This window comes from Lentzea sp. NPDC058450 (assembly GCF_042721395.1).
GTDB lineage: Bacteria > Actinomycetota > Actinomycetes > Mycobacteriales > Pseudonocardiaceae > Lentzea.
Window position 1 is genome coordinate 111571 of sequence record NZ_JBHXLO010000018.1, and the last position, 55536, is coordinate 167106.

The 55536-nt window shown below is 71.4% G+C and carries 58 protein-coding genes and 1 tRNA gene (2 of these 59 cut by a window edge); 17 read left to right on the forward strand and 42 right to left on the reverse strand.

Features of this window, described 5'->3' with window-relative positions; all coding sequences use genetic code 11:
- From ACFWNN_RS26700 to ACFWNN_RS26715, 4 genes are all read right to left on the reverse strand, one after another.
- A protein-coding gene (locus ACFWNN_RS26700; RefSeq protein ID WP_382442663.1) for a HEAT repeat domain-containing protein crosses the window boundary here: on the reverse strand, positions 1-184 show its beginning. Its footprint begins 1034 nt before the window's first position; only the first 184 of its 1218 coding nucleotides appear in the window; its start codon is at positions 182-184; its stop codon lies beyond the left edge, outside the window.
- Between the two features lie 254 nt (positions 185-438).
- Entirely contained in the window at positions 439-2217 is a 1779-nt protein-coding gene (locus ACFWNN_RS26705) for a SelB C-terminal domain-containing protein (protein ID WP_382442664.1), read from the reverse strand.
- On the reverse strand, positions 2208-3476 hold the full coding sequence (selA, locus tag ACFWNN_RS26710) for an L-seryl-tRNA(Sec) selenium transferase (RefSeq protein WP_382442665.1): 1269 nt from the start codon (positions 3474-3476) through the stop codon (positions 2208-2210). Before selA ends, ACFWNN_RS26705 begins: the two co-directional genes overlap by 10 nt.
- A 22-nt stretch (positions 3477-3498) precedes the next feature.
- A tRNA-Sec gene (locus ACFWNN_RS26715) sits at positions 3499-3593 on the reverse strand.
- Positions 3594-3658: 65 nt separating this feature from the next.
- Between ACFWNN_RS26715 and selD the strand changes: the two genes are divergently transcribed.
- The 4 genes from selD to ACFWNN_RS26735 all read left to right on the forward strand — a co-directional run bounded on the left by selD (position 3659) and on the right by ACFWNN_RS26735 (position 6423).
- Positions 3659-4624: a selenide, water dikinase SelD gene (selD, locus tag ACFWNN_RS26720; protein ID WP_382442666.1), complete on the forward strand. Its 966-nt coding sequence runs from the start codon at positions 3659-3661 to the stop codon at positions 4622-4624.
- Positions 4625-4699: 75 nt separating this feature from the next.
- On the forward strand, positions 4700-5308 hold the full coding sequence (locus ACFWNN_RS26725) for a helix-turn-helix domain-containing protein (RefSeq protein WP_382442667.1): 609 nt from the start codon (positions 4700-4702) through the stop codon (positions 5306-5308).
- Entirely contained in the window at positions 5305-6021 is a 717-nt protein-coding gene (locus ACFWNN_RS26730; RefSeq protein WP_382442668.1) for an SRPBCC domain-containing protein, read from the forward strand. Before ACFWNN_RS26725 ends, ACFWNN_RS26730 begins: the two co-directional genes overlap by 4 nt.
- Positions 6022-6036: 15 nt before the next feature.
- The gene (locus ACFWNN_RS26735) at positions 6037-6423 is read left to right on the forward strand and encodes a VOC family protein (protein WP_382442669.1); all 387 of its coding nucleotides are present in this window, start codon (positions 6037-6039) and stop codon (positions 6421-6423) included.
- A 35-nt stretch (positions 6424-6458) separates the two neighbouring features.
- Here ACFWNN_RS26735 and ACFWNN_RS26740 read toward each other — a convergent pair whose 3' ends face one another.
- The 11 genes from ACFWNN_RS26740 to ACFWNN_RS26790 all read right to left on the reverse strand — a co-directional run bounded on the left by ACFWNN_RS26740 (position 6459) and on the right by ACFWNN_RS26790 (position 18388).
- On the reverse strand, positions 6459-7571 hold the full coding sequence (locus ACFWNN_RS26740; RefSeq protein WP_382442670.1) for an acyl-CoA dehydrogenase family protein: 1113 nt from the start codon (positions 7569-7571) through the stop codon (positions 6459-6461).
- A complete protein-coding gene (locus ACFWNN_RS26745; protein WP_382442671.1) occupies positions 7568-8245 on the reverse strand; it encodes a dTMP kinase in 678 nt (225 codons plus the stop codon). Before ACFWNN_RS26745 ends, ACFWNN_RS26740 begins: the two co-directional genes overlap by 4 nt.
- Positions 8246-8248: 3 nt before the next feature.
- Positions 8249-9961, reverse strand: a complete 1713-nt coding sequence (locus tag ACFWNN_RS26750; protein WP_382442672.1) for a hypothetical protein — start codon at positions 9959-9961, stop codon at positions 8249-8251.
- A complete protein-coding gene (locus ACFWNN_RS26755) occupies positions 9958-12588 on the reverse strand; it encodes a phosphoenolpyruvate synthase (RefSeq protein WP_382442673.1) in 2631 nt (876 codons plus the stop codon). The genes ACFWNN_RS26750 and ACFWNN_RS26755 overlap by 4 nt, the downstream gene beginning before the upstream one ends.
- 40 nt (positions 12589-12628) lie before the next feature.
- Entirely contained in the window at positions 12629-13393 is a 765-nt protein-coding gene (locus tag ACFWNN_RS26760) for a hypothetical protein (RefSeq protein WP_382442674.1), read from the reverse strand.
- Positions 13390-14484 (reverse strand): SDR family oxidoreductase, encoded by a 1095-nt coding sequence (locus ACFWNN_RS26765; protein ID WP_382442675.1) that lies wholly within the window; start codon positions 14482-14484, stop codon positions 13390-13392. The genes ACFWNN_RS26760 and ACFWNN_RS26765 overlap by 4 nt, the downstream gene beginning before the upstream one ends.
- Positions 14481-14738 (reverse strand): acyl carrier protein, encoded by a 258-nt coding sequence (locus ACFWNN_RS26770; RefSeq protein WP_382442676.1) that lies wholly within the window; start codon positions 14736-14738, stop codon positions 14481-14483. The genes ACFWNN_RS26765 and ACFWNN_RS26770 overlap by 4 nt, the downstream gene beginning before the upstream one ends.
- A 20-nt stretch (positions 14739-14758) precedes the next feature.
- Positions 14759-15529 (reverse strand): hypothetical protein, encoded by a 771-nt coding sequence (locus ACFWNN_RS26775; protein ID WP_382442677.1) that lies wholly within the window; start codon positions 15527-15529, stop codon positions 14759-14761.
- A 96-nt stretch (positions 15530-15625) separates the two neighbouring features.
- Positions 15626-16447 (reverse strand): SAM-dependent methyltransferase, encoded by an 822-nt coding sequence (locus ACFWNN_RS26780; protein WP_382442678.1) that lies wholly within the window; start codon positions 16445-16447, stop codon positions 15626-15628.
- 29 nt (positions 16448-16476) lie between these two features.
- Positions 16477-17688, reverse strand: coding sequence for a cytochrome P450 (locus ACFWNN_RS26785; RefSeq protein ID WP_382442679.1), 1212 nt, complete (start codon positions 17686-17688; stop codon positions 16477-16479).
- A gap of 103 nt (positions 17689-17791) precedes the next feature.
- On the reverse strand, positions 17792-18388 hold the full coding sequence (locus ACFWNN_RS26790; protein WP_382442680.1) for a TetR/AcrR family transcriptional regulator: 597 nt from the start codon (positions 18386-18388) through the stop codon (positions 17792-17794).
- 66 nt (positions 18389-18454) lie between these two features.
- On the opposite strand from ACFWNN_RS26790, the gene ACFWNN_RS26795 reads away from it, so the two are divergent.
- Positions 18455-19870: an aldehyde dehydrogenase family protein gene (locus ACFWNN_RS26795; RefSeq protein WP_382442681.1), complete on the forward strand. Its 1416-nt coding sequence runs from the start codon at positions 18455-18457 to the stop codon at positions 19868-19870.
- 117 nt (positions 19871-19987) lie between these two features.
- On the opposite strand, the gene ACFWNN_RS26800 is transcribed toward ACFWNN_RS26795, so the two are convergent.
- Positions 19988-20542 (reverse strand): CGNR zinc finger domain-containing protein, encoded by a 555-nt coding sequence (locus ACFWNN_RS26800; RefSeq protein ID WP_382442682.1) that lies wholly within the window; start codon positions 20540-20542, stop codon positions 19988-19990.
- 89 nt (positions 20543-20631) lie between these two features.
- Between ACFWNN_RS26800 and ACFWNN_RS26805 the strand changes: the two genes are divergently transcribed.
- Positions 20632-21564 carry a DMT family transporter gene (locus ACFWNN_RS26805; RefSeq protein ID WP_382442727.1) on the forward strand — a complete coding sequence of 311 codons (933 nt, stop codon included), beginning with the start codon at positions 20632-20634 and terminating at the stop codon, positions 21562-21564.
- A 4-nt stretch (positions 21565-21568) separates the two neighbouring features.
- Here the strand turns inward: ACFWNN_RS26805 and ACFWNN_RS26810 are convergent, their stop codons facing one another.
- Entirely contained in the window at positions 21569-22162 is a 594-nt protein-coding gene (locus tag ACFWNN_RS26810) for a DedA family protein (RefSeq protein ID WP_382442683.1), read from the reverse strand.
- A gap of 93 nt (positions 22163-22255) precedes the next feature.
- Between ACFWNN_RS26810 and ACFWNN_RS26815 the strand changes: the two genes are divergently transcribed.
- A complete protein-coding gene (locus ACFWNN_RS26815; protein WP_382442684.1) occupies positions 22256-22936 on the forward strand; it encodes an epimerase in 681 nt (226 codons plus the stop codon).
- Here ACFWNN_RS26815 and ACFWNN_RS26820 read toward each other — a convergent pair.
- Positions 22933-23412: an RrF2 family transcriptional regulator gene (locus ACFWNN_RS26820; protein ID WP_382442728.1), complete on the reverse strand. Its 480-nt coding sequence runs from the start codon at positions 23410-23412 to the stop codon at positions 22933-22935. The genes ACFWNN_RS26815 and ACFWNN_RS26820 overlap by 4 nt on opposite strands.
- A gap of 153 nt (positions 23413-23565) precedes the next feature.
- Here ACFWNN_RS26820 and ACFWNN_RS26825 point away from each other — a divergent pair, with 153 nt between their 5' ends.
- Both ACFWNN_RS26825 and ACFWNN_RS26830 read left to right on the forward strand, forming a co-directional pair.
- A complete protein-coding gene (locus ACFWNN_RS26825) occupies positions 23566-24738 on the forward strand; it encodes an oxygenase MpaB family protein (RefSeq protein WP_382442685.1) in 1173 nt (390 codons plus the stop codon).
- Between the two features lie 17 nt (positions 24739-24755).
- Positions 24756-25391 carry a TetR/AcrR family transcriptional regulator gene (locus ACFWNN_RS26830; RefSeq protein ID WP_382442686.1) on the forward strand — a complete coding sequence of 212 codons (636 nt, stop codon included), beginning with the start codon at positions 24756-24758 and terminating at the stop codon, positions 25389-25391.
- On the opposite strand, the gene ACFWNN_RS26835 is transcribed toward ACFWNN_RS26830, so the two are convergent.
- The 4 genes from ACFWNN_RS26835 to ACFWNN_RS26850 form a co-directional block, all read right to left on the reverse strand.
- Positions 25327-26217 (reverse strand): TetR family transcriptional regulator C-terminal domain-containing protein, encoded by an 891-nt coding sequence (locus ACFWNN_RS26835; protein ID WP_382442687.1) that lies wholly within the window; start codon positions 26215-26217, stop codon positions 25327-25329. The two genes, ACFWNN_RS26830 and ACFWNN_RS26835, sit on opposite strands and share 65 nt — an antisense overlap.
- 28 nt (positions 26218-26245) lie before the next feature.
- Positions 26246-27634, reverse strand: coding sequence for a flavin monoamine oxidase family protein (locus ACFWNN_RS26840; protein ID WP_382442688.1), 1389 nt, complete (start codon positions 27632-27634; stop codon positions 26246-26248).
- Positions 27635-27701: 67 nt separating this feature from the next.
- Entirely contained in the window at positions 27702-28547 is an 846-nt protein-coding gene (locus tag ACFWNN_RS26845; protein WP_382442689.1) for a hypothetical protein, read from the reverse strand.
- Entirely contained in the window at positions 28547-28939 is a 393-nt protein-coding gene (locus tag ACFWNN_RS26850) for a hypothetical protein (protein WP_382442690.1), read from the reverse strand. Before ACFWNN_RS26850 ends, ACFWNN_RS26845 begins: the two co-directional genes overlap by 1 nt.
- A gap of 125 nt (positions 28940-29064) precedes the next feature.
- Here ACFWNN_RS26850 and ACFWNN_RS26855 point away from each other — a divergent pair, with 125 nt between their 5' ends.
- On the forward strand, positions 29065-29826 hold the full coding sequence (locus ACFWNN_RS26855; RefSeq protein WP_382442691.1) for an NYN domain-containing protein: 762 nt from the start codon (positions 29065-29067) through the stop codon (positions 29824-29826).
- Positions 29827-29860: 34 nt separating this feature from the next.
- On the opposite strand, the gene ACFWNN_RS26860 is transcribed toward ACFWNN_RS26855, so the two are convergent.
- From ACFWNN_RS26860 to ACFWNN_RS26910, 11 genes are all read right to left on the reverse strand, one after another.
- Positions 29861-30820: a hypothetical protein gene (locus ACFWNN_RS26860; protein ID WP_382442692.1), complete on the reverse strand. Its 960-nt coding sequence runs from the start codon at positions 30818-30820 to the stop codon at positions 29861-29863.
- 92 nt (positions 30821-30912) lie between these two features.
- Positions 30913-31935: an LLM class flavin-dependent oxidoreductase gene (locus ACFWNN_RS26865; RefSeq protein WP_382442693.1), complete on the reverse strand. Its 1023-nt coding sequence runs from the start codon at positions 31933-31935 to the stop codon at positions 30913-30915.
- A gap of 46 nt (positions 31936-31981) precedes the next feature.
- Positions 31982-32755, reverse strand: coding sequence for a three-helix bundle dimerization domain-containing protein (locus tag ACFWNN_RS26870; protein ID WP_382442694.1), 774 nt, complete (start codon positions 32753-32755; stop codon positions 31982-31984).
- Positions 32756-32772: 17 nt separating this feature from the next.
- The gene (locus ACFWNN_RS26875) at positions 32773-35652 is read right to left on the reverse strand and encodes a tetratricopeptide repeat protein (RefSeq protein ID WP_382442695.1); all 2880 of its coding nucleotides are present in this window, start codon (positions 35650-35652) and stop codon (positions 32773-32775) included.
- Positions 35653-35693: 41 nt separating this feature from the next.
- Entirely contained in the window at positions 35694-36860 is a 1167-nt protein-coding gene (locus tag ACFWNN_RS26880; protein WP_382442696.1) for a PrsW family intramembrane metalloprotease, read from the reverse strand.
- Positions 36857-37483: a hypothetical protein gene (locus tag ACFWNN_RS26885; RefSeq protein WP_382442697.1), complete on the reverse strand. Its 627-nt coding sequence runs from the start codon at positions 37481-37483 to the stop codon at positions 36857-36859. Before ACFWNN_RS26885 ends, ACFWNN_RS26880 begins: the two co-directional genes overlap by 4 nt.
- Before the next feature lie 86 nt (positions 37484-37569).
- Positions 37570-37779, reverse strand: a complete 210-nt coding sequence (locus tag ACFWNN_RS26890; RefSeq protein WP_382442698.1) for a molybdopterin-binding protein — start codon at positions 37777-37779, stop codon at positions 37570-37572.
- A gap of 190 nt (positions 37780-37969) precedes the next feature.
- Positions 37970-39016 (reverse strand): ABC transporter ATP-binding protein, encoded by a 1047-nt coding sequence (locus ACFWNN_RS26895; protein ID WP_382442699.1) that lies wholly within the window; start codon positions 39014-39016, stop codon positions 37970-37972.
- Entirely contained in the window at positions 39013-39813 is an 801-nt protein-coding gene (gene modB, locus ACFWNN_RS26900) for a molybdate ABC transporter permease subunit (protein WP_382442700.1), read from the reverse strand. The genes ACFWNN_RS26895 and modB overlap by 4 nt, the downstream gene beginning before the upstream one ends.
- On the reverse strand, positions 39810-40604 hold the full coding sequence (gene modA / locus ACFWNN_RS26905) for a molybdate ABC transporter substrate-binding protein (protein WP_382442701.1): 795 nt from the start codon (positions 40602-40604) through the stop codon (positions 39810-39812). The genes modB and modA overlap by 4 nt, the downstream gene beginning before the upstream one ends.
- 5 nt (positions 40605-40609) lie before the next feature.
- Positions 40610-41008, reverse strand: coding sequence for a molybdopterin-binding protein (locus ACFWNN_RS26910; protein WP_382442702.1), 399 nt, complete (start codon positions 41006-41008; stop codon positions 40610-40612).
- 132 nt (positions 41009-41140) lie between these two features.
- Here ACFWNN_RS26910 and ACFWNN_RS26915 point away from each other — a divergent pair, with 132 nt between their 5' ends.
- Together ACFWNN_RS26915 and ACFWNN_RS26920 are read left to right on the forward strand one after the other, a co-directional pair.
- The gene (locus ACFWNN_RS26915) at positions 41141-41614 is read left to right on the forward strand and encodes a molybdopterin-binding protein (protein WP_382442703.1); all 474 of its coding nucleotides are present in this window, start codon (positions 41141-41143) and stop codon (positions 41612-41614) included.
- Between the two features lie 9 nt (positions 41615-41623).
- A complete protein-coding gene (locus tag ACFWNN_RS26920) occupies positions 41624-42577 on the forward strand; it encodes a threonine/serine dehydratase (RefSeq protein WP_382442704.1) in 954 nt (317 codons plus the stop codon).
- On the opposite strand, the gene ACFWNN_RS26925 is transcribed toward ACFWNN_RS26920, so the two are convergent.
- The gene (locus ACFWNN_RS26925; RefSeq protein ID WP_382442705.1) at positions 42574-43161 is read right to left on the reverse strand and encodes a TetR/AcrR family transcriptional regulator; all 588 of its coding nucleotides are present in this window, start codon (positions 43159-43161) and stop codon (positions 42574-42576) included. The two genes, ACFWNN_RS26920 and ACFWNN_RS26925, sit on opposite strands and share 4 nt — an antisense overlap.
- A gap of 120 nt (positions 43162-43281) precedes the next feature.
- Between ACFWNN_RS26925 and ACFWNN_RS26930 the strand changes: the two genes are divergently transcribed.
- Positions 43282-44670, forward strand: a complete 1389-nt coding sequence (locus ACFWNN_RS26930; protein WP_382442706.1) for a carotenoid oxygenase family protein — start codon at positions 43282-43284, stop codon at positions 44668-44670.
- Between the two features lie 9 nt (positions 44671-44679).
- Positions 44680-45300, forward strand: coding sequence for an ankyrin repeat domain-containing protein (locus tag ACFWNN_RS26935; RefSeq protein ID WP_382442707.1), 621 nt, complete (start codon positions 44680-44682; stop codon positions 45298-45300).
- A gap of 9 nt (positions 45301-45309) precedes the next feature.
- Here ACFWNN_RS26935 and ACFWNN_RS26940 read toward each other — a convergent pair whose 3' ends face one another.
- Together ACFWNN_RS26940 and ACFWNN_RS26945 are read right to left on the reverse strand one after the other, a co-directional pair.
- Positions 45310-45816: an SMI1/KNR4 family protein gene (locus ACFWNN_RS26940; protein ID WP_382442708.1), complete on the reverse strand. Its 507-nt coding sequence runs from the start codon at positions 45814-45816 to the stop codon at positions 45310-45312.
- 34 nt (positions 45817-45850) lie between these two features.
- Positions 45851-46486 carry a LysE family translocator gene (locus tag ACFWNN_RS26945; RefSeq protein ID WP_382442709.1) on the reverse strand — a complete coding sequence of 212 codons (636 nt, stop codon included), beginning with the start codon at positions 46484-46486 and terminating at the stop codon, positions 45851-45853.
- Between the two features lie 82 nt (positions 46487-46568).
- Between ACFWNN_RS26945 and ACFWNN_RS26950 the strand changes: the two genes are divergently transcribed.
- Positions 46569-47459 carry a LysR family transcriptional regulator gene (locus ACFWNN_RS26950; RefSeq protein WP_382442729.1) on the forward strand — a complete coding sequence of 297 codons (891 nt, stop codon included), beginning with the start codon at positions 46569-46571 and terminating at the stop codon, positions 47457-47459.
- On the opposite strand, the gene ACFWNN_RS26955 is transcribed toward ACFWNN_RS26950, so the two are convergent.
- Entirely contained in the window at positions 47449-48537 is a 1089-nt protein-coding gene (locus tag ACFWNN_RS26955; RefSeq protein WP_382442710.1) for a YeiH family protein, read from the reverse strand. The two genes, ACFWNN_RS26950 and ACFWNN_RS26955, sit on opposite strands and share 11 nt — an antisense overlap.
- Complete coding sequence (locus ACFWNN_RS26960; protein ID WP_382442711.1) at positions 48537-48764, reverse strand: hypothetical protein; 228 nt, start codon at positions 48762-48764, stop codon at positions 48537-48539. The genes ACFWNN_RS26955 and ACFWNN_RS26960 overlap by 1 nt, the downstream gene beginning before the upstream one ends.
- Before the next feature lie 115 nt (positions 48765-48879).
- On the opposite strand from ACFWNN_RS26960, the gene ACFWNN_RS26965 reads away from it, so the two are divergent.
- A complete protein-coding gene (locus ACFWNN_RS26965; protein ID WP_382442712.1) occupies positions 48880-49665 on the forward strand; it encodes an endonuclease/exonuclease/phosphatase family protein in 786 nt (261 codons plus the stop codon).
- On the opposite strand, the gene ACFWNN_RS26970 is transcribed toward ACFWNN_RS26965, so the two are convergent.
- Positions 49666-50826, reverse strand: coding sequence for a beta-ketoacyl synthase N-terminal-like domain-containing protein (locus tag ACFWNN_RS26970; RefSeq protein WP_382442713.1), 1161 nt, complete (start codon positions 50824-50826; stop codon positions 49666-49668).
- 211 nt (positions 50827-51037) lie between these two features.
- Between ACFWNN_RS26970 and ACFWNN_RS26975 the strand changes: the two genes are divergently transcribed.
- Positions 51038-53746, forward strand: a complete 2709-nt coding sequence (locus ACFWNN_RS26975) for an EAL domain-containing protein (protein ID WP_382442714.1) — start codon at positions 51038-51040, stop codon at positions 53744-53746.
- A gap of 1 nt (position 53747) precedes the next feature.
- Here ACFWNN_RS26975 and ACFWNN_RS26980 read toward each other — a convergent pair whose 3' ends face one another.
- The 3 genes in view from ACFWNN_RS26980 to ACFWNN_RS26990 are tightly spaced (at most 34 nt apart) and all read right to left on the reverse strand, a layout consistent with a single transcriptional unit that may run on beyond the window.
- The gene (locus tag ACFWNN_RS26980; protein WP_382442715.1) at positions 53748-54515 is read right to left on the reverse strand and encodes an SDR family NAD(P)-dependent oxidoreductase; all 768 of its coding nucleotides are present in this window, start codon (positions 54513-54515) and stop codon (positions 53748-53750) included.
- A complete protein-coding gene (locus ACFWNN_RS26985; protein WP_382442716.1) occupies positions 54430-55260 on the reverse strand; it encodes a hypothetical protein in 831 nt (276 codons plus the stop codon). Before ACFWNN_RS26985 ends, ACFWNN_RS26980 begins: the two co-directional genes overlap by 86 nt.
- Positions 55261-55294: 34 nt before the next feature.
- On the reverse strand, positions 55295-55536 hold the 3' portion of the coding sequence (locus ACFWNN_RS26990; RefSeq protein WP_382442717.1) for a hypothetical protein. The gene runs 154 nt beyond the window's last position; only the last 242 of its 396 coding nucleotides appear in the window; its start codon lies off the right edge, out of view; its stop codon occupies positions 55295-55297.

Consider the following 55536-nt stretch of genomic DNA (forward strand, 5'->3'; position numbering starts at 1 on the left):
GGTTCAGCGCCTCCTGCGCGACCTGCTCGTCCGTGCGGACGTCGAGCCGGATCGCGGTCCGCTTGAGGAACTCGCCGAAATCACTGTTGAGACGTGCGGGGTCACCCTGGAGGTAGTGATCCCAGACAGGAGCCTGTGCCTCTACACCGCTTACCTGTCCCAGATCGACAGACTCAAGTGCCATGCCGGTCATCCTTTCCGAACCGCTCAGCAACATTGGCTCTAACTGCGGACGCAAGTAAGCCCTGACCAGCAGGGACTGCGCGCTGGCCAGCTACTCGACAATCCGCTTGTCGCGTTGAGGACTTTTATCCCGGGCGAGCGAATCGATTTCCAGGACCGCTCTCCAACGCTGACTCCACTAAAGCCGGGTTGACGGTGCCAGTCAACGGAGTGCGCCAATCGAGCAATCGAGCGTAAAAACGTCCGAAAATGCCCTTATACCAAGTCCCTGGCGCCGTCCTGACGCCGTCTGGTGACCCCTGCTCGGTCCAGCAGCCCGAGCAGCGGGACGGCCGTGCGACGGGTCGTGTCCCACGCCTCGCGGGCCTGGCTGACGGTGAACGGGCCGGTGAGGCCTCGCAGGACCTCGGCGGCGCGGTGGTCCGCTCCGGGCAGCAGGACCACGCCCGGGGCGAGCTGGAGAAGCCTGCCTGCCCGGACGGCGGCGGCGAGTTCCGGTGGGCGCAGGCCGGCCGCGGCGAGCTGCCGGGACTCCGGGGCGCGGAATGGGTTCCGGCGCAGGGATTTCGTCAGCTCGGCGAGTGCTGTTTCGACTTTCTCCGGCAAGTTCCGGCGGATTGCTGCGTTGTCCTCTGTGGACGGGGTGGCGCGGAGGAGTTCGCGGGTGATTTCGGGGGACGGGAGGTTCAGACGATCGGTGAGGACGGGGAGGGGGATGTCGGGGGTCAGGGGCCGTTCGGTGCGCCAGCGGTCCAGTTCGGCCGGGACGCGGGCGACGAGGTCGGCCCAGGCGGCCGGATCCGCGAGCCAACCGGGGGTGGGCGAGTAGCCCGTGGGTGTGGTGGCGAGGCTGCCGGTCACGGGGTGGCCGGTGACTGGCAGGCCGATCGCACGGAAGTCGCCTGGCCGCAGGAATCGCTTCCTCCGCACCAGATCCGCCGCCAGTTCCGTCGGCTCCGCCGAGGCGAGCGCGACGAGTTCCGCTCCCCGGCGCTCGGCCGCTCCCCTCCTGGCGAGCTCCTCCGGCACCACGTCGACCACGACCGCCCCGACCGGCGGCCCGCTCCCGCCCGGATCCCGCAGCAGCAGCCGATCTCCCGGCCGCACCGGCAACTCGCACTCGGCGCGCAACCGGGCCGCCCCCTCCCCCAACGCGCGCACCCGCACCGGCACCGCCGCCGTCCCGATGTGCAGCGTCAGGGCGGGACTGCGCGGACGCTCGCGCACCAGCACGTCGAACTCCGCCACCGGCCGCCACACCTCGGCCACCAGGGCGTCTCCCCTGCGCACGTCCACGCGGGTGCCGGCCAGGTTCACCGCCACCCTGCGAACCGGACGGGCGACCGCGACCGGCCGTTCGCACACCTGCAGGCCCCGCACCCGCAGCGGCCGGCCGGTGCGGACGCACCTCAGGCGGTCCCCCAGGCGCAGCGTGCCGCCGGTCAGGGTCGCGGTGACCACGGTGCCCGCGCCGGCCACCGTGAACGACCGGTCGACCCAGAGGCGCACGTCGGCGGCGTCGTCCGCCTCCTCGTCCTGGTGCGCGACGAGGGTGTCCAGGGCGTGCCGCAGAGAAGGCAGGCCTTCGCCGGTCAGTGCGCTCACCGCGCACGCCGGGGCGGACGCCAGGGACGTGCCTGCCAGCTCGTGGCGGGCGGCGGCGAGGGCCGGGGCCGGGTCGGCCCGGTCGGATTTCGTGACGACGAGCAGGCCCGCGGTGGTGCCGAGGGCGTCGAGGCCCGCCAGGTGTTCGGCCGACTGGGCTTGCCAGCCCTCGTCGGCGGCCACCACGAACAGGACGGCCGGGGCCGGGGCGGCGCCCGCCAGCATCGTGGACACGAGGCGGCGGTGGCCAGGTGCGTCTACGAAGGACACCTCGGTGTCGCTGGGGAGGCGGGTCCAGACGAAGCCGAGTCCGATGCTCATGCCCCTGGCGCGTTCCTCACGCCAGCGGTCGGGTTCGCTGCCGGTGAGGGCTTTGACCAGCGCCGACTTGCCGTGGTCCACGTGGCCCGCCGTCACGATCACCGGCACGGCGCGGCCACGGCGAGGACGGCGCGGGCGAGGGCGTGGTCGTCGGCCGGGTCGACGGTGCGCAGGTCCAGCAGGCAGCGGCCGGACTCGATCCGGCCCACCACCCGGTGCGCGCGCAGAGGAGCGGCGAAGCGTTCCGGCAACGAGACCGCGCGGCTGGGCACGCGGACGCCGGGAGCCGCGCCACCGCCGACCACCGCGATCGACTCGACCACCTCGGCATCGCTCATCCCCGCTGCCAGAGCGACAGCGCGCCGTTCCAGCGAAGTCACGTCCGCGGACAGCATGGCGAGCACCGGAGATGGCGCGCGCAGAGTGGCTTCCAGGGCGGCCAGCACCAGCTTTCCGGCTCTCAGGGCGCGGGCCGCCGGATGGCGCCGCAGCGTGCCGATCAGGTCGGCGGAACCCAGCAGCAGACCGGCTTGCGGGCCTCCCAGCAGCTTGTCCCCGCTCGCCGTCACCAGGGCGGCGCCGGCGCGCAACGCCGTGGTGGCATCGGGTTCGTCCGGCAGCAGCGGGTCCGGCGTCAGCAGGCCCGACCCGATGTCGACGACCACGGGAACCCCGCAGCCCGCGAGCGAGGCGACGGACGCGGCGGACGTGAAGCCCTCCACGCGGAAGTTCGACGGGTGCACCTTCAGCACGAAGGCGGTGTCCGGGCCGATGGCGGAGAGGTAGTCGCGGGCCGTGGTGCGGTTGGTCGTGCCGACCTCGCGCAGCCGGGCGCCGCCGGACTCCAGCAGTGCGGGGATGCGGAAGCCGTCGCCGATCTCCACCAGCTCGCCCCGGCTGATCACGATCTCGCGGCCGGGAGCCAGCGCGAGCGCGCACAGCAGCAGGGCGGCGGCGTTGTTGTTCACGACGTGGACCGCGCCCGCGTCCGGCACCAGGGCACCCAACGCCGCCAGCGCTCCCCTGCCGCGCGGTGCCCTGCGTCCCGTCGCGAGGTCGAACTCCACGTCCGTCCAGCCGGAGGCGGCCAGCAGCGCCGCGCGGGCGGGCGCCGGGAGCGGGGCCCGGCCCAGGTTGGTGTGGATCAGCACGCCGGTCGCGTTCAGCACCGGTTGGGCGCCGAGGCGTTCCAGTGCCGCGAGAACCGCGCCGGGCACCTCGGCGCCGCTCACCAGGCCCGCCCGCGCGTCCGCCTGGGCCGTGTGGATGGCCGCCTTCACCGCCGCACGGCCGTGCACCGCGACGGCCTCCCGCAACGGGGACGCCGACAGCAGAGCGCCGGTGCTCGGGATCGTGCGCCGCGCCATGCGAGCCTCCACCGTCGGGATGTGGCGGAGGCGGACGGGAATCGAACCCGCCGGCGGCAGGTCCTGCCGCCCGTCGGTGTTGAAGACCGCGCCGGTCACCAGACCGGTGACGCCTCCCCGCGCGTCCCAGGATCGGCAAGACAGCGGAACATCGACTTCTCCTGCCTTGCCAAGGTCGGATCATGACGAGGCTGACCCAGACCGCCGCGGGCGGCGGATGTGCGTGCAAGATCCCCCCTGGCGAGCTGGAAAGCCTGCTGGCCAAGGCATTGCCGGCGTTCCCCGGCCTGCTCGTGGGCGCCGGCGACGACGCGGCGGCCATCCGGATCGACGGCGACCGGGCGGTGCTGTCGACGATCGACTTCTTCACGCCTGTGGTCGACGACCCGCGCGACTGGGGACGCATCGCCGCCGCCAACGCGCTGTCGGACGTCTACGCGATGGGCGGTGACCCGGTGCTCGCCGTCAACCTCCTGTGCTGGCCCAGGACGACGCTGCCGCTGGAGATCGCGGCCGAGGTCCTCGGCGGTGGCGCGGAGATCGCGGCACAGGCCCGGTGCCCGGTCGCGGGCGGGCACAGCATCGACGACCCCGAACCCAAGTACGGCATGGCCGTCACCGGCATCGCGCACCCGGACCGCCTGCTGCGCAACGACTCCGGCACGCCCGGCACGCCGCTCTCGCTCACGAAGCCGCTCGGCGTCGGCGTCCTCAACACCCGGCACAAGGCGACCGGCGAGGTGTTCCCGCACGCCGTCGCGGCCATGGTCACCCTGAACGCGCGGGCGTCGAAGGCCGCGATCGACGCGGGAATCCGTTGTGGCACCGACGTCACCGGCTTCGGGCTGCTCGGCCACGCCCTGGAGATCGCGAGGGCGAGCGACCTCACCGCCGTGATCGACTCCGCCGCGATCCCGTTCCTCGACGGCGCGCGGGAGGCGGTCAGGGACGGCTACGTCAGCGGCGGCACGAGGCGGAACCTCGACTGGGTCCGTCCCCACGCCGACCTGAGCACCGACGAGACCACGACCCTTCTGCTGGCCGACGCCCAGACGTCGGGCGGCCTGCTGCTGGCGGGCGAGATCCCCGGAGCACCGGTGATCGGCGAGCTCGTCGCCCGCCGCGAGCACCTGGTCGAGGTCCGCTGATCTGTCCGGTTTGCCGGTTCCTCCGATCGGGCTACCTCATTTGACAAATGAAATTGTCAATTGAACGATGGCTCCATGAGCAGCGGCATCAACTACCTCGGCGAGCCGGACGCGGTGGCGGTCGTGTTGGCGCCGCTGCGCAGGAAACTCCTGGCCAGGCTGCGTGAGCCCGCTTCGGCGACCCAGCTCGCGGCGGCGCTCGACCTGCCCAGGCAGAAGGTCAACTACCACCTGCGCGCGCTGGAGACGGCGGGCCTGGTGGAGCTGGTCGAGGAACGGCAGCGGCGTGGCTGCGTCGAGCGCATCGTGCGGGCCAAACCGGGCGCGTTCGTGGTCGATCCGACGGTGCTCAGTCACGAGGACGACACCGCCCAGCGCGACCGCGTCCAGGACCAGTACGCGGCCGAGCACCTCGTCGACGTCGCGGCGGCCACCGTCCGCGACGTCGCACGGATGCAGGTGAAGGCGGACGAGGCCGGCAAGCGCCTGCTCACGTTCACCGCCGAGACCGAGGTGCGGTTCGCGAGCCCCGCCGCCGTGCACAGGTTCACCGACGAGCTGACCGAGGCCGTGCGCGAGATCGCGGCCCGGTACGACACGCCGGACGGACGCCCGTACCGGGTCGTCGCCGGCGGCCACCCCAGGCCATCAGAGAAGCCGAACGAACAGGGAGAGAGCGAATGAACGACGTCCAGGCCACCGACACCCCGCGGCTGGAGATCCGGGTGGCGACCACGGTCGGCGCCGCCTGGCGCGCGCTGCGGGACAAGGACGTGATCAGGCAGTGGCACGCGTGGCAGTCCGGTGAGCTCGAGGCCGAGCTCGACTCGATCTACTTCACCGACGTCGTCGAGGACGAGGCGAACCACACGCTCGTCCCCAACGGCGGCGACAAGTTCGAGATCAAGGAGGACGGCGACGGCGTGCGCATCATCCTCACCCGCGCGCCGTTGAGCGGTGACGCCGAGTGGGACGCGTACTACGACGACGTCACCGAGGGCTGGACGTCGTTCCTGCACCAGCTGCGGTTCGCGTTGGAGCGCAAGCCCGGCGAGACGCGCCGCACGCTGTTCTTCGGCAACCGCGGCACGTACTCCGGCACCGTCGTCGAACGCCTGGCGCTGGACGGCGTCGGCGAGCCCGGCAGCCGCTACACCGCGACGCTCGCGGGCGAGGCCGTCGAGGGCGAGGTGTGGTTCCGCTCGGAGCACCAGCTCGGCGTGACGGTCGACGCGTGGGGCGAGGGCCTGCTGGTCATCGCGGGCACCGGCCCGTCGGCGACCGACCCGTCCGGCACGTCGATGGCGCTGCTCAGCACGTACGGCCTCGACGAGGACGGGTACTCGCTGCTGGACAAGCGCTGGTCGCAGTGGTGGTCCGAGAACACCGGCAAGTGAGGCGGGAGCACTCTCATGGCTGAGCAGACCAGTCGTGCCGGCACGATCGTCGGCCTCGACCTCACCGTCGCCGACGCGCCCGGTGTCCGCGACTTCTACGCCTCGGTGATCGGCTGGGTGTCGGAGCCGCTGAACATGGGCTCGTACGACGACTACATGATGCTGGCGAACGGCGAACCGGTCGCGGGCGTTTGCCACCGGTCGGGCGGCAACGCGGACCTGCCCGCCCAGTGGCTCACCTACATCGCGGTGGACCACCTGAGGGCGAGCCTCGCCCAGGTGGCCGAGCACGGCGGCGAGGTCCTGCGAGCCCCGACCACCACGGCCCCCGGCGGGTTCGCGCTGATCAAGGACCCCGCGGGGGCGACGCTCGCGCTCATGCAGAACCCGTACGCGCGGTAGCAGCGGCCAGGCCCGGGACCGCGCGGCTCCGGGCCTCACCACCCACCCCTGCCGGCGATGTCGCGGATCAGCGCGGCGCTGTGTGCGTCGTCGACGTCGAGGTTGGCGGCGATCACCTCGCACAGCATCTCGTCGGTGCCGCCGCCGATCCGGGTGAGCCGCACGTCGCGGTACATCCGGGCGAGCGGGAACTCCTCGGTGTAGCCGCGCCCGCCGAACGCCTGCAGGGCGGCGTCCACGGCGTCGGCGCAGTCGCGGGCGGCGAGCAGTTTGACGGCGGCGACGGCGGAGTGCGAGACCTCTCCCCCTTGGCCGGGGGTCGTCGCGATGTCGAGCAGCGCGGCGACGGCCTCGACCCGTGCCCAGTGCCAGGCCATGCGGTGTCTCAGCGCCTGGTGGTCGAAAAGCCTTGCATTGAAGGCTTTTCGCTCACGCATGTGCGCTGTGGCGAGCCCCATGGCGGCCCGTGCCGTGGCCACGAGCCCGGCGGCGGCCGCGATCCGTTCGAAGTCCAGCACCCGCAGGAGCTGCACGAGCCCGGCCCGCGGATTTCCCACCGGGGCGGCGTTCTCGACGTCGAGGTCGAGCACGGCGGTGTCGGCGGACTTCACGCCGAGCGTCGGCACGAACCTGTCCACTCCGGACAGTTCGACCAGGAAGAGACCGAACCGTGCCTCTTCGGTGCGCGCGAGCACCAGGCCGTGGGTCGCCCGTCCGGCGTTGGTGATGAAGCACTTGGTGCCGCGCAGCCGCCAGCGGCCGTTCTCCAGTTTCGCGGACGTCGTGATGGCCGGAACGTCGGAGCCTGCACCGGGTTCGGTCACCGCCGCACACCCGACGACGGTCCCGTCGAGCGCTTCTTGGACGATCTCGTCGTGCCCGCCCGACCGGTGCAGGGCGTGCAGGAAGACCTCGCTGTGCAGGGAGACCGCGAGCGCCGCGCCTCCGTTGTGGACGGCCAGTTCCTCGACGAGGACCCGGGCCAGCGGCAGCCCGCCGACCGGACCGGGCGCCCACCGCTCCCGGAACGCGCCCGCCGCCCCCAGCGCGCGGAACAGCTCGCGCGGCAGGTGCCCGTCCTGTTCCCAGCGCGGCATCTCGGGCACGAACCCGGCGACGACCCCGCGCACCCGCGCGCGGTAGGTCATCCCGTCTCCCGCAGCACGTCGAGGTCCGCACAGACCTCGGCCGCGACGCCGCTGACGTCCCGCCCCGCCGTGCGCACCACCCGCCACCGGCCGGCCATCGCCAGCAGGTGTCCGCGAACGTCGCTCTGGTACCTCACGAAAGCCTGCTCGGGGCTTCCGGTTCCGGCGTTCTGCGGCCCCAGCTCGCCCGGATTCACAGTGGCCATCCGCCGGGCCGCGGCCGTGGCGACAGGCGTGTCCAGAAGGAACACCCGGTCGGGCAGCCGCACGGGGGCGAACAGCGGCAGGATCTGCTCGGGCCGGTCGAAGTCGCCCTTCTCCCGCACCCCAGCCGCCGCGACCCGTGCCACGAACTTGTGGAACCACCCGTCCGCCACGACCACCTGCCCGCGCTCCAGCGCCGGCGTGATCACACACCGGTCGACCAAGGCGTAGTAGCTGGCCCTGATCAGCACCCAGTGCGGGTCACCGAGCCGGAAGTACGGCCCCCGCAACGACATCTCCTGCAACGCCCGCAGCCCGCCCAGGTACTCGGCCACGAACGGGTCGTCCGGCGCGGCGGCGTTGTGCCGCACGAGCCGGACCGCCTCACCCCGCTGCCGCAGCCGTGCCGCCACCGCCGCCGCGGTGATGGACTTGCCGGCCCCGTCGATGCCCTCCAACGCGATGAACACGACTCACCCGGCCCGGCGGTGCGGCTGCGCCCCACCGGACGTGAGCAGGTCGCGGGCCTCCTCGACGGGGAAGTCCGCGTCGAGGTAGGCACCCAGCCGGATCCAGTCGTGCCCGATCCGCAGCGTCGCCTCCCAGGCCGCGGCCGAGTCGAACGACGCGGGGAACACGTCGGCACGAACGAACTCGCGCACCCCGGCGACCAACTTGTCCAGCAGCTCGCCCCACGTCTCCCAGTCGTCGCCGGCCAGCGCCCGGTCCACGGCTCGGGCCTGCTCGGCGAGGTCCGCCGGCACCACGGACGCGAGCCGGGCCACTATCGCCGCGTCGGGCGGAAGCGGGTTCATCCCGCACGCGCTGAGCACGGCCCGGCAGGCGTGGTGCAGCAACCGGAACCCGCTCGTGCGCGCCACCTCCAGCTGACCGCCGTCGAGGGCGCCGGTGAGGTCCTCGCGGGCGTTCTCGACCATGATGTTCGACCAGACCTGGGCCATCCCGGCGGCCGCGAACCGCCTGGCGGGCAACGGAACGAGCGCCAGCTGCCCGGCCGCGGAGTGCTCGGCGGGCTCCGGGTCCGGTGCCACCTGCCCGGCCGCGGACCGCTCGGCAGGCACCAGGACCCGCGCCACGTGCCCAGGCGCGGCGCCGCCGGAGAGGTCGAGCACCGGGGTGCGGGTGGACGGCGGTGGCGTGACCGGCTCGGCGGGGGCCCAGGGCTGGGCGGTGGCGATCGGTCCGTCGCCACCCCAGACGAGGTCGATCAGGCCGCACCGGTGGAACTCGGCCAACGCATCGCCGCTCGTCGCCGCGAGCAACCGTCCTGGCGTGCCGCCGCCCGCCGGTCCCAGCGCACCGCCCGCTCCCTCCCCGAGCGGCCGTCCCGGCGCGATCGAGCGCCACACCCGTGCCGCGTCCGCGCCCAGCACGAACACGTCCGCCCGATCCCTCACGACGTGCAGCCGGTCGCCGATCGGCCAGGTCGTGACTCCGCGCCGCAGCCCCACCGCGACCTCACGCCCGTCCGCCGCACACCCGGCGACCCCGAAGTCCGCCACCAGCAAGGCCCGCTCGGCCACCGAGCCACCGGCCCGCAGCCGGTCCCGCAGCCCGGCCGCCTCCGCGTGACCACCGGCGATCAGCCGGTCGAACTGCCGGTCGAGCCACTTGGGTTCCAGGTAGGTCTCGCCGCGCGCGGCGAGCCACGACTTGGCCGCGTGCCGGACGGCGAGCGCGGCCCACCCGTCGGCCTCCGGCTGGCCCAGCACGTGCGACGCCACCGCGTGCCGCATCGCCTGCCTGCTGTGGCGGCCGTACCACCCGGACACCACCTCGGCCAGGGACAGCGGGAAGTCGCGCGCCCGCCGCACGATGTCGTTGTCCCGCAGCACGACCGCGCCGAGCAGCCGCTGACACCGGTCGAGCAACGCCGCCGGCAGCGTCCCGAGGTCGTACAGCGGAACGGCGTCCAGCTGGGCCCGCACCTGGCGCAGCGACCGGGTGCGCACCTCGACCCGCCGTCCCTGCACGAACACGATCGTCGGCATGGTCGGGTGCTCGTGGTCGTCGTCGGCCAGCAGCAGGAAGTCGATGTCCGACGACGAGTTCCCGAAGCCCTCCGCGATCGACCCCTCCAGCACCGCGCCGCATCCCGGCGGCGCTTCCACGAGTTCCAGGGTCTCGTCGAGCAGCGACGTGAGCCGCTCCAGGCTGATGATCACGACTCCTCCGGCCCCGACAGCACCCGGATCACGCCGGTGGCGCCGTCGACGTCGAGCCGCATGCCGTCCCGCACCCGCGTGGTGAGTCCCGGCACCTGCACCACGGTCGGCACGCCCAGTTCGCGGGCGACGATCGCGACGTGGGTCAGGGGACTTCCGCGTTCCACCAGCAGGCCGGAGGCGGACGGCAGCCACGCCACCCAGCCCGGGTCGGTGCGGTAGGTGACGAGGATGTCGCCGCCGGCCTCGGACGGCAGGTCGACGACCCGCGCCTGCCCCTGCACGCGGCCTGGTCCGGCGGGCACGCCCGTGAGCTCGGCTCCGGCGGCGGCCGCGGTCCCGCCGGGGACGGCACGCGCCCACGCGACGCGGTTCGCCTGCGTGCCCACCGCGCCCTTCGTGGTGAAGCGTGACGGCGCGGTCAGCAGCGCGTCCTGCTCGGCGGTCGCCTTGCGGGACCTCACCAGAGCCCGCAGGTCGGTGTCCACCGCGGACGCGTCGAAGCAGCCGCCGATCTCCTCCAGGTACAGCCAGAAGACGTCCTCGGGTTCGTCGAGCAACCCCAGCTCGGCGAACCTGCGGCCGATCGCGCGGATCATCACCTTCGCCGTGCCGAACGCGCGGGTGCGGCAGAACCGGATCCGCTCGCGCAGTTCCAGCGCCCGGCGCACCTTGCCGCGCACCCGTTCGTAGACCTGCCTCTTCGCCGGGCTCAGCGTCGCCAGCACCGCGTCGGCGTCTGCCCGTCCGGCAGTGCTCTCGACCGCCGCGACAGCGGCGCGCAGCATCGGGAAGAACGTCGCCGGATCGTCCCGCAGGCTCGGCGACTCCAGCTTCAGCTCGTCGAGGCTCCGGTCGCCGTACCGTTGCACGTAGTCATCCACATAGGACACGAAGGTCGCGAAACCCGCTGACACCAACGCGTCCCGCGCGTGCTCGGGCGGCGCCTCGGTGACCAGTGCGCGCAACGAGTCGTCGGCCCGCACCATCGCCGCCAGCTCGGCGATGCGGTGCGCGGGCCCCGCCGACTCGACCGAGTTCGCCGGGCCCGCGACCGCCCAGGTGAACCACATCGGCGCGTCCGGCAACCACCTGCGGTTGAGCGCCTGCAGGGTCCCGAACGACAACCCGATCACGGCGTCGAGCACCGCGACCCGCCCCCACCGCGCGACGAGCGTGCGTTCGAGCGCCTGGTAACGCCGGTAGACCTGATCCGCGGTCAGCGAGTCGTAGTCCGTGGCGCCGAACTCCTCGTAGGTGCGGTAGAAGTCGGCGATGAACCGCTCGCCGGTGCGTTCGATCAGCGCGAACCGGCTCGCGAACCGCACCCGCGACCGCGCCGTCCGCAGCACCTCCTCGGCCCGCGACCCGAACGTGAACGGGTGCAGGCCGTCCGCCAGCTCCGGATCGAGCGACTCCTCGACCCCGAGCGTCAGCTCCAGGCTTCGCCGCCCCAGCCGGTACAACGGCGCGAGCCGCACCAGCCGGTACCAGTTGAGCAGGTTGTAGTAGACCCGCCCGTGGAAGTACCCGAGCAGCGCCGGCAACCACTCCTGCGCCTGCACCAGCTGCGCGTCGCCGACCTTCAGCTCCCGGCAGTACTCCTCGTACACCCGCTGGTAGACCCGCCGCGCGAAGCTGTACGTCAGCGGCGACGTCATCCCGCGGAAGCTCTCGATGATGTTGGAGTTGTCCCACACGTGCAGCTCGCCGCGGTCGCCGAGCCCGGCGGTGATCGACCGGCTCTGCAACACCCACAGCGTGCCGTCCGCCATCGCCCACTCGACGTCCTGTGGCCCGCCGCGGGCCCGTTCGATCCGCCCGGCCAGCTCCCCGAGCGCCCGCAGCTCACCGTCGTTCAGCGCCAGCGACCCCCTGGCCGCCGGGGCGGTCTCGGTGACCCGGCACCCGCCGCCCACGTCCGGGTCGTACCTCTCCCGCTTCTCCCCCACCGTGACCTGCAGAACCCGGCCGGCGTCGTCGAGCACGACGGTGTCGGCGTCCACCGCCCCGCCGACCAGCCCTTCCCCGAGCCCGAACACGGCGCTCACCACGCGTTCGGACCGCTCACCCGACATCGGGTTGGCCGTGAACAGCACGCCGCTCTTCTCCGCGCGCACCAGCCGTTGCACGATCACCGCCATGCCCGCTCCCCCCACCGGCAACCCGTGCGCGAGCCGATAGGCCAACGCCCGCGCCGAATACGCCCCGGCCCAGCACCTCCGCACGTGCTCGGCCACCGCGTCCGGCCCGACGTTGAGGAACGTGTCGAACTGCCCGGCGAAGGAGAACTTCGGCCCGTCCTCGTCGAGCCCGGACGACCGCACGGCCACCGGCCCGCCGACCGCTTCAACGGCGGCCTCAACCTCGCTCAGCACTTCAGGCGAGAGCGGCGTGTCCAGGATCGCGGCCGAGATCTCCGCCGAGACGGCCTCGGCGGTCTCCGGGGTGAGACCGAGCATGGCGGCCTCGACGCGCTCGGCGAGTCCGGTGGAGGTGAGGTGCCGGCGCAGCACGTCCGCGCCGATCACCCGCCACGGCGGCACCACGAACCCGGCGTCGGCGAGTTCGCGCAACCCGCGAGCCTTGGCTCCGGCCAGTTCGCTCTCCCGTGCCACGGCGGTCATGACCGCACTCCCCCCAGGCCACCTTCTCGGGCAACGACAGTCATCCCCACACTCCCCACGCAGGACCCACGAGGACCGCCAGGTCCACGGCCAGCACGAAGGTCAGCCCCGACCACCACTCCGCGCCCCGCCGCCCGGCGCGCCACCACGACCGCATCGACAGCGCCCACGCCACGGCGATCACCGCGACCACCACCGGGAGCACCCAGGACACCGCGCCGACGACGGCCAGCGCTGCCGAAGCCAGCACCGCGACCCCGGCCAGCACCACGGCCGCCACGAGCCGCCCACCCAGCCCGAGCCCGAACGGCACATACCCGGGCACGTCGAGCTTCCGGCTGAACTTCCAGTACTCGTAAGCACTCCAGAGCAACACCGCCGCCCCCGCGGCCACCATCGGGGGTGCTCCCGCCGTCACGGCGCCGTGTCCGAACACCAGCAGCGGCGCCACCTCGTACCCGAGGAAGAGCGCCACCGGGTGCGTGACACCGCGACGGGGCAGGAGTGGGGCCGCGAGGGCGGCGGCGCACGCCCCGCCCGCGAAGGCGAGGGCCCGGAGGTCGTTCAGGTTGAACAACAGGACAAGGCAGGCCACGACCAGAAGCCCTGCACGTCCGGTGACTTCGCCGTCGTCGTGGTCGTCCACCAGCCGCAGGAACAGGAAGAGGAGCACGAACGTCACCCCGCCCGCCAGTTCCGGCACCGATCCGCACAGCACGGCCACGGTGACGTAGGTCAGCACGGCGGCGAGGCCGTGCGTCTGCGGTGGGAACCGCGTCCGCACGTACCGGGCGGCGGTGATCACCCCTGCCGCCCGACGAGGCGCAGCACGTCGCCGATGCCCGGCTCCGCGCGTCCCAGGTAGCCGACGCGCACGCAGTGGTCGAGCAACGTGCGCAGGTAGTCGACGCCGGTGGCGGTCGGCCGCCACGGCATCAGGCCGAGCGCGTTCGTGGCGTCGAACCGGGCCCGCCGGCGGAAGAAGCTCTCGTACATCGCGATGATCCGCCGGTAGTAGACGCGCTCGTCCGCCGGCAGCGCGTCGACCGAGAAGGCGGACGGCGAGACGTAGTGCGGCACGTGGAACATCGGGTACTCGGCCAGGGCGTTGCTCACGTCGAGCAACGTGTGCGACCGGGCCCCGACGGCGTGGAACGTGCGCCCTTCGGCGGCCCAGAACCGGTTCACCACCTCGCAGATCACCGCGGCCACGTAGTCGACCGGCACCAGGTCGAGCAGCGCGTCGTAGAAGCCGGGCACCGACCGCACGCGCCCCTGGGTGAACAGCTTCAGCACGACGTACATGTTCTTGAAGTCGCGGATCACGCCGGACTCCTGCGTCCCGACGATCATGCTGGGCCGCACCACCGCGAACGGCGCCCCGGACGCGTGCACCTCCTGCTCCGCCAGGAACTTGCTGCGCTCGTAACCGGTGCCGAACCGCTGCCTGGAGTCCAAAGAGGACTCCGAGACGCGGCCGACGCTCTCACCGCACACGTACGCCGTGCTGACGTGCACGAGCGGCACCGTGCACTCCTCCGCGAGCCGCACGACGTTGCGGGTGCCTTCGACGTTGAGCGACTCGTAGGTCTCCCAGCGACGCCCGAAGTCGGTGGTGGCGGCGGAGTGCACGACCCGGTCCACGCCGCGGGCGAGCTCCAGATACCGATCGGTGTTCAGGCCCAGCAAGGGTTTCGTGACGTCACCGGCCACACAGGACACCAGGCCGGGGCCCGGCCGCGAGACCGTGCGCACGACCGTTCCGTCGTTGCGCACGATCTCCGGCCGGTTGTGCACCAGGGCGAGCACGGTGTGGCCCTGCTCGGCCAGGCGGGCGCAGACCTCGGCGCCGACGAGTCCCGCCGCGCCGGTGACGAGGACCCGCAGCCCGCTCACGCCGCCGTCCCCGTCACGCGTTCGGTGACCAGGTCGACCAGTTCCCGCACGGTCGAGACGCCGAGGGCCTCGTCCACGTTCACCTCGGCGAGCTCGAACCGTTCCTCGATGACGATCGCGAGCTCGAGGAGCCGCAACGAGTCGAACCCGAGGTCCGTGGCGATTCTCGCGTCGTCGGACAACTCCGTGGAGTCCCCGTGCGACATGTGGCGCAGGATGCCGTGCACCGCCTCGCGCACCGACTCGTCGTCCATCGCAGTCTCCCCGGGCCCGGTCAGCGCTTGAGCTCGGCGCGCATGGTCCACTTGCCGGTCATCAGGGTGTTCTTCGACGTGTGCGTGACCGGGAAGCCGTACTTCTTCACCAGGTCGGTGTTCGGGCCGGACACCAGGATCGAGTTCGCGGCCTGTTCCTTGGCGCGGAACTCCATGTCGTAGACGAACTGGATCTCACCGCGGGTGCCGGTGTAGTAGCCGACCGGCGTGTGGAACCTCGTCACCGGCAGCGACGAGATGTCCTCGACGACGGCGAACCGCTCGTGGTCCACAGCGGACCCGGTGTACTTGTTGTGCACCAATAACATGCCGTTGGGCATTGTTGTGATCTTTCTGGTGGCCTGGACGTGCCGGGCCGGGGCGCCGAGCTTCTGCACGGCGTTGGTCAGCGCGGGCTGGTTCGTGCCCCACCACAACGGCTGTGTGGTGCCCCACGGCTGCTCGACGCCGTCGCGGTGCGAGATCTCGACGGTCGCCATCGTGATCATGGTGGGCTTGGCGCGGCCGCCGTTGACCGAGATGCCCGCGCACGAGTAGTCGCCCATGTAGACGTTGACCTTGCCCGGTGTGCCGTCCGCTTCGCGGACCTTGTAGCGCGCCGGCACCAGGGCCCGCGCCTCGGCGGTGGTGATCTGGGTGATCTCACCGAACTCCAGGCAGTCGCCTTCCGAGGTGACCACGACCGAACCGCTCGCCTGGGCGGTCACGGGGACGAGCGTCGCCGCCAGCGCGAGCAGCACCGACGACAGGGCGAGTGATGACTTCCTCATGTGGCTGTTCTCCTTGTGGGGGAAATGAAGGCGCGCGTCATCGACGCACGACCGAACGGGCGCGCGGGACAGGTCTGACCGGGAAGCTCGCTGAGGCTAGGCGGAACGCCGTGCGACGAAGAGCATGTAGCGGGGCACCAACGACTCGGCGCACCCCTTGAACGCCTTGACGAATCCGTCGAACACGACGTCACCGTGGTCGGCGCGCAGGTCCTTCTCGTTCTCGTACAGCTGCTCCAGCAGCAGCGCGTACGTGCGGTGGGTGTTCTCCGTGATGTCGGCGAACTCGACCAGCTCGAACCCGGTCGAGCGCAGCAGCTCCGGGTAGTCGTCGAGCTTCACGATCGGGCCGAGGCTCGCGACGCCGAGGAACGCGTCCACGGCCTCCTTGCGCTCGCCGTCGAGCGGCACGTTCTCGAAGAAGTCGGTGGCCACCAGCGTCGCGCCGGGCTTCAGCACCGCCGCGATGTTGCGGAACGCCTTCTCCCGGTCCGGCATGTGCACGAGCGACTCGATCGCCCACGCGGCGTCGAACTCCTCCGCCTCGAACGGCAGCGGCTCCATCGCGTCCGCGTGCACGAACCGCACGTCCGCACCGTCCGCCGCCTCGGTCGCGCGCTTGACCTGCGCCGGGTCGTCCGAGATGCCGGCGACCGAGACGCCCGCCTGCGCGGCGACCCTGCGGGCGGGCTTGCCGAGGCCGCACCCGACGTCGAGCAGCCGTTGCCCCGCCGAGATCCGCGTGCGGGCGATCACGAGGTCGGTGAGCTGGTCCGTGGCCACCTCGACCGCGCTGGTGTCGTCCGCGCCTGACCAGTACCCGACGTGGAGGTTCTCGTCCCACACGTCCGTGCGCATGTCCTCGTCGGCCTTGTAGTCGTACTTCTCGTCGGTGGCCTGACCGTCGGTAGTCGACATCGACGCTGCTCGCTTTCCTCGTGGGTTCGTCAGCGGTGGAAGGTGACCGGAAGACCCCGCAGGCAGAAGATTCCCGGGGCGTCGTAGAACGTGAGCTCGTCGCGCACGGGAGCGATCTCCTGAGTGCGCCGGGAGAGCACGCGCAGCGCGGCGGTGGTCTCGGCCCGCGCGAGGCCCGCGCCGAGGCAGTAGTGGATACCCATGCCGAACCCGAGGTGCCGCCCGGTCGTGCGGCCCAGCCGGAACACGTCGGGGTCGGCGAACTGGCGTTCGTCTCGGTTGCCGGACACGAGCCAGACCCGCACCAGCTGGTCGGCGGGGATGACGGCGCCACCGATCTCCACGTCGGTCGTGGTGAACCGGTACACCTCGGTGAACGGGCTGCGGTGGCGCAGCACCTCCTCCATCACCGCGGCCGGGTCGACGGTGCCCGCCCGCCAGTCCGCCATGACTTCCGGGGTCTCCGACATGGACAGCACCGTGTTGCCCAGCAACGCGGTCGTGGTGATGTGCCCGGCGGTCAGCAGCAGCACGGCGAAGTTGCGGATCTCCCGGTCGCTCAGCCGCTCACCCTCGATCTCGGCCAGCGCGAGCGCGGTCATCAGGTCGTCGGCGGGCTGGTCGCGCTTCAGCTTGGCGTGCCTCAGCATGTACTCGTTCAGCTCGTCCAAAGTGGACTGCATCGACTCCATGTAGCCGCCGTCGAACGGGTCGTCGGACTCGATGGCGTAGAACTCGTCGGCGCAGCGCACCAGGAACTCGCGGTCGGCCGCGGGCAGCCCGAGCAGCTCGCCGATGACGATCACCGGCAGCTCGTAGGCGAGGTCGCCGACGAGGTCGAACCGTCCGCTGGAGTCCGCCAGCACCGGGTCGAGCAGGTCCTCGACGATCTGCTCGATGCGCGGGGTGAGCTGCTCGACCAGCCGGGGCGTGAAGACGTGCGACACGAGTCCGCGCAACCGGCCGTGCCGCGGCGGGTCGATCGAGACCATGCTGCCCTCGGCGTTCTCCGCGATCTCCGGAGGCAACGACCGGGACGGGTCCGAGCAGAAGACGTCGGTGTCCCGCAACGCCCGGACGATGTCGTCGTAGCGGAAGAGGCTCCACGTCCCGTTCGACTCGTCGAACCACGCGGGTTGCTCGTCGCGCATGTGCTTGAGCCAGCTGAAGACGGCGGTGCCGCCGTCCGCGAAAGTCAGCCGTGGTGCGCCGTTGTCCGGTGGCGCCGACAGGTCTGTCATCCTCGCCCCTCACCTCGGTGAACGCCCCCCGACGCCCCGTATGACTAATTGTCATACTAAGCACGCGTGTTCGAGCGATGCAAGGCTCGTGGGCGATGGGCGGTCAGGCCTGCGCGGTGGCGCCGATGATCACGCCGAGCAGCATCTGGAGCTCGGCGTCGCGTTCGGACGGGACGACGAAGACCGAACGGGCCAACGCGGTTCCGATCAGCACGAGGGTCAGCACGTCCGTCTGGGCGGGATCGACCTCACGGGGCAGCTCGCCCGCGCGCACGGCGGCGGCGATGAGTGCGCCGAGCTGTTCGCGGACGGCGAGGTACACGTCGTCGTGCAGGATCTGCCGCAGTTCGGGGTCGTGCGCGGCCTGGCCCATGAGCGAGAGCAACGCGGGACCGGTCGCGGTCTCGAGGATCTGCCGCTTGCGCTCCAGCAGCTCCCGCAGGTCGCCTTCGAGCGACCCGGTGTCGATGCCGGACAGCTCAGCCTGGGCGATGTGCCGGGCGACGGCTCCGGCAAGCGCCTGTTTGGACGGCCAGCGGCGGTAGAGCGACGCGGTCGAGGCGCCGGCGCGCTTCGCGACGGCGGTCGTGGTGAAGGCGGCCCAGCCGGACTCGGTCAGGACCTCGATCGCCGCGCTGATCAGGGCCGCGTCCACCCGAGGATCTTTGGGGCGTCCCTGTGCCGCGTCCTTCGTGGTCATCGCGGTGAAGTCTACAGGCCGAGAGAAACGAAAAGGATCCCTTTCGTATTGGTGTACGGTGGGCGCATGTCCACGACGACAGCCGACATCCCCGCGGTCGTGTCCGCCGCGCGCGAGGTCTTCGACTCCGGTGCCACCCGCTCCCCTGCAGTGCGCGCCGCGAGCCTCAGGGCGATGCGCGCCATGCTCGTCGAGAACGAGGCCGCGTTCGAGGCCGCGCTGCACGAGGACCTGCACAAGAGTGCGGGCGAGGCGCAGCTGACCGAGATCAGCGTGGTGCTGGCGGAGATCAGCCACACGCTGCGCCACCTGCGGAGGTGGACCCGTCCCCGGCGTGGCCCGGTGCCGATGGTCCTGTGGCCAGCGAAGGCGAAGCTCGTCTCCGAACCGCTGGGCGTGGTGCTGGTGATCGCGCCGTGGAATTACCCGGTCCTGCTCCTGCTCGCCCCGCTCGTCGGCGTGCTGGCGGCGGGCAACACGGCCGTGCTCAAGCCGAGCGAGCTCGCGCCGGCGACGTCGGCGTTGATGGCGAGGCTCGTGCCGCGGTACTTCCGCGACGGTGCCGTGCGCGTGGTCGAGGGCGCCGTGCCCGAGACGACGGACCTGCTGGCGCAGCGGTTCGACCACATCGTGTTCACCGGCAGCGGCACGGTCGGGCGGATCGTGATGCGCGCGGCGGCCGAGCACCTGACCCCCGTGACGCTGGAGCTCGGCGGCAAGTCACCGGCCTGGTTCGACGACGACGCGCACGTCGACGCCGCCGCGCGCAGGCTGGTGTGGGCGAAGTTCACCAACGCCGGCCAGACGTGCGTGGCGCCGGACTACGTGCTGACCACACCGGACCGGGTGCCCGCGCTGGTCGAGGCGTGCCGCCGGGCGATCGCCGACCTGTGGGGCGACGATCCCCGGTCGAGCGCCGACTACGGCCGGATCGTGAACGAGCGGCAGTTCGACCGGCTCGTGTCGTTGCTGGACGGCACGAACGTGGTCGTCGGCGGCGAGCACGACCGGGCCGAGCGGTACCTCGCGCCGACGGTCGTGACGCTGAGCGGCACCGCGGCGATCGGCCCGGACGCCTCGCATCCCGTGCTGCGGGAGGAGATCTTCGGCCCGGTGCTGCCGATCGTCGCCGTCGACTCGGTCGAGGACGCGGTCGACCTGGTGACCGGCTGGGACAAACCGCTGGCGCTGTACGTCTTCTCGTCGTCGGCCCGCACACGCCGACTGTTCGAGGAGCGCACGTCGTCCGGCGCGGTCGTGCACGACGCCGGGCTGGTGCACGTGGCGGCGGCCGGGCTGCCGTTCGGCGGGGTCGGCGCCAGCGGGATGGGCGCCTACCACGGCACCTACTCGTGGCAGGCCTTCTCGCACCTGAAGCCGGTGCTGCGCAAGCCACTCCTGCTCGACACGCTCCGCCTGGCGCAGCCGCCGTTCCACGACCTGGGCCGCAAGCTCGCGCAGGCGCTCATGCGCCGAGGCTGACCGCGGCTCCGTGGAGGGGACCGGACAGGCCGTCCAACGGCAGTCCGGTGCCACCACCGCGCACCGCGACCATCTCCGCGGCGATCGACAACGCGGCCTCAGCGGCATGCGGAGTGCTCAGGATTCGGTGGCGCGGCGCTCCCGGAAGGCGATCATGTTCATCCGGTTGCCGCACCGGACCGTGCAGAACCGCTTGAGGCCGTTGCGCGACAGGTCGAGCAGCAGCCCCTCGCAGTCGTCCGCCTCGCACACCCGCAGGCGGGCCATCTCGTTCATGCGGATCACGTCGATGAGCGCGAGGGCGGCCTCGACGCGCATCCGTTCGGCGAGCGGCGAGGTGGGCTCGGTGGCGTGCATGTGCCAGTCGAGGCCGTCGTGCCGCACCAGGTGGGGCAACGCCTGGGCGTCGCGCAGCATCTTGTTGACGGCCTCGACCGCGTCGTCCCGGCCGAGCGACCACACCCGCCTGAGCAGCGCGCGGGTGCGGTGGACGTCCTCCAGTTCCGCCTCGTCGCCGTCGATGCGCCCGCTGTAGTAGTGCTTGCCGAGCAGCTCCTGGAGGTGCTCCACCGTGGCCAGCTCGTCGTCACCGCCGCGCGACGCCGACGGGTCGGTGTTGCACAGCGCCACGAGGAACGCGAGCGACTCCTCCGTGTCAGGGGCAAAACGCAAATTGACTCCTTACCTAGCGCGGCTTACCGTCAGGGGCGTCAGTCAGGTTAGGCCATGACACCGCTCCGAGCCGGGAGGCAAGCGTGGGGATGCCGTCGAAGTCCACGGGCCTGATCGCCGCCGCGATCTCGTTCATCTCGTTCGGCACGTCCGGAGCGTTCGTCAAACCGCTGCTGGAGGCGGGCTGGTCGCCGGCCGCGGCCGTGACGGCCCGCGCGTTCACCGCCGGACTCGTGCTGTTGCCGTTCGTCGTGGTGATGATGAGAGGCCGCTGGTCGTTGCTGGTCGCGGCGCGCTGGCCGGTGCTGGGCATGGGGCTGGTGGGCGTCGCGATCACCCAGGTCCTCTACTTCGCCGCGATCGCCCGGATCCCGGTCGCCACGGCGTTGCTGATCGAGTTCCTCGCGCCGCTGATCCTGGTCGGGTTCACCTGGGCGGTCAGCCGGAAGACGCCCGCGCCGGTCGTGCTGATCGGGTCGGTGCTCGCGGTCGGCGGTCTCGTGCTGGTGATCGGCCCCGGCGCGATCCAGGCCGTGGACCCGCTCGGCCTGCTCGCCGCGTTCGGCGCCGCCATCGGGTGCTCGGTGTACTTCGTGATCGCCGCGCGCCCCAACAACGGCCTGCCGCCGGTGGCGCTGGCCGGTGCCGGCCTGCTGCTGGCCGCGCCCGTCCTGGCGATCATCGGCGGGCTCGGGCTGCTGCCGTTCACCGCGACGTTCGACGACGTGGCGCTGTTCGGCACGCCGGTCGCCTGGTGGGTGCCGCTGCTGATCGTCGCGGTCGTCGGCACGGCCCTCGCCTACGCCAGCGGGATCACCGCCTCCGGCATCCTCGGGTCACGGCTGGCGTCGTTCATCGCGTTGCTGGAGGTCGTGTCGGCGTCGCTGTTCGCGTGGCTGCTGCTGGGCGAGGCGCTGTCGCCGTTGCAACTGCTGGGCGGGCTGCTGATCCTCGCGGGGATCGCGTCGGTCCGGGCCGAACGTCAACCGGTCGAACCCGTTCCGGCAGCCGCGGTCGCCTGACGCCTCAGCTCTCCGCGCGCCGCCGGAACCACGACGGCACCGACGCGAGCGCCACCACGACGAGCATCGCGAGCCCGACCAGGGACAGGCCGTTGATCCACTGTTCGGCGGCCTGCCCGACGTAGTAGATGCCGAGCGTCGTGCCGAACGCCCACGCGACGGCGCTCACCGTGATCGCCGCCGCGAACCGCCGCACCGGCACGCCGAGCGTCCCCGCGAGCGGAGCCGCGATCATCCGCAGCACCGCGGAGAAGCAGCTCACCACGACGACCCACGCACCCCAGCGTTCGAACAGCCGCTCGGTCGCGACGACCCGCTTCTCCGGCAGCACACGGGGAAACCGCGCCACGAGCCGCGCCAGCACGGCCCGGCCGCCGCGCGCCCCGAGCCGGTAGCCCGCGGCACTGCCCGCGAGGACCCCGGCCGCCGCGACCGCGCTGACGACCACCGGCGACACCGTGCCCTGCACCGCGAGCAGTCCCGCCGTCGTCAGCACCACCCCGCCGGGCAGCGGCAGGCACAGGAACTGCCCGCCGATCAGGAAGAACACCGCCAGGTACACGACGAACGCCGGTACCTCGGACAGCCACGCCTGCATCGGATCTCCCTGCCGCTCGGCCTCCCGGTTGGCGGCCCCTGGGCATCCACGGTAGCGTGTTCGTTAGCCGATTGGCTAACCAAACTCGACACGATGAGGTTCCCGTTGACGAACGTCGTTCTGCTCGGCGCGACCGGGCTGGTCGGTCAGGGCGCCCTGCACACCTGCCTGGCGGACCCGTCGGTGCAGAAGGTGACGGTGATCAGCCGCCGCCCGCTGGAGATCACCCACCCGAAGCTGGACGTGGTGCTGCACGACGACTTCGCCGACCTCCGCCCGGTCGCCGAGCGCCTCACCGCACCGGACGCGTGCTTCTACTGCATCGGCGTGCCGTCGGCGGGTGTGAGCGAGTCCGACTACGAGAAGGTGACGGTCGACTACGCCGTCGCGGCGGCGGACGCGTTGCTGCCGCTCAATCCCGCGCTCACCTACGTCTACGTGTCGGGTGCCAGTGCCTCGCCGGACTCGAAGCTGATGTGGGCACGGGTGAAGGCACGTGCCGAGCAGCGGCTGCTGGCGTACCCGTTCCACACCTACGTGTTCCGGCCCGGCTACATCCGCCCGATGTTCGGCGTCAAGCCGCGGGTCGGGGCGGTGCGCGCGGTGTACGCCGCCACGTCGTGGCTCTACCCGGTGCTCAAGAAAGTCTTCCCGGAGAGCACGACGTCGATCGGCGCGATGGGCAGGGCGATGATCGCACTGTCCACGATGGACGGCCGGGGCGAGCGGATCCTCACCAGTGGCGCCATCAACCGGCTGGCGGGCGAAGCCTAACCCTCACGGCCGTAGGCGCGGCGGGCGATGCGGGCCGCGGACGGCGCGTGCGCGTCGGCCTCGGCCTTGACGTCGGCGATGGTCTGCGCGGCCAGCGACTGACGCCACTGGAGCTCGGCGCGTTGCATGGCGCCGTGCACCGCGCACGTGCGGCGGAACGCACTCTTCGGCGCGTCCTCCCCCATGCCGCGGCGACGGATCTCCGTGCAGGTGAACGCGGGTTCGGGCCCCTCGATGGCGGTGACGACGTCCATCAGCGTGATCTTGTCCGCCGGCCGGGCCAGCAGGAAGCCGCCGCGGGCGCCCGGGATCGACTCGACCAGGCCCGCACGGGCCAGCGCCTGGAGCTGTTTGTGCAGGTACGCCTGAGGAAGGTCGTAGCTCGTGGCGAGCGCGGCGGTGCTCACCGGACGGTCGTCGTCGACCCACGCGAGCGAGAGCAGCACGTGCACCGCCCACTCGACGCCCTGGTTCATCCGCACCGGCCGATGCTAGGGAACCTGGACATCCAACGTCAAGTTTAGGCCCCCACCGGAACAGGCAGGTCGCCTCACAATAATAGACAGCTGTCCATATCCGAGCTATGTTGACAGCTGTCCATATAAAGCGACCCGAACACGGGGGCTCGCATGACCACCACCACACCCACCTGGCCCAGTCGCCGCAGCCGGCGCTCCACAGTGGAGGTTCAGTTCGGCGCCGACCGGGCCGATCTCCTCCAGGCCGCACTGCTCACCGGAGACCCGCCGGCCGATGCCGTGATCGACGAGATCCACGAAAGGGGCAGGCACGTCCGGGTCGCTTTCAACCAGGGCATCGCGCACGGCCTCGCCTCGCTCACCGATCCCCCGCCCGCCGTCGCCGCGCTGCTGCACCACGTCGAGACCACGCCCGAGTACGTCGACGACGCACTGCTCGACGAGGGGTCGCTGCCGTTCTTCACCAAACCCGCCGCCGTCACGGCGGTCTCGCTCTCGGCGGGCGCGCTCGTGCGCACCTACCAGTCGCCGTCGATCTCCACGGTCCTGGACATGACCGGACGGCTGGTCGAGGGCGCGCCACGCCGGTTGCAGGAGACCGGGAAGTGGCTCAACGCCGCGATGCTGCCCGGCTCGATGCGGCGCGGCGAGCCCGGGTACGTCGGCACGCTCCAGGTCCGCCTGCTGCACGCGGCGATGCGCCGGCTCGCCCGCACCCGCGGCTACGACGAGGCCGCGTTCGGCGCGCCGATCAACCAGGTCGACCTGGCCCGCACGTGGATGGACTTCACGCTGACGTCCCTCAAGGCCGAGCAGGCGATGGGCTTCGACATCACCACGAAGGAACAGGACTCGCTGTACCGGTACTGGTGGTACGTCGCGCACGTGCTGGGCGTCGAGCCGAACCTGGTCGAGGGCATCACGGGCAACGCGGAGGCCCAGCGGGTCGACGACCTGCTGCAGTCCGTCACGGGACCGCTGATCCCGCAGGCCTCGACGCTCACCGCCGCCACGATCGCCGCGGTCGCGGAACGCCTCCACGAACTGCAGAACGTGCCACCGGCAGCGGCGACGGCGGCGTTGCGGGCGCTGACCCGCCGGATCCACGGGCGGGAGCTCAGCGGGGAGTTGTCCGTCCCGGAAGGACGACTCGCCGACCGGCTCGTGGCGGCGGCGGTACCGGTCATCGCGAGGAAACGCGCCAAGCTGCGCGCCGACCCCGTGGCGTGGCAGGAGGAACAGCGCAGGAACATCGACTTCGCGCGGCAGCGGACGACCGCGCCCGACTCCCCCACCGGCTACGAGCACAACGCCGCCGCGTGATCAGTAGGATCCGGGTCATGCCGGAGGAGACCCCACGCCGTCCAGGCCGCCCCCGCAGGGGGACGGCCCCGGCGTCGACCGAGGAGATCCTCGCGGCGGCGCTGCGGGCGTTCGCCGCGCAGGGCTTCCACGGAGTGTCCATTCGCGACCTCAACCGCGTGCTCGGCGTCAGCCACAACGTGCTGCACCAACGGTTCGGCTCGAAGGAGGGCGTCTGGTACGCCGCCGTCGACTGGGGTTTCGGCAACGTCGTGGCCCTCGTCGCCGAGTCCGACGTGCACGACGCGGACCCCGGCGCACGGCTGCGCACCATGATCCGCACGTTCGTCGGCTTCTCCGCCCGCAACCCCGACCTCGGCGCGATCATGAGCAACGAGGCCCGGCAACCCAGCGAACGGCTCGACCACCTGCTCGAACACTTCGTGCGGCCCATGCTCGACGCGTTCACGCCCGCGTTCACCGAGCTCGTCGACGCGGGCAAGCTCGACCACGTGCCGCTGCCGACGCTCTACTACCTGATCACGACCGGCGGCGCTGCCCCGTACACCAACGAAGGCATGACCCGGCGCCTGTTCGGCGACGCACCGTTCACGCAGAAGGAGATCGACCGGCACGCGGACGCCGTGAGCCGGTTGCTCGCGGGCGATCTGTGAGCACCAGGTCCGGTTCGAACGCCCGCAGCAGCAACTCCCGCATCCGGTCCGGCGCCATCTCGGTCGACCCCGCCAGGATCTGGATCGCGAGCCCGTCGACCAGCGCCGTGAACCGGTCGGCCAGCGCCTCGACGTCGGCGTCCGGGGACAGTCCCTCGGCACGGCATTCGTGCAGCAGCGCCACGACCACCCCGCGCCACTCCGAGTAGACCCGCCGCTGGGCCGGGCGCAGCCGCGGTTGCAACATCGCCTGACCCCAGAACTGCACCCACACCGACCACTCGTCGATGTCGTCGGCGCCCACCGGCAGCTGCACCTCGACCAGGCGCCGCAGCTTGTCGCGCACCGACGTGGCCTGGCCGAACTCCCGTTCCACGCGGGCGCGGAACGTGCCGGCGTAGTACTCCAGCGCGCCGTTCAGAGCCGCCTCCTTGGTCGGGAAGTGGTAGTGGACGGTCGCGGTGCTGGTGCCGCACTGCCGGGCGATGTCCGCGACCCGCACGTTGTGGTAGCCGCGCCGGGCGATCAACGCCGTGGCGGCCGCGAGGATCTGGTCCCGCCGGTCCGGTGCCGCCAGCGCGCGGTCACGCACGTCCTGCGGCACAACGGGTTCCGGTCCCGTCCCGGTCGTGAGGTAGGCGACGCCGACCCCGCACGCCCGCGCGATCGCCGCGATCTCCTCGTCCCGCAACCTCCGCGTGCCGCGCAACGACTTCGACAACGCCGTCGGGTCCATCCCGATGCGGCCGGCCAGCGCACGCTGCGACAGCGTGGCCGCCCGCAGCGCCGTGCGCACACGGGAGGCGAGGCCGTCTGTGCTGGTCATCGCGGTCAGTATGGCAGCGCGGCACCGCTCACGCCGGTTGTCCGGGAATCTTCAGCGCGGCCATCACCTCGTCCGCGGCCCGTTCCCCGGACGTGATCGCGCCGTCGACGTACCCGTTCCACACCGACGCCGTCTCGCTGCCCGCCCAGTGCACGCTGCCGGTCGCGCGCCGCCAGCCGTGCTCGCCGTACTCGGCCCAGCCGCCGGGCGTCACGAAGCACTCGTACCCGCCCATCGTCCAGCCGTCCTCGGACCACGCCATCTCGACGTAGTCGATCGGCATGCGCGCCCGCGGCCCGGCCACCTCGCCGAGCGCCTCCAGCACGTCCGCGCGGCGCGTCGAGTCGGGCGCGGCGATCCAGCGGTCCACCCGGTCGCCGTAGACGAACGCGACCAGCACGCCGCGCGAGCCGTCCTCCGGCGAGTTGTCGAACACGACACCGACCGGGCTGCGGCTGAACAGCGTGGCGATGCCGGAGCGGTCCTTCTTGCGCCAGAACGGTTCCTCGAACACCGCGTGGATCTTCGCGACCCGGCCCATCGGCGTGTGCCCCGCCCAGCCGCGGCGCGCCATCGGCAGCGCGGGCTCGAACCCGATCCGTCCCACGGCGGCCGGCGGCACGGTCACGATCACCCGTCTCGCCCGCACGATCCCCTTGTCCGTCACGGCTTCCACGCCCTGCGCGGAGTGCCGGACCGTCAGCACGGGCTCGCCGAGCCGCACCCCACCGGGCAGCGCCGCCGCCATCGCCACCGCGAGAGCGTCCGCGCCGTCGGTGAAACGGGAGTCCTGCGCACAACCCGAGGTCTCCATCAGCTGCTCGAACCCACCCGCCGACGCGAGGTAGAACAGCACGTGGAAGAACGAGATCTCCCTCGGCTCGCAACACCACACGCCCTGCACGGCGAGCGCCAGCCTGCGCTGCGCGTCGCCGTCGTGGGTCTGCCGCAGGAAGAAGTCCTCGGCGGACTGCGCGTCGAACTCCTCGAACCTCGGCGTGCGCCACGGCTCGTCCAGGTCGACGGTCCGCGCCAGCTCGTCGAGCGTCTCGGTCACCCGCCGGTACTCGGCGATCCCCGGCCCGGGGTTGGGCTCCGCGGCCGAGTACTCGGTGCGCGTGCCGTCGTGCCAGACCTCGACGTGCTGCCCGGTCTCCCAGGTGGGGAACGTCGTGCAGCCGAACCGCGCCGCGAGGTCGTGGAACCGCTTCTGCGACGGCCCGATCCACTGCGCGCCGTGGTCGACCCGGACCCCGGACGGCAGCACCTCGCTGAACGCCCGGCCGCCCACGCGGTCCCCGGCCTCCAGCACGACGACGTCCAGTCCGGCGGACGCCAGGCGCGTCGCCGCCGCCAGCCCCGCGTAGCCCGCGCCGACGACCACGACGTCGGCCGAGCGCTGCTCCACTTCAGTCACGCCGCACACCCTGGGCAACATTGACTCGGGAGTCAAGATTTCGGCGAAGAATTGCGATTGCTCGGACCTACCGGGGTGGCAACAACCGATGTATCAGCGGCAGAACCATCGACCGCGGCGGGTCCCAGACGTGCCGGTCCTCGAACCGCCACGCGTACGTCAGCGCCCCGTCCCGCACGCAGTCGAGCAGCCCGGGAGCGCCGAGGTCGGCCGCCGACCACTCGTAGAGCCGCTCCAGCCGCGGCACGATCATGCCGAAGTCGACGAGCCGGGCGAACCCGTGCTCCTGCGCCAGGTAGTAGGCGACCTCGTCGTCCAGCGGGTACTGGGCCGGCAGCACCCGCGAGAGCTGCAGGAAGATCCCCGTCATGCCCAGGCGGGGGTCGCCGAGCACCGGTGCGAGCCCGCGCAACCAGCCCAGCGAGAGCCGCGGCGCCGCCACCAGCGCGTGCGTGTAGAGCACCCGGCACAGGACCACGTTCAGGAAGAACCGCTCCGGCTCGTTCTCCTGCTCCGCCAGCGCCCGGTGCTCCAGGTAGGCGGCGACCACGCTGCCGTTGTGCGCCCGGTACCAGGCCCGCGCCGTGGGTTCGAGCGCGAACGCCAGCCAGTCCGCCGCCGTGCGCGACGAGGGCGGGCCGGCCAGACCACCGGTCAGGCCGACCGCCTCGCAACCGTCGCGCAGGATGCGTTCGTTGACCGCCCGCCACCACGGACTCCCCGACCCCGGCCGCAGCACGCCCCGCGCGAGCTGCCAGCGCAGGAACGACCGCGCGGCCCGGCGGAACGGCAGGTGCCGCGGCGCCTGCCCGAACGGTCCGCTGTAGCAGCGTTCCATCAACGCGAGGCGCCCGGCGGGGTCGTCGCGGACCGCCGCCACCTGCTGCTCGGCCCAGGCCGAGGCACTGGCCACTAGAAGTGGTCGCGGCTCGTCAGTTCGTGCTCGATCGCGTCCGCACGGCTGACCAGCAGCGCGAGCGGCCGTTCGAACTCCTCCCGCACGCTCAGGTCCTCCAGCGGCACCACGTGCTTGAGCAGCGCGAGCCCGTCCACCACGGCGGCCCCGCCGACCTGCGGCTCGCCCGCGAACTCGAGGAACCGGCGCAGGTCCACGTCGTCCGCCCGGCCCACCGGGGAGGAGATCTCCACCCACGCGGCGCCACCGAGATCGCTCACGTGGTGCACGGAGACCTGCTGCGTGCGCTCGCCGTCGGTCTCGAGGCGGAAGCGCAGCCAGTCGTCGGTCTCCTCCAGCACCTCGTAGCGCACCCGGACATAGTTGATCACTTCGACCCAGGACGTCACGCCCGGTTCCGCCTCTCTCACGCCCTATTGCCGTCACCACCGTAATGCGGGAGCAGGGCGTTCGTGTTGCTTTGCGAGATCGTGTCGGATCGTTGTCACAACCGGTGTGCGGCTACCGTTCGCCCGTGGCCACTGGCAATGAGAGCCCCGTCAAGCTCGCGGTGCTGATCGACGCGGACAACGCCCAGCCCTCGATCACCGAGGCGTTGCTCGCCGAGATCGCCAAGTACGGGACCGCGCACGTCAAACGCGCGTACGGCGACTGGACCGGCACGAGCCTGAAGGGCTGGAAGGACCACCTGCTGGCCCAGTCGATCCAGCCGATCCAGCAGTTCGCGTACACGACCGGCAAGAACGCCACCGACGCGGCGATGGTCATCGACGCGATGGACCTGCTGTACTCCGACCGCTTCGACGGGTTCTGCATCGTGTCGAGCGACTCGGACTTCACCCGGCTCGCCGCCCGCCTGCGCGAGTCGGGCCTCACGGTGTACGGCTTCGGCGAGCGCAAGACGCCCAAGCCGTTCGTCGCGGCCTGCGACAAGTTCGTCTACGTCGAGAACCTCGTCTCGCCCGAGGCGGAGGTGCCGGCCGAGACGCCGCTGGTGCGCAAGCCGGTCGCCGCCGCGGCCCAGCTCAAGGGCGACACGACGCTGGTCAAGCTGCTGCGCAACGCCGTCGAGGCGGCGTCGGACGACGACGGGTGGGCGTCGCTGTCGGCCGTCGGCAGCATCATCACCAAGCAGCGACCCGAGTTCGACTCCCGCACGTACGGCTACTCGAAGCTCAGCGACCTGATCACGGCGACGACGTTGTTCGAGGTCGACCGCCGCGGTCACGGCGAGGGCAAGCAGTCGGCGGTCTACGTCAAGGACCGCCGCCGGTGACTTCTTTCGGTCAACACTGAAGCCACAGAGCTTGCTAGCGGAGGTGGTCGGCGAGCGCGGTGTGAAACCTCGTGATCGACCGCTCGTCCTCCAGCGGGGTCGCGCCGGACATCGTCGTGCGGCCGATCAGCACACCGCAGCGGCGGTCGTTCGCGATGCCGAACGTAACGGCGCTCGGCGTCGACGCCGCCGTGGCGGCCGCCGCGATCGCCGCGGCGTCCTGGGCGGTAGCGGCCTCGGCCAGGTAGACGAGGACGAAGTGGACGGTCCGCCCGTCGGCGTCCGGTTCGGGGTCGGCGTGCACGCTGATCACCCCGGTCACCGCCCGGAGCGCCCGCATCGCGTAGTCGTCCGTCTCGTCGAGCCACTCCTGGTGCAGGCCGGCACCGACGGTGATCTCGGCGTGCGGGTAGCGGTCGGCTTCGAGCACGGCGGCGATGCCGAGCGCCCTCGGCCCCAGGTCGGCGACGACCATGCCGCGCCCGCCCTCGGACTGGAACAGCACCACACCGTCATCGGTGCGCACCTCGGTCATCCCCCAGTCGCCCTGGAGGTCGATCTCCTCGGAGACCGCGTCGAGCAGCAGGTCGCCGGTCTCGCCGTCCGCACGGCCGGCCGCCGCCGACGCGGCCACCTGCGCGACCCCGACCCGTTGCCCCGCGTAGCCGACGACGGACGCCGCCCAGCTCACGTCGCGCCAGTCGAGCTGCTCCAGGTCGATCACGGCCAGCGCCTCGAAGGCGGCGAACACGTGCGACGGGTCCGCCGTGCGCAGCGTCGCGAGCGCCGACCTGCGAGCGAACGTGATCAGCGTGTAGAGGTCGTCCTCGGTCAGCCCGGCCCGCAGCCGTCCGCGCGCCTCCTCGTCGAGCCCGGCCTGGTGGGCCACGAAGTCGGCGACCTCGGCGTCCTGCGGCGCGTCGACCCAGCGCCAGAGCCGCCGCGCCGCAGGTGCGTACCGGAGCCCGGCCAGCGGAGAACGCTGATCTTCCATGGCCGGACCCTAGGCGGTGTCTGGCAATTCCGTTAGGTGGGAGGCGCGGGCGACGGAATTGCCGGACACCGCCTAGCGGTGCCGCACGGCCGTCAGCGCCACCCGAGCGCCGGAGCGACGTGCACGAGGATGTTCTCCAGGACGTGCGCGTTGAAGTCGACGCCGAGCTGGTTCGGCACCGTCAGCAGCAGCGTGTCGGCCTCGGCGATCGCCTCGTCCTCCGCGAGCTGCTTCACCAGGAGCTCGGGCTCGGCCGCGTAGGACCGGCCGAAGATCGCCTTCTGCGGTCCGTCGATGAACCCGATCGAGTCGCTGCTCTTGCCGTCGCCGCCGAAGTACATGCGGTCGAGGTCCGTGGTCAGCGCGAAGATGCTGCGCGACACCGAGACCCGCGGCTCGTGCTCCCAGCCTGCCTCGGTCCAGGCCTTGCGGAACGCCCTGATCTGGTCTGCCTGCTGGACGTGGAACGGCGCGCCGCCCTCGTCGAACTTGAGCGTGGAGCTCATCAGGTTCATGCCCTGCTTCGCCGCCCACACCGCCGTGCCGTTGGAGCCCGCGCCCCACCAGATGCGGTCGCGCAGGCCCGGCGAGTGCGGCTCGAGGCGCAGCAGCCCTGGCGGGTTCGGGAACATGGGCCGGGGGTTCGGCTCCGCGAACCCGCCGCCTTCCAGCACCTTCAGGAACAGCTCGGTGTGCATGCGCGCCATGTCGGCGTCGGTCTGCCCCTCAGCGGGCCCGTAACCGAAGTGCCGCCAGCCGTCGATGACCTGCTCGGGCGATCCCCGCGAGATGCCGAGCTGCAGCCTGCCGCCCGCGATGAGGTCGGCGGAGCCTGCGTCCTCGACCATGTACATCGGGTTCTCGTAGCGCATGTCGATCACGCCGGTGCCGATCTCGATGCGCTCGGTCTTCGCCCCGATCGCCGCGAGCAGCGGGAACGGCGACGCGAGCTGCCGGGCGAAGTGGTGCACCCGGAAGTACGCCCCGTCCGCGCCGAGCTCCTCCGCCGCCACGGCCAGGTCGATCGACTGCCTCAGCACGTCGCCCGCCGACCGCGTCTGCGAGTGCGGGCTGTCCGTCCAGTGCCCGAACGACAGAAAACCGATCTTCTTCATGCCCTAGAAGATAGTTCAATATTCAACTAATTGCGAGCGGCGTCCGTCACGTGCGCTTGAGCAGGCGATGCGTCCGCCGGACGGCCGCCAGCCGCTCGTCCTCGTTGATCGCGAGCGCCTTGACCACCGGGTCGTCCGGCCCGCGCCGCTGCCGGATCTCCTGCAACCGGCCCTGCACCGTCGTGGGCTGCCCGTCCGGCCCGGTGCTCATGTCGCAGTACCAGAGCGCGTCCCGCAGGCGCCCCCGGTTGTCCGGGAACTCCCCCAGCTCGTCCGCGAGCCCGACCAGCTCCGCGACCGCCGCGGCCCCGGAGTGGTGCGCCACCAGCGCGCAGACCCGCTCGGACACCCCGGCCCTGCGCAGGTAGCGCGCCCCGTCCAACGAGTGCAGCCCGGTGTCCTTCACCTCGGCCGCGTACCCGATGTCGTGCACCCAGGCGGCCGCCACGAGCAACTCGCGTTCGTCCTCGGGCAACACCCGAGCCACCCGCTCGGCCCGCCGCGCCACCCCGGCCGTGTGAGCCCACCTCTTGGGCAGCTCCGGCGCCAGCAGCCGGCGAGCGGTGTTCCGGGCCCAGGTGGCGAGAAACGAGCTCTCCTGCGCCTCCACCGGAAACGCCTTCGCCGAGGCCCGCACCTCCCGAGCCACGAACAGGGGCACGAACTCCTGCACCCGCGCGCTCCCGAACCTGGCCCGAGCCCGTTCGATCCACTCGTGCACGAGACTCGGCGGCACGTCCCCGAACTCGCGCACCAGCCGCGACTCAAGGCGCCGAATCCGCGCGTCGGCCTGGCTCACAACCTCCGCCGTGGTCGTCACGGCACCACGGTAAGCCTTCAGTCCCCGGAAGCACCCGCCTCGAGCCCGAACTCGGCCGCCTCGTCCCGCCGCCCGAGACGGTCCAGCACCTTGCGCAGGTTCGCGAGCTCACTGCGGTAGCTCGGGCCGTCCAGTTCGTCGTCCCGCTCCGAGCAGGCCCGCCACACCGCCACCGACTCGCGGTAGGCGTCCAGAGCGCCGTCGACGTCGCCGACCGCCTCCCGGATCCGGCCCAGGTTGTGCAGCGAGATGGCCAGTGCGGGGCCGAAGCGCACGGGCTCGGTCTCCCCGAGCGTGCGGTGGACCGCGACGGACTCGGCGGTCACCCGCGCCGACTCGTCGAGCCGTCCCAGGTCCTGGAGGAGCCCACCCTGAGCCAGCACGTGCGCCGCGAAGGTGCGGCGGTGCAGATCCGGGTCCGACTTCATCAACTCGCGCAGGATCGGGATCGCCTCCTCGACGGCCTCCAGCGCCGCCGCGCGATCACCACTCCTCGACCGCACCATCGCGAGCCCGTGCAGTTCGCGAGCCAGGCCGGGGAGATGGCGTTCGGGGTCGGTCACAGCCAGCCCTCGCCTGATCTGGACGGCTTCCGCTGACGCGTCCGCGGCCTCCCGGAGCCGGCCCGACTCCATCAGGCTCAGCGCGAAGTTGTAGAGGGCTCCTGCCAGCGGCGAGCGGTACCTGCCAGGCTCGACGGCGTCCAGCCGACGGTCGATGGCGACCGCTTCGCCGAGGAGTTCGGCGGCTGCGCCGAAGCGGCGGAGGTCCAGTTCGCTGGTGCCGAGGTGGACCAGCGCGATCGCGAGGTCGTGGAGGTGCCTGCCTGGACGGGCCAGTTCCAGCTCACGGTAGATCAGGACGCCCTTCTCGGCCTCGGACCTGGCACGGCGGGACTCGCCCAGCCTCCAGTGCGCGGCACCCAGGCGGTACAGCGAGTCGGCCAGTTCGCCGCGGTAGCGGTCCGGTTCGGCTTCCGCCTGCGTGGTGCGCATCCTCACCAGCTCGCTGAGCACCTCCAACGACTCCTGGTTGCGCCCGACCTCACCCAGCACGACCCCAAGACCGCGCAGTCCCTCGCACAGTGCGTCCTGATGACCCGCTGTCTCCCGGAGGATCTCCACGCTCTCCTCCAGCACGGTCAGGGCTTCGCGACTCCGCTCGAGCTCGTGCAGGACGCCGCCGAGCACCACCAGGGCCAACGCCAGGTCGGACCGCTGCTCCTCCGTTCCGTCCGCCAGTTCCCGCTGGAGCGCGACGGCCTCCTTCGCCGTTTCCAGCGCTTCGCGATATCCGTCGACGCGCATCAGGTAGGTGGACAGGGCGCGAAGTGCGCGGGCCAGCTCCCGGCGGCTCGCTTCGTCCTCCACCAGTGTGCGGCGATGGGCGACCGCCAACGCGGCGCAGGCTGCTTGGAGGTGCGGGAACTCCCTGGCCGGTGCCAGCAGGACGAGCTGCTCCCGTGTCCCCAGATCGTGCATCACCTCCTCGGTGCTGATCAGGGCCGCCAGCGCACGGTCGACGAGAGGATCGAACACTCCGCAGTCCATGATCGCCTTGAGCGCCTCCGGCAGTGCGCCGCGCTGCCGGGACAGGAGCGCGGTGAGCTGGACCAGCGCGTCCGGGTACGTCGTGTGGGCACGGGCCAGCAAGGCGGCTGCCGCTGGTGCGTCGTCGTCCCTCAGCAGGCGCGGGTTGGCCGCGAGGGTGTCGAGCACCAGGCGTTCGGCGACCAGGTGGGGGCGCAGGTCGAGGCGGTGGTCAGGGCCTACCGCGTACCTGCGGCGCGCCCATCTCGCGACCGCGACCCTCGACTCCTGGGCCGCGTCGGCCGAGAACTGCGGGACCCGGCGGAGCAGGTCGGCCGCGTCTTCGAGGGTGGCCGCGGGCAGCAGGACGAGGACCGTGACGGCTTCGGCGAGCACCTCCACGTCGTGGCCGGCGGTGGTCCAGGTGCGTTGTTCGAGGGTGACCAGTTCGGTGACGAGGGTGGTGAGCGTGTGGGTGCGGGTGCCCGACTTGCCCAGCACAGCGAGCAGGGCTCTGGCGTGCAGGACGAGCAACGTGTCCTCGTCGGTGCCCACCGGGCGGTCGGGGAGGTCGGGTTTGGGCAGGTGGAGGTGTTTGGCGTACGCCGCGACGGCTTGGGCGTACCAGCGTTGGCGGTCGGCCGCCTCGCCCACCGGGCGCAGGGCGGTGATGGTGCGCAGGTGCGGGAGGACGGTGTCGGGCAGGGCTTTCAGGGCGTCCGCGGTGCGGGCCAGCAGGAGGACCCGGATCAGGTCCGGGTGGGCCATCGCGCCGGTGAGCAGGGAGGCCAGCACGTCGGTGGGGACGCGGTCGGCGTCGTCGACCACCACGAGGGTGGGGTCGCCCGCGGCGGTGATGGCGTCGATCAGGGTGGTGCTCTGGTCCTGGAAGCGGCCCGCGGCCCAGCCGTCGTCCTGGAGCGACTCGGCCACGGCCAGGGCCAGGCGGCTCTTGCCCACGCCGGCCGGTCCGGTGATCACTCGGGCCACCTCGGCCTTCGGGTCGCGGGTGGTGCACCACGTCCTGAGGTCGTCGTGGGCCTTGCCGCGGCCCCAGAGCGGGGTCGGTGAGTACGGCGCGGTGAGCCAGTGGACCACGGCGCGGGCGTCGTCGGTGCTCAGCGGTGAGGTGGGGGCGGCGGGGCGGAGTTCGCCGAGGAGGCCGTCCCGCGTGTCGAGGCGGTCCTGGTGGTCGCGGGCCGACTGCCACCACGCCAGCGCGGCCTGGACGAGGACCAGCGCGGCGAGTGCGATCACCAGGGCCCAGGAGAACTCGCCGGTGGCCAGGTTCGTCAGGACGCCGACGCCGGCGGCGGTGAGCACCGACACCAGGCCGTGCCACCAGCGGGCGCCCCTCAAGCGAGTCATACCCCGCCTGTCGCGGGGCGCTCGTCAGGCGTAACAGGCCGTCACCCGACCGGCTGGACGCCCCTCAGGCGGAGCACCTCGGCTCGGGCGTGGGCCACCTCGGCGGTCTCGTCGCCACGGGCTCGGGCGATCTCGCGGGCCAGGTCCGCCGTCGCCTCCTGGAGGTGGCGGGCCCGCTTTCGGTCGTGCACCAGCTTGCGGAACGCCTTGCGGTCCTTGCCGAGGCCGCTGACGGCCGACAGCAGCGCCGGGTCCACCACTCCCCCGTCGACCTCCGGGCCGAGGATCTGACGGATCCAGGTCCGCTCCTGGCGGGCCGCGCGCCGCAGGACGGCGAAGAGCGTCACCAGTTCCACGGCCGCGATCACGAACGGGAGCAGGATCGCCAGGACCGGAACACCGCCGCTCAGGCCGCCCATGTCGTCCCAGGCGAAGTGGAACACCATCGCGGTCAGCATGGTCAGGACGCCGCGCGGGACGTGGCGGTCGCCGGGGGTGCGGCCCAGCACCCACATGAGGCCCGCGCAGAAGATGGCGCTGAACAGGGCGTGCGAGACGATGCCGGTGACCCCGCGGACCAGGAAGATCTGGAACGACGAGGCGATCTGGGCGGTGCCGAAGCTCTGGGCGGCGCCGTTGTAGACGTAGAGGACGTCCTCGAACACCTGGAAGCCCAGGCCGAGGAACGCGCCGATGATGAACCCGTCGTAGGCGCTGCGCACCAGACGGGGCGCGAGGCCGATCAGCAGGACGAGCCCGAGCGCCTTGGCGAACTCCTCGTTGATCGGCGCGGTGAGGCCCGCCGCCCAGTCGGAGGCGAAGGCCGTACCGCCCACCTTGGACCAGATCTCCAGCAGGGCGGTGTTGGCGGGCAGGGCGATCCAGAACGTCGCGGCCAGACCACCCCACGCGAACGCCGCCGCCAGCAACGACGCGGGCTGTGCGGTGTACCGGTTCTGGTGCCGCAGCAACAGCAGCCACGGCACCAGGTACAGGCCGAACAGCAGCACGCCGCCGGTCAGCGCCGGGCCGTAGAAGTGCGCGCCGGGGCCGAAGTAGCGCAGGATCGCCAGCGCTCCGCCGCCCACGCCCACCAGGTACACCCAGAACGCCAGGTTGCGCGGCTGGACGAACCGGAACGGCAGCCCCCAGCCCGACTCGTCGATCGCGGCGAGCTGCGCGGTCCTGATTTCGGATGTTGTCGTCATCGGGACGCTCCCGGGGTGATGCTGCGGACGAACGCGCCCACGACGTCCTGCTGCCGTTCGAACTGCCCCGGCGCCGTCCGCACCCGGACCAGCAACGCGGGCGCCGTCTCGGCCTGTCCGGATGGTCCGGCCATCTTGAACGCCACGTCCAGTCCGTCGCCCTGCGGCGAGGTGCTCCCCAGCGCCACCCCGACCAGTCCGCTCTCGGTGGTCACCGTGGCGCGCGGCCCGTCGACGCCGGCACTGCCCTCCGACCGCAGCACCTGGTCCAGGAAGGCGTCCGCCGACCCGGCGAACGCCGCGCCGCGCAACGAGATCGTCGCCCCGCCGGTGGCCAGCTCGGCCTGCAGACTCGTCGCGGACGCCACCCCGGCACCCGTCAGCGTCCCGTCCTCGAGCTGCCACCCGACCGGCGGCACGGCGGTGGCACCGTCACCGAGATCCAGCACGTCGCCGGCGCGGATCTCGTTGTGCCACGGGATGAGCGCGTTCACCGCGGGCAACCCGGCCAGCAACACCAACGCGATGACCAGAACGCTCAGTGCAGGCCCGAAGGTCCTCCGATCGAGCCCGAGGAACCGGTGCTCGACCGGCACCCATCCCCGTGGCGCCGCCTCCGTCATCCCGAGCCCCTCTCGCCGGCCGCAGACCACTTGACCACAGATCAACGGACTCGGCAGGCCGAGAAGGGCGGGGTGTCCGAGAGGGTCTACTCGACGCCGATCATGACCTCGGTCGACTTCACCAGGGCGGTGACCGGCTGGCCCACCCGCAGGCCCAGATCGGCCACGGCGTCCATGGTGATCGACGCGGTGACCTGCTGGCCGCCGTCGAGGTCCACGGTGACGACGGCCATGACCGCGCCGTCCTTGATCGCGGCGACGGTGCCGGTGAGCTGGTTGCGGGTCGAAAGGCGCACTGGGGTTCTCCTCGGGATGGTCGGAACATCCGAACCGTAGGCGAAACCGGAAACCCTGGCACGCCAGCGGTTCCGACCTTGATCCTCAGGTGCGAGGACGGCAACCACCGCCTCTCCGCAGACGCGCCGCCGACACGGGTGCCGAGGCGGCAGAAAAGAATCCGACCCGATCGTCACCAGTGCGGCGAACTCACGCCGGGTAGGTGTGCGCCTCGGTGGCCTTGACCGCCGCCCACAACGTGTCGCCAGGCCGAAGCCGCAGGTCCGCGAGCGTCGCCGTGGTGATGTCCGCCAGCACCGACGGCACGCCGTCGAGCCGCACGCGCGTGGTGTGCGCGTGTTGTTCGATGGCCGACACGGTGACCTGCCAGGTGTTGCGCGGGCTGCCGTCCGGCCGCACGACGTGCAGGCTCACCGCGGTAGGCGGGAACGCCACGTGCACCTCCCCGGACGCCGGCTCGGCGACGGTGATCGCACCACCGTCCACCAAGGACACGACCGTGCCGGATGCCTTGCCGCGGTACAGGTTGAGCCCGACGAGGGTGGCCACGTACTCGGTGCGCGGCCGGCGGGCGACCTCGGCCGGTGTCCCCTGCTGGACCGCGCGGCCGTGCTCCAGGATCACCAGCCGGTCCGCGAGCACCATGGCGTCCAACGGGTCGTGCGTCACCAGCAACGTGTGCCCGCCGAACTCGGCCAGGTGCCGGCCCAGCTCGGACCGCACCTGCAACCGGGTGCTCGCGTCGAGCGCGGCCAGGGGTTCGTCCAGCAGCAGGAGACTCGGCCCGGTCGCCAGCGCGCGGGCGAGCGCCACCCGTTGCGCCTGACCCCCGGACAACGCGCGGGGCTTGCGCTGGGCGAACTCCGCGAGTCCGACCCGGTCCAGCCACGTCGCGGCCCGCTCCCGGGCCTCCGCCCGGCGAGTACCGCGAGCCCGCAGTCCGAACGCGACGTTCTCCAGCGCGCTCATGTGGGCGAACAGCAGGTAGTCCTGGAACACCACGCCGACCGGACGTTTCTCGGGCTGCACGAACGCTTCCGGTCCGTCCCAGGTGGACTCTCCGAGCGCGATGCTCCCCGAGGTCAGCGGCGACAGCCCGGCCAGCGCGCGCAACGCCGTCGACTTGCCGGCCCCGTTCGGGCCGAGCAACGCCACCACCTCGCCGGGCGCGATGGTCAGGTCGAGCTCGAGGTCGAAGGAGCCGCGCGTCACGCGCAAAGCAGCGGAAAGGGTCACGTCGGCCCGCTGATCCACCGGTCGCGCAGACCGGCCAGCACTCCGACGGACACCAGCAACAACACGATGCTCAGCACGATCGCCGCATCCGGATCCGTCTCCAACGCCAGATAAACAGCCAACGGCATGGTCGTCGTCTCACCGGGGAAGTTGCCGGCGAACGTGATCGTCGCCCCGAACTCCCCCAACGCCCGCGCCCAGCACAGGACACCACCCGCGACCACGCCGGGCAGCACGGACGGCAGCGTCACGCGGCGGAACGTCAGCCACCGCGACGCCCCCAGCGTGGCCGCCGCCTCCTCGAACCGGGGATCAGCCGCCCGCAAGGCACCTTCCACCGAGATCACCAGGAACGGCATCGCCACGAACGCCTCCGCCACCACGACTCCGGCCGTCGTGAACGGCAACGAGATCCCGAACCACGCGTCCAGGTGCTGCCCGATCAGCCCGCGCCGTCCCAGCACCAGCAACAACGCCACACCACCGACCACCGGCGGCAACACCAGCGGCACCGTGACCAGCGCACGCAGAATCCCGCGCCCCGGCAACCCGGACCGCGCCAGCAACCAGGCCAGCGGAATGCCGAAGAACAGGCACAGCACCGTCGCCAGCGACGCGCAGATCAACGACAGCTTGAGCGCCTCACCGACCTCGGCGCTGAACAACTGCCCGGACAGCGTCCCCCAGGGCGCCTTGATCAGCAGCCCGGCGAGCGGCACCAGCAGGAACGCCAGGCCGAGGAACGCGGGCAGGGCGAGGACGACCGGCAGCCGTCCCCGCCCCCGATGACGTGTCACGGGCTGTCGAAGCCCGCCGCGCTCAGCACCGACTTGCCCTTGTCGGAGAGCACGAAGTCGATGAACGCCTTGGCCGCGGCCGCGTTCGGCGCCTTGGCCACCGGCGCGATCGGGTAGTCGTTCACGGCCTGCGCCGCCTCGGCGAACGTGATGCCCTCGACCTTGTCCCCGGCCGCCTTCACGTCCGTCTTGTAGACGAGCGCACCGTCGACCTCACCCAACGAGACCTTGGTCAGCACGGCCTTGACGTCCTGCTCCAGCGTGTCCGGCGCGGCCGTGATCTTGGCGGCCTCGAACACCTTCTTCGACGCCGCACCGCACGGCACCTGCTCCGCGCACAACGCGATCTTCTTGTCCGCGTTGCCGAAGTCGGCCAGCCCGGCGATCTTGCCCGGGTTGCCCTTCGGCACCGCGATCTGCAGCGTGTTCTTCACGAACGTCTTCGGCGCGTCCGTGATCGTCTTGCTGTCGGTCACCTGCTTCATGTTGGCAGGCGCGGCCGAGGCGAACACGTCGGCGGGCGCTCCCTGGTTGAGCTGCTGGGCCAGCGCCGAGCTGCCACCGAAGTTGAACTTGACCTTGGTGCCGGGGTTCGCGGCCTCGAAGTCCTTGCCCAGCTGGGTGAACGTCTCGGTGAGCGACGCCGCCGCGAACACGGTGACGTCGCCGGTGACCTTCGGCGCCTCGGAACCGGACGTCGGCGTGGACGAGGTCTGCTGGCCGGAGCCACAGCCCGCGAGCACCAGCGCGGCCGAGGCGACCGCGAGCACGCTGTTCGCGATTCTGGACATGTTCTTCAGGCCTCCGGGATCTCTACTACGACGTGGGTGGACTTGATGGACGCGACCGCGACCGTGCCGACCTCGAGGCCGAGCTCGTCGGCCGACTCCCTGCTCATCAGCGACACGACGCGGAACGGTCCCGCCTGCATCTCGACCTGCGCCATCACCCCGTCCTTCACGACGCGGGTGACGATGCCGCGCATCCGGTTGCGGGCGGACGCCGCGACCGTGGCGCCGGGTTCGGCGTTCTCCGACATCTGCTGCACGAACGCGGCGAGCTCACGGCCGTCGATCGCCTTGCGACCGTTGAGGCTCACGGTGGACTCCAGGCGGCCCTGGTCGATCCACCGGCGCACGGTGTCGTCGCTGACGCCCAGCAGCGTGGCGGCTTCGCTGATCCGCAGATTCGGCACGCCAATGATCCTAGGTGCCGCTTTTGCGGAGACAAGAGCTGTCGATGGTTGCGGATCGAATCGTGATCTACCACCGCAGATCTGACACAAATGGCCCTGTGGTTCCGCACCTGCGCACGTACCCTGGAGGTCGTGACGTCATCGTTTGCAGGCATCCCAGCGCCGCGCACGCCGCTGTCCGAGGACCAGGTCCTGGTCACCGGAGACATCAACGATGAATGGGTCTTCTGCACGTCCCACCTCGACGCGCACGCTCGCGAGCCGGTCAACGTCCAGTACCGCACCACCCGCGTCCGCGAGGTGCACCAGGTCCAGGGCGTCCCGCTGCACGAGGTGCTGGCGAAGGTCAGGCTGCGCACGTCCGGCGGCAGCAAGATGGACAAGCTCAGCTTCGTCGTCGTGGCCTCGTCCGCCGACGGCTACCGCGTGCTGCTGTCGTGGGCGGAGGTCGACCCCGAGTTCGGCGCCTGCTCGGCCATCCTCGCCACCCGCTACAACGGCCGGCAGCTCACCCGGCCGACGCTCGTCACGCCGCAGGACGGGCGGTCCAGCAGGTTCGTGCGCGACGTGGCCCGTCTGGAGATCGCGAGGTTCGGCGCGCCCTAGGCTGTGGCCATGGCGGAGCTGTTGACCATCGACGACGTCCGGGCCGCGGCCGAGGTGCTCGACGGACGTGTGCTGCGCACGCCCACGCTCCCCTCCCCAGGCCTGTCCGCACTGCTCAGCGCACCCACGACGGTGAAGCTGGAACTGTTGCAGCGCAGCGGTTCCTTCAAGATCCGCGGCGCGGTCGCGAAGATCCTGTCGTTGTCCGAGGAGGCCCGCGCGGCCGGTGTGGTCGGGGTCAGCGGCGGCAACCACGGCATCGCCCTGGCCGCCGCCGCGCGCGAACTCGGCGTGGCCGCGACCGTCGTCATGCCGTCCACGGCGCCCGCCCGGTCCGTCGAGCTGGCACGTGCGTCCGGTGCCGACGTGCGGCTCACCGAGGGGCTCGCGGCGGCGTTCGCGCTGCTGGGCGACCTGGTCCAGGCGGGTGCGACGCTCGTGCACCCCTACGACGACCCGATCGTGGTCGCCGGGCAGGGCACGGTCGGGCTGGAGTTCGCGACGGACGCGCCGGACGTCACCGACGTGCTGGTGAGCATCGGCGGCGGCGGGTTCATCTCGGGTATCGCCACGGCCTTCCACGCGCTCGTGCCGGGTGTGCGGGTGTGGGGCGTCGAGACCGAGGGCGCCGAGGCGATGAGCCAGGCGCTCCAGGCGGGCGGGCCGGTCGACATCACGCCGACGTCGATCGTCTCCACGCTCTCGGCGCCGCACGCCTCGCAGCTGACCTACGACCACGTCACCGCCCTGGTCGAGGACGTGCTGGTGGTGTCCGACGCGGACGCGGTGCAAGGGTCGATCGCGCTGGCCGAGACGCAGAAGGTGTGGGCCGAGCCCGCCGCCGGGTGTCTTCTGCCGGCCGCGCGCACGGTGCTCGGCCGGGTCGGGCCGGACGCGCGCCTGGGCCTCGTGCTCTGCGGCGGCAACGTGACGTTCGACGACGTCGTGCGCTGGACCCGTTAGGTCAGCTTCGCGAGGCGCGCGACCATCTCGCTGATCGCGGTCTTCAACGGCGGCAGCGGGAACGCTCCATGCGTCTCCACCAGGCCCGTCACCGCGGCCAGCAGCAGCGCGGTGTCCAGGGTCAGGTCCGTGCTGGTCGACTCACCCGCCTCCACGCAGCGCTTCAGGACGCCCACCAGACCCTCGAACGCGACCTGGGCGCCGGCGCTGACCTCGTTGCCGGGGCTCAGGATCAGTTTCCTGCGCGCGGGGTACCTGAATCCCAGCTCGACGTACGCGGTGTAGCGCGCGATCAATTCCGCGCGCGGATCGGTGATTTCCGCGACGGCCGCGTTCGTTTCCTCCGCGATCTGGTCGAACGCCATTTCGCGCAGCCGCGCGTGCAGCTCCGGCAGCCCCGGGAAGTGCGGGTAGATCGCCGGTCCGGTGATCCCGGCCGCCCGCGCCACCCCGCGCAACGTCACCAGCTCGGGTGAGCCCTGCTCGTCCAGCAGCTTCAGGGCCGCCCGCTCGATCTCGGCACGCAGCAGACCGCCCTGACCGCGCCGGTTCTGCTGCCGGCGAGGCGCCTGCCCTTCCGTCATGAACCAGATCGTACCCATTCCGGAATACCCCGATCGCCACGTGACCAGCATCACTATGCACCTGTTTAGCGATGGGTGCATGCTGGAGAACGCAAACACCGCGACCGAGGGGATCGAACGATGACGACCGTGGACAGGCCCGCGTATTTCGACGGGTTCATGGCACCGGTGCCGGACGAGATCGAGGCCGTCGAACTGGAGGTGACCGGCACGCTGCCGCCGGAGCTCACCGGCCGCTACTTCCGCAACGGGCCCAACCCGCTGCCCGGCTCCTACCCCGCCCACAACTTCATGGGCCAGGGCATGCTGCACGGCGTGCGGCTGGAGAACGGCCGCGCCGGCTGGTACCGCAACCGCTGGCTGCGCACCCCGCTGCTCGACGGCGTGCGTCCCGACCACGTCAACCCGCACGGCCCGAACGGCGTGCTGCGCAACAACACCGCGAACACCAGCGTGCTGCACCACGACGGACGCATCCTGACGCTCGCGGAGAACGGCTTCCCGACCGAGGTCACCGGCGAGCTCGGCACCGTCGGCCCGTTCGACTTCGGCGGCATGCTCAAGACGGCGATGACCGCGCACCCGAAGGTCGATCCGGTCACCGGTGAGCTGCACTTCTTCGGCTACGGCGTGACCCCGCCGTTCCTGACCTACCACGTCGCGACGGCTGACAGCCGGATCGTGCACAGCGCGGAGATCGAGATGCCGGCGGCGACGATGATGCACGACTTCGCGATCACCGAGCACCACGTCGTGTGGCTCGACCTGCCCGTCGTGTTCGACTTCGAGCTCACCCGCCGGCCCGGCTTCCCGTACCGCTGGAGCGAGCAGCACCGGCCCCGCATCGGCGTGATGCCCCGCCACGGCCGCAGCCAGGACGTGCGCTGGTTCGACGTCCAGCCCGGCTACACCTTCCACGTCGGCAACGCTTTCGAGGACGCCCTGGGCCGTGTGGTGATCGACGCCGTGGCGTACAACGCGGCGGGCTTCAACGAGGTCTGGACGGGCGTCGGCGGCCACCCGAACCTGGACACGGCGCTCTCGACCGCCCCGTCGCTCGGCGGCAGCCTCTACCGCTGGACCCTCGACCTCACGACCGGCGCCGTCAGCGAGCACCCGCTCGACGACCTGCCCATCGAGTTCCCGACCGTCAACGACGAGCGCACCGGCCTCGGCACCCGCTACGTCTACGCGGTCAGCAACGCGCTGCCGCTCGACGAGAGCCGCCGCCTGGCCGTCGTCAAGTACGACACCACCACCGGCGAGCGCACGAGCCACATGCTCGGCCAGGGTTGGGTCCCGGGCGAGGCCGAGTTCGTGCCCGCCGCGGACGGCGCCGGAGAGGACAACGGCTGGCTGCTCAGCATCGTCAGCCACGAGGCCGCCAACACCGCCGAACTCCTCGTCCTCGACGCCTCCGACGTGACGGCGGGGCCGGTAGCCTCCGTGCGACTCCCCCGGCGCGTGCCGTGGGGATACCACGGTGCGTGGATCGCCGACGAGGCGTAAGGACACAGCATGCGACACGACGATCCGCTGGCCGTCGCGGTGGTCACCGCCATCCGCACAGGCGACGTCCCCGCGCTGGGACAGCTGCTCGCGGACCACCCCGGCCTCGCGACCACGCGGATCGTCGATGACCACGGGCACGCGCGGAGCCTGCTGCACGTGCTGACGGACTGGCCCGCACGCTGTCCCAACGGCGCACGGTCCGTGGCGGTGCTCGTGGAGGCGGGCGCCGATGTCAACGCACGGTTCGAAGGGCCGCATCGGGAGACGCCGTTGCACTGGGCCGCCAGCGCCGACGACGTCGAGGTGCTCGACGCGCTGCTCGACGCCGGTGCGGACATCGACGCCGACGGGGCAGTCATCGGCGGCGGCTCCGCCCTGGCCGACGCGCGGGCGTTCGCGCAGTGGTCGGCCGCACGCCGGCTGGTGGAGCGCGGCGCGGCGGTGACGCTCGCCGACGCCGCGACGCTCGGGTTGCGCGACCAGGTGGAGATCCTGCTCGCGGGCGCGAGTCAGGAGGAGCTGGACGTGGCGTACTGGGGTGCTGGCCAGGGCGGGCAGAGGGAGTGCGCGGAACTGGTCGCGGCGGCGGGTGCGGACGTCGCCTGGGTTCCGCCCTGGGAACGCTAGCCCCTCGGGTCAGCCGACGTGCTGCCAGTCGACCTCGCCGTCGAGCACCTGGGCGCGGTACTTCCCCAGCACCACACCGCCCGTCTCCAACGCCCGCAGGACGTCGGTGAGCATCACGTCGACGCTGGGCCACAACTTCGCCCACAGGTAGTCGTCGTGCCACCACTGGCACACGCAGCCCGACTCCGGGCCGGGCCGTTCGTCGACGTAGAGGACGTCGCCGGAGCCGTTCGAGGCGATGGGCACGAACGGCCGCCGGAAGCCGGCCGACGGTGTGCCGGCCGGTCCGTCGGGGTCGTCCGGGTGCGGGGAGCGCTCGCCCAGCTCGACGAGCCAGGCGCGTTGCTCGGCGGAGAACTCGGGTGTCATCGGTTCCCACATCGGCGGGATGAGGTCGCGCAGGCCGGACAACATCCAGATGCCCCGGGCATCCGGCCGGGCTGTGAGGGTCTCGAAGGTGACGGGCGCGTGGACGCGCAACCACTCGTGCAGGAGGGCGGCTGGCTGATCGGTCACGAAGGTCATCTTCGCGTCCGGCGGCGCCCTGCGGCTACCGGATCGCCCGGGTTCCGGTCACCGCCGCCCACACCGCGAGACAGAGGTACGCGACCCCCTCGACGCGGGGCTGCGCGGCGTGCAGCCGGGGTCTCGCCCGCAGCCAGCCGCCGATCGTGCCGGACGCGCAGGCCAGTGCCACGTCCCAGACCACGCCGATCACCCAGAACACCGTGCCCAGCACGAGGATCTGCCACGCCTCCGGACCCTGCCCGGCGTGCACGAACTGCGGGATGAACGCGAGGAAGAAGATCAGCGTCTTCGGGTTGCCCAGCCCGACCAGGAGCCCCCGGCCGACCGAACGCGAGACCGGGGCGACCTCCGGTTCGGGTGCCTGGCGCACGCGCCAGGCCTGCACACCCAGGTACGCCAGGTAGGCGACCCCGGCCCAGCGGATCACCTCGAACACCACGGCCGACGACGCCAGCAGGGCCGACAACCCGACGGCGGCGAGCACCACCCGGATCGCCGACGCCAGCGAGATGCCGGCGACGGCGGCGAGCGCGGCCCGGCGGCCGTGGCCGATGCCGTGCGCGAGCACGAAGACGTTGGAGGGGCCGGGACTCATCATGATCAGCGCGGAGACGACGGCGAACGCGAAAAGTGTCTGCGGGGTGGGCACGGCGTTCACGCAACCTCACCGGACCGCCAGCTACAAGCGATGATTTCCACCGGACCGTTCGGTCGCACCGTACAATCGCGGCGTGCTGGACATGCGCCGCCTTCAGGCACTGCACGCCGTCGTGGAGAACGGGTCGGTGCGGGCCGCCGCGCAGGTGCTCGGGTACACACCGTCGACGATCAGCCAGCACATCAGCGCGTTGGAACGGCAGACGTCGACGGTCCTGCTGGAACCGTCGGGCCGCGGTGTCCGCCCCACGGCCGCGGGTCTGCTGCTGGCCGACCGGGCCGCGGACCTGCTGGCGCGCATGGCCGAGACCGAGGCCGCGCTGGCCGCGCTCACGGCCGGGGAGATGGGCGTGCTGCGGCTGGCCTCGTTCGCGACGGCCGGGGCCGAGCTCATCCCGCCCGCTCTCGCCACGACCCGCACCGAGCTTCCCGGCCTCGACGTCACGCTGCGGATCGCCGAGCACGACGACGCCCTCGACCTGCTCCGCGCCGGCATGCTCGACCTGGTGGTCGTCGAGACCCACGACCAGCCGGAGAACACCGGCGCGTTGACCTACCTGCCGCTGCTCACGGACCCGTTCCGGATCGTCCTGCCGAAGGGGCACCGCCTGGCGCGACGGCGGGTGGTGTCGCTCGCCGACGCCGCGGACGAGCCGTGGATCGACATCCGCAGCGAGATCGGTTGCTGCCACGCCGCGACCAACGCCGCCTTCCGCGCGGCCGGGTTCACGCCCCGGCGCGAGGTCGAGGCCGACGAGTACTGGCCGGCGCAGGGGTTCGTCGCCGCCGGACTCGGACTCGCGCTGATCCCCGTGCTGGCACTGGGCGTGCAGCACACCGGGGTCGTGGTGCGCCGGCTGGCTGCGAAGGACCAGCCGGTGCGCCACGTCCTGGCCGTCACGCGGCCCGCGGTCGAGCGGACCACGCCCGTCCGCACGATGATCGCCGCGTTGCGCCGCGAGATCAGCCGCTGAAGTTCGCGAACAGCAGGCTCGCCAACCCGAGTCCCACCAGCAGGTTGAACACGGTCGCGCTGGCGAACACGCCGATCGGCTTCCAGCCCGCCTCCCGCAGCGGCGCGACCCGGAACTCGAGTCCGATCGAGACGAAGGCGAGGATCAGGAACAACGTCCGCAGGTCGTTGACGGTCGTGATCACCGTCTTGTCGCCACCGGACTCCAGGAACACCGTCGCCACGACGGACGCGACCAGGAACCCGAGCACGAACTTGGGGAAGCGCTCCCACAACGCCCGCCCGCTGACCTTCGCCTCGCCGGTCTTCTCGACCTTCAACGCGAAGTAGGCCGTCAGCGCCACCGCGACCACGCCGAGCAACGCGTTCTGCGTCGTCTTCACGATCGTCGCGATCTGCAGCGCCTCCTCGCCCACCAGCGCGCCCGCCGCGCTGACCGCCGCGGTCGTGTCGATGTTGCCGCCGATCCACGCGCCCGCCACCGCCGTCGGCAGCCCGAACGCGTCCACCAGCAACGGCAGCACGAAGATCGACGGCAGCGCGAAGATGATCACCAGGCTGGCGGTGTAGGCGAGCTGCTCCCGCCGTGCCTGCACCGCACCGGCCGCCGCGATCGCCGCGCTGACCCCGCAGATCGACACCGCCGAGGACAGCAACGCCCGCAGCTTCGGTTCCAGGCCGAGCTTGCCGCCCAGCCACCAGGTGAACCCGAACACCAGCGTGATCAGCAGGAACGCCTGGGCGATGGCGGGCCCGGCCGCCTTGACGATCACCGCGAAGTTGATCGACGCGCCGAGCAGCACGAGCCCGGTCTTGATGAAGAACTCGGTGCGGAAGCCCGCGGCGAGCTTGTCCCGGAATCCGAGACCGGTCAGCACCGCGTTGCCGAGCAGCCCGAGCACGATCGCGTAGACGGGGTACTCGATGCTCTTCGCGATGTCGCCGAGCCAGGTGCCCTTGGTGAACACCGGCACGTTCTGCTCCAGGTACCGGGTGAGCGCGCCGATCAGCACCACGACCGCGACGCCGCCGACCGCCCACCAGACCTGGGACCGTTGCCGCGCCTGGACTTCCGTCATCAGGGCACCAGCCAGCCCGGGATGAACTGCGTCAGCACGAGTGCCAGCAGCACCAGTCCGACGATCGTCGCGGCCCAGTCCTCGTTCCACGCCAGCCTGCGCTCGCGGCGCACGCCCTCGTCCGTCTCCACCCCGGCCTCCTCAGCTCGTGCGTCATCGTCCGAGCCGACCGCCATGTCCGGCAAGGGCTCCCGCATCGTGGAACCAGCGGCGATACCTCTGATCACGAGGCACCCCTTGCGGTTTCGTGCAATACCTCCTCCGCGGGCGTCGTCGCGCGGTAAGGGAACAGCGCACACACGGCGACTCTGAGGGGAAGCAATGCGTCGAGTTGGTACAGCAGTGATCTTGGCGGTGCTGGCGAGCTTGCTCACGGCACCGGGCGCGAGCGCCGCAGAGAGGTTCTGGACGTTGCAGCTCAACCTGTGCAACAGCGGGATCGCGGGCTGCTACGCGCAGGGCCGGTCGGTCACCGAGGCCGCCGGGCTGATCCGCCAGGTGCGCCCGAACCTCGTGACGCTCAACGAGATCTGCTCCGGCGACGTGCCGGGACAGCTCGCACCGGCGTTGGCGGAGGCCTGGCCCGGCGACCGGATCTACCACTTCTTCGCGCCCGCGCTCCGGCGCGACACCGGCACCCCGGTCAAGTGCACCAACGGCCAGGACTACGGCAACGCGGTGCTCGGCCGGGTGTCCGCCGCCGCCTACCGGGGCGTGACGACGTGGACCGGGAAGTACGCGACGCAGGACAGCGGCAACGAGCAACGCACCTACGCCTGTGCGTACGCCGTCGGCGACCACCTGGCGTGCGCGACGCACCTGTCGGCGAGCAGCGAGCCGGTCGCGCTGGCGCAGTGCCGTTCGCTGCTGTTCGACGTCGTCCCCGGCATCCGGTCGTCGGTCGGTCTGACCGGTAAGACGATCGTCGGCGGCGACTTCAACCTGGAATACGACATGTCCGATCCGGAGAACGCGCAGAACTGCGTCCCACCCGGACACGTCCGCAAGGGCGACGGCAGCGTGCAGCACGTCGTGTTCACGAACGACAACGCGTTCGTCAGTTCGTCGAAGTACGGCCTGCGGTACACCGACCACGACGGGTGGCTGGTGCGGCTCACCAAGCCGTGATCAGGCGGGTGGCGCCAGCACCACCGCGGAGTTGTGGCCGCCCATGCCGAGCGACGACTTGATCGTCAGGCCGTCGCGCACCGGCGTGGGCCCGTTGAGCAGGCGAGGGTGTCCCGGCGCGACGATCGGCGGCGCCGGGATCACGCCGCTGTCGTAGCCCATCGCGGCCACGGCGACCTCGATCGCCGACGCGGCGCCCTGGCAGTGGCCGGTCAGCGGTTTCACGGAGTAGATCCCGGTCTCCGGACCGAACAGCTGCTCCAGGACGGCGGCCTCGGCGGTGTCGCACTGGGCGGTGCCCGGGCCGTGCGCGTTGAGGTAGCGCACGTCGGCGGCGCTGACCGAGGCGTTGTCGAGGGCGTCGGTGAAGCAGGTGGTGATCTGGTCGAGCGCCGGATCGATCGACGTCACGTGGTACGCGTCGTGCGACATCGCGCCGCCGAGGGTGAGGGCGTACGGGTTGGTGGCATGTTTCGAAAGTACGAACGCGACGGACGCCTCGCCCATCACGAAGCCCCTGCTGCCCTCCTGGAACGGGCGGCACGCGTCGAGCGGTTCGGCGTCCACGATGGCCACCCCGAGCTTGACGAAGTGGGACACGTTCTCCGGGGTCAGGGACAGGTCGGTGGCCACGAACACCACGTCGTCGACGATGCCGGCGTCGAGCCAGGCCTTCGCGGTGATCAGGCCGGCGTTGCCCGACGCGCACATCGCCGAGACGTTCATCGCGGGGCCGTGGAAACCGTATTCCTGCATGAACGTCGACATGGGCGTCGACGGCATCAACGCAAGGTAGTCGTGGACCGGCAGTTTGCCACCGCGCGTGACGTAGAAGTCGCGCCAGAGGTCCACCTCGCCCAGCACCACCGCGTGCATCAGGCCCACCCGGCGACCGGGACGCCAGCCGCGCGTGCCCGCGTCCTCGATCGCCTCGCGGGCGGCGGCGCGCATCGCCCGAGCGAACCTGCTGGGACCGTCCACCGGGTCACCGCCCTCGCCGACGTAGGCGGCCCAGACGGTGTCACCGGGGAATCGGCCCAGCTCAGGGACTATGGACGCGGCGGGTTTGCCGCTCATCAGCCCTTCCCAGAGCGACGGACGGTCCCACCCGTACGCACTGACGACGCCGATTCCGCAGATACCGACACCCCGAGCGACCATAGCTTCCAGCTCCCCCACACCGAGGGCCAACGACTCGACTGCCTGCAAGGATAACTGCGCCAAAGGGCTCCCAGCGAGCACCTCCCCCGTCCACAATGGACCCGGAAGGGATGGACCTGGAAGGGACGGACCCTGGTCACGACCCGGTACCTTCGACCGGATATAACGGCACACCATGTTGAAGCCACACGCATGATCTGGGAGCCAAGACGTGAGCGACCTGATCGGTGACGCCGAGTTCGACCACGAACTGCTGGTCGACCTCGCGCTCTCGGTCGGCGCCGCCGTGGTGTGGTGGCTGGACCTCGGCACGGACCGGCTCGGCTGGGCACCCGGCCTCGACGTGGTCATCGGCGTGCCGGGTGCGGACTCCGAGACCGTGCGGGCCCGGCTGGCCGAGCTCGTGGCACCGCTGACCGTCGCCACCAGGGCCGCGGCGGCGTGGCAGGACTTCGAGCTGGAGCAGCCCCTCGTCACCCCGACCGGCACGCGCTGGCTCCAGTTCCGCGCCCGCGTCTCGACACACGACTCCGCGCGGGCGCTGGTCGGTGTCGTGGCCGACGTCACGCGCCGGCACACCCAGCAGCAGGAACTGGCCGACCTCGCGGACCGGTACCGGCTGCTGGTCGACCTCGCGCCCGAGGCGATCGTGGTGCACGAGGCGGGCGTGCTGGTGTACGCGAACCCGGCGGCCGTGCAGTACGTGCGGGCCAAGTCCGAGGCGGACCTGCTGGGCCGGTCGATCACCGACTTCGTCCACCCCGACTCGCAGCGCGACATGCTGCAGCGCATCGCGAAGCTGACCGAGCCCGGCGCGACGAGCGACCCCGCCGACGCCGTGCTGACCAGGTTCGACGGCGGCACCACGGACGTCGAGTCGGTGTCGGTGCGCACCACCTGGGAGGGCAGGCCGGCGTTCCAGGTGATCATGCGGGACGTCACCGAGCAGAAGGCGGCCGCGGCGGCGCTGCGCTACCAGGCCGCGCTCGCCGCGCACGTCAGCGACGCGTTGATCGCGACCACCTCGGACGGCGTCGTGACGAGCTGGAACCCCAGCGCGGAGAGCGTCTACGGGCACGCCGCCGACGACGCGATCGGCCAGCCGATCAGCCACGTCGTGGGCGCGCCGCTGAACCCCGTCGCGGTGCTGCAGGCGGGCGGCGTCGTCCACGCCGTGCACCGCCGTTCCGACGGGGCGACCCTCGCGGTCCGGGTGTCGGTCGCCCGGATGGACGACGGCTACGTGCTGATCTGCGCGGACGAGACCGCGCGCCGCCGGGCCGAGCACCACTTCACCGCCGTCGTCGCCGCCATCGAGGAGGGCGTGCTCGTCGTCGGCAGCACGGGCCTGGTCGAGTCGGTGAACCCCGCCGCCGAACGCATCCTCGGCGTCAGCGCGCACGAGGTGATCGGCAAGCCCGCGTCGCTCGCCGAGCTGCACGACGAGTCGGGCCAGCCCGTCCCGCACAGCGACTACCCGTCGGCCAACACCCGTGCGAACGGCCGGGCCCAGCACGGCCGGATCCTGCGGTCGCTGCGCCCGGACGGCACGCACGTGTGGCTGTCCCTGAGCGCCCGGGCCCTCTCCCCCGACGGCGAGGTGCCGTCCGCGACGGTCGTGTCGTTCACCGACATCACCGAACGCCGCATGATCGACAGCCAGCTGGAGCACGAGGCGACGCACGACTCGTTGACGGGCCTGTACAACCGCACGGTCATCATCAACCGCCTCAGCCCGGCCGCGCGGTCGCACCGGTCCGGCCCCACCACCGTGCTGTTCATCGACCTGGACAAGTTCAAGGTCATCAACGACTCCCTCGGCCACAGCGTGGGCGACGAGGTGCTCCGCGTGGTCGGCACCCGCCTCGGCCGCAGCTCCCGCCGGGGCGACGTGATCGGCAGGCTCGGCGGCGACGAGTTCACCGTGATCGCGTACGGCCTGAGCGGCCCCGAGGAGGGCGCAGCCCTCGCCGACCACGTCCGGTCCGAGCTGAACCGCCCGATCACCGTCGCGGGCAGGCAGCTGCACGTGGACGCGAGCGTCGGCATCGTGATCGCCGAGCCGGGTGACCGCCGCGACGGCGCCGACCTGCTGCGCGACGCCGACCTAGCCATGTACCACGCCAAGACCAAGGGCCGCGGCCGCACCGCGTTCTTCGACGTCGAACTGCGCGAACGCATCCAGCGCCGCCTGCAGCTCGAGCAGGACCTCCGGATGGCCCCGATCAGCCACGAGCTGTGGGTCGCCTACCAGCCGATCGTCGACCTGCGCACCAACGAGCGCACCGCCGTCGAGGGCCTGCTGCGCTGGACGCACCCCCGCTACGGCCTGATCACGCCGACGGAGTTCATCGCGCTCGCCGAAGAGAGCGATCTCATCAACATCATCGGCGCGCACATGCTGCACAACGCCACCCGCGAGATCGCCGAGCAGGCCCCGGAGCTCCAGCTGACGGTGAACCTCTCGGCCCGCCAGCTCGACGACCCGTGGCTCGTCTCCGCGGTCCGCAACGCCACCCACAAGGCGGGCCTGCCACCCAGCTCGCTGTGCCTGGAGATCACCGAGAGCGCTCTCACCCGTGACCCGGCGCTGGCCTCCCGCACGCTGGCGGCGTTGCGAGAACTGGGCGTCCGGCTCGCGATCGACGACTTCGGCACGGGCTACTCGTCACTCGCGCAGCTGCTGACACTCCCGCTGGACACGCTCAAGATCGACCGCTCGTTCACGATGGGGCTCGGCCGGTCCGGCGAGGCCGAGGCGATCGTCACGAGCATCATCGCCATGGCGCACGCGGTCGACATGACCGTGGTGGCCGAGGGCGTGGAGCAGCCGGAGCAGCTGGAGATCCTGCGGGGCCTCGGCTGCGACCTGGCGCAGGGCTTCTACCTGGGCCGACCGGTCCCGATCGCCGAGCTGTGAGTCAGCGCAGGTACGAGGCCCCGTTGAGGTCGAGGATCGCGCCCGACGACCACTGAGCCTCCGGCGAGGCCAGGTGCACGATGGCGGCGGCGACCTCCTCAGGCGTGCCGACCCGGCCGAACGGGCTCTGCTCGCGCACCCCGTCCCCTTCGGCGCCGTCGAGCTTCGCGGCCTGCCGTTCGGTCGCGATGAACCCCGGCGCCACGGACGTCACCGAGATCCCGTGCGGCGCGAGCGTGATCGCCGCCGACTGCCCGAACGCGTGCAGCGCGGCCTTGCTCGCCGCGTAGGCCGGGTGGTCGGCCTCGCCCCGGAACGCACCCCGCGAGCCGACGTTGACGATCGCGCCGGGCGCACCCCGTTCGACCAGGCGCCGTGCGACGGCCCAGGTGACGTTGACGGCGCCGTGCAGGTTGACCGCGAACATCCGCTGCCACGCACCGGTCCACTCGTCCCACTCCGCCTCGCCGACGCGGTGCTGGTTGGACGCGGTCGGGGCGACGGCGGCGTTGTTGACGAGCACGTCCACCGCGCCGAGTTGGGCGACGGCGTCGGCGACGAGGGTGCGGGCGGCCTCGGGATCGCCGAGGTCGCCCCCGATCAACGTGTGTCCGTCGCCTTGCAGCAGCGCCAACGTCTTCTCGGCGTCGTCCCGGCGGCTGCTGTAGTGCACCGCAACCTGGTCACCCAGTTCCGAGAACGCTCGGGCTGTCGCTCGACCGATTCCCCTGGACGCCCCCGTGACCAGCGCCTTCCTTCTTTCCGCCATATGGCGAACCATACCCAGCCTTGCCTCGCTCGTGTTCGGTCTGCATGAGCCAGAACAGGACGAACTCGGCGATCAACGCCAACTCGCCGACCAGGGTCAAGTGGCTGGGTTTGACGGTCAGGTACAAGCCCAACCAAACGACCAAGGTGAGGGCCATCAACCCTGCTACCACTCGATATCCAAGGTAGGCGCCGTCCTGGAGGCTCGCCGACACCACCACGCCGATCAGCCCGATGAACAGGGCCCACGCGGCGAATGTGTGCGCGTTGTTGGTGAACCCGACCGTGTCCACACCGGCCCAGATCGCGGCGGCGATGACGACGAGCGCGCTGGCAGCGCGGATGATGACCGTCAATTCGAGTTTGCGGCTGCGCTGGAGCGCCAGCCAGGCGAACGCGCCGACCCCGCAGACCAGCACAGGCGGCAGTGTGGTGGCGAGGTTCGGGGTCGTGACGATCTCCGGAGCGACGTTGACGTCGAGGGGTTTCTCGCACGTTTTGTCGATGTCAGCGGGCACCAGGGCAACGATGAACGCCATGAACCCGGAGACGTCGAGCCAGGCGTTCTGCACCCCGTCGCCTTGATAAATGATCAAGCAGGCGCCGACCGCGAACATGATGCCGACGAACATCGCTTGCGCTGAAGTGAAGTAATAGCCGCTGATCGAGCCCTGCGCGCAGAAACCGTTCACGAAGAGATGGACGATGATCGACCCGAGCAGAAGCCCGAGCAGCACGATCACCATCACGCGAAGAGATCCATATGTGTCGATTTTGTTGTCAGCCACGGCTTTTCGCCTTTCGTCTCACCGCACCGGCCGCCACCAAGAACAGCGTCAGCCAGAAGCAGGTGAGCTTCACGGCCTCCACCGCTTTCAACGCGGGTTCCCCGGACAGCTGCGGCGAGGCGAGGAGCAGCACGTCCTCGACCACGTCGGCCACGACCCCGGCAGCCGGGATCAGCAAGATCCTCTTGTTGCCCCACAACGAGTGAAGCGCGCCGAAATAGGCCACCGCGTACA

Bases quoted from the DNA above. Each gene is read 5' to 3' on its own strand.
- ACFWNN_RS26730 (WP_382442668.1), top strand. From the start codon at position 5,305: ATGAACGACGTCCAGGCCACCGACACCCCGCGGCTGGAGATCCGGGTG.
- selA (WP_382442665.1), bottom strand. From the start codon at position 3,476: ATGGCGCGGCGCACGATCCCGAGCACCGGCGCTCTGCTGTCGGCGTCC.
- ACFWNN_RS26920 (WP_382442704.1), top strand. From the start codon at position 41,624: ATGGCGGAGCTGTTGACCATCGACGACGTCCGGGCCGCGGCCGAGGTG.
- ACFWNN_RS26835 (WP_382442687.1), bottom strand. From the start codon at position 26,217: ATGACCAGCACAGACGGCCTCGCCTCCCGTGTGCGCACGGCGCTGCGG.
- ACFWNN_RS26970 (WP_382442713.1), bottom strand. From the start codon at position 50,826: ATGGTCGCTCGGGGTGTCGGTATCTGCGGAATCGGCGTCGTCAGTGCG.
- ACFWNN_RS26805 (WP_382442727.1), top strand. From the start codon at position 20,632: ATGCCGTCGAAGTCCACGGGCCTGATCGCCGCCGCGATCTCGTTCATC.
- selD (WP_382442666.1), top strand. From the start codon at position 3,659: ATGACGAGGCTGACCCAGACCGCCGCGGGCGGCGGATGTGCGTGCAAG.
- ACFWNN_RS26875 (WP_382442695.1), bottom strand. From the start codon at position 35,652: ATGACTCGCTTGAGGGGCGCCCGCTGGTGGCACGGCCTGGTGTCGGTG.
- ACFWNN_RS26780 (WP_382442678.1), bottom strand. From the start codon at position 16,447: ATGTCGACTACCGACGGTCAGGCCACCGACGAGAAGTACGACTACAAG.
- ACFWNN_RS26925 (WP_382442705.1), bottom strand. From the start codon at position 43,161: ATGACGGAAGGGCAGGCGCCTCGCCGGCAGCAGAACCGGCGCGGTCAG.
- ACFWNN_RS26885 (WP_382442697.1), bottom strand. From the start codon at position 37,483: ATGACGGAGGCGGCGCCACGGGGATGGGTGCCGGTCGAGCACCGGTTC.
- ACFWNN_RS26795 (WP_382442681.1), top strand. From the start codon at position 18,455: ATGTCCACGACGACAGCCGACATCCCCGCGGTCGTGTCCGCCGCGCGC.
- ACFWNN_RS26865 (WP_382442693.1), bottom strand. From the start codon at position 31,935: ATGAAGAAGATCGGTTTTCTGTCGTTCGGGCACTGGACGGACAGCCCG.
- ACFWNN_RS26740 (WP_382442670.1), bottom strand. From the start codon at position 7,571: ATGACCTACCGCGCGCGGGTGCGCGGGGTCGTCGCCGGGTTCGTGCCC.
- ACFWNN_RS26980 (WP_382442715.1), bottom strand. From the start codon at position 54,515: ATGGCGGAAAGAAGGAAGGCGCTGGTCACGGGGGCGTCCAGGGGAATC.
- ACFWNN_RS26880 (WP_382442696.1), bottom strand. From the start codon at position 36,860: ATGACGACAACATCCGAAATCAGGACCGCGCAGCTCGCCGCGATCGAC.
- ACFWNN_RS26825 (WP_382442685.1), top strand. From the start codon at position 23,566: ATGACCACCACCACACCCACCTGGCCCAGTCGCCGCAGCCGGCGCTCC.
- ACFWNN_RS26790 (WP_382442680.1), bottom strand. From the start codon at position 18,388: ATGACCACGAAGGACGCGGCACAGGGACGCCCCAAAGATCCTCGGGTG.
- ACFWNN_RS26930 (WP_382442706.1), top strand. From the start codon at position 43,282: ATGACGACCGTGGACAGGCCCGCGTATTTCGACGGGTTCATGGCACCG.
- ACFWNN_RS26770 (WP_382442676.1), bottom strand. From the start codon at position 14,738: ATGGACGACGAGTCGGTGCGCGAGGCGGTGCACGGCATCCTGCGCCAC.
- ACFWNN_RS26985 (WP_382442716.1), bottom strand. From the start codon at position 55,260: ATGGTGATCGTGCTGCTCGGGCTTCTGCTCGGGTCGATCATCGTCCAT.
- ACFWNN_RS26735 (WP_382442669.1), top strand. From the start codon at position 6,037: ATGGCTGAGCAGACCAGTCGTGCCGGCACGATCGTCGGCCTCGACCTC.
- ACFWNN_RS26725 (WP_382442667.1), top strand. From the start codon at position 4,700: ATGAGCAGCGGCATCAACTACCTCGGCGAGCCGGACGCGGTGGCGGTC.
- ACFWNN_RS26755 (WP_382442673.1), bottom strand. From the start codon at position 12,588: ATGACCGCCGTGGCACGGGAGAGCGAACTGGCCGGAGCCAAGGCTCGC.
- ACFWNN_RS26950 (WP_382442729.1), top strand. From the start codon at position 46,569: ATGCGCCGCCTTCAGGCACTGCACGCCGTCGTGGAGAACGGGTCGGTG.
- ACFWNN_RS26935 (WP_382442707.1), top strand. From the start codon at position 44,680: ATGCGACACGACGATCCGCTGGCCGTCGCGGTGGTCACCGCCATCCGC.
- ACFWNN_RS26830 (WP_382442686.1), top strand. From the start codon at position 24,756: ATGCCGGAGGAGACCCCACGCCGTCCAGGCCGCCCCCGCAGGGGGACG.
- ACFWNN_RS26815 (WP_382442684.1), top strand. From the start codon at position 22,256: ATGAGGTTCCCGTTGACGAACGTCGTTCTGCTCGGCGCGACCGGGCTG.
- modA (WP_382442701.1), bottom strand. From the start codon at position 40,604: ATGTCCAGAATCGCGAACAGCGTGCTCGCGGTCGCCTCGGCCGCGCTG.
- ACFWNN_RS26955 (WP_382442710.1), bottom strand. From the start codon at position 48,537: ATGACGGAAGTCCAGGCGCGGCAACGGTCCCAGGTCTGGTGGGCGGTC.
- ACFWNN_RS26860 (WP_382442692.1), bottom strand. From the start codon at position 30,820: ATGGAAGATCAGCGTTCTCCGCTGGCCGGGCTCCGGTACGCACCTGCG.
- ACFWNN_RS26810 (WP_382442683.1), bottom strand. From the start codon at position 22,162: ATGCAGGCGTGGCTGTCCGAGGTACCGGCGTTCGTCGTGTACCTGGCG.
- ACFWNN_RS26785 (WP_382442679.1), bottom strand. From the start codon at position 17,688: ATGACAGACCTGTCGGCGCCACCGGACAACGGCGCACCACGGCTGACT.
- ACFWNN_RS26820 (WP_382442728.1), bottom strand. From the start codon at position 23,412: ATGAACCAGGGCGTCGAGTGGGCGGTGCACGTGCTGCTCTCGCTCGCG.
- ACFWNN_RS26775 (WP_382442677.1), bottom strand. From the start codon at position 15,529: ATGAGGAAGTCATCACTCGCCCTGTCGTCGGTGCTGCTCGCGCTGGCG.